General features: G+C 72.7%; 48 protein-coding genes, 3 tRNA genes and 1 pseudogene (2 of these 52 cut by a window edge). 20 read left to right on the forward strand and 32 right to left on the reverse strand.

Annotated features, from left to right (window positions below; genetic code table 11):
• Together ACF089_RS10230 and ACF089_RS10235 are read right to left on the reverse strand one after the other, a co-directional pair.
• On the reverse strand, window positions 1-2,177 hold the start of the coding sequence (locus ACF089_RS10230; RefSeq protein WP_392024395.1) for a hypothetical protein. It extends 2,944 nt beyond the left edge of the window; the window shows 2,177 of its 5,121 coding nt (coding positions 1-2,177); the start codon lies at window positions 2,175-2,177; its stop codon lies beyond the left edge, outside the window.
• Window positions 2,174-3,049 (reverse strand): DUF4132 domain-containing protein, encoded by an 876-nt coding sequence (locus ACF089_RS10235; protein ID WP_392024398.1) that lies wholly within the window; start codon window positions 3,047-3,049, stop codon window positions 2,174-2,176. Before ACF089_RS10235 ends, ACF089_RS10230 begins: the two co-directional genes overlap by 4 nt.
• 288 nt (window positions 3,050-3,337) lie before the next feature.
• Between ACF089_RS10235 and ACF089_RS10240 the strand changes: the two genes are divergently transcribed.
• The 4 genes and pseudogenes from ACF089_RS10240 to ACF089_RS10255 all read left to right on the forward strand — a co-directional run bounded on the left by ACF089_RS10240 (window position 3,338) and on the right by ACF089_RS10255 (window position 9,522).
• Window positions 3,338-4,630, forward strand: a complete 1,293-nt coding sequence (locus ACF089_RS10240) for a deoxyguanosinetriphosphate triphosphohydrolase (RefSeq protein ID WP_392024400.1) — start codon at window positions 3,338-3,340, stop codon at window positions 4,628-4,630.
• A gap of 131 nt (window positions 4,631-4,761) precedes the next feature.
• A complete protein-coding gene (locus ACF089_RS10245; protein ID WP_392024403.1) occupies window positions 4,762-6,024 on the forward strand; it encodes an NAD(P)/FAD-dependent oxidoreductase in 1,263 nt (420 codons plus the stop codon).
• A gap of 54 nt (window positions 6,025-6,078) precedes the next feature.
• Window positions 6,079-8,004 carry a DNA primase gene (gene dnaG, locus ACF089_RS10250; protein WP_392024406.1) on the forward strand — a complete coding sequence of 642 codons (1,926 nt, stop codon included), beginning with the start codon at window positions 6,079-6,081 and terminating at the stop codon, window positions 8,002-8,004.
• A 225-nt stretch (window positions 8,005-8,229) separates the two neighbouring features.
• Window positions 8,230-9,522: pseudogene (locus ACF089_RS10255) on the forward strand (sigma-70 family RNA polymerase sigma factor).
• A 173-nt stretch (window positions 9,523-9,695) separates the two neighbouring features.
• Here the strand turns inward: ACF089_RS10255 and ACF089_RS10260 are convergent.
• The 4 genes from ACF089_RS10260 to ACF089_RS10275 all read right to left on the reverse strand — a co-directional run bounded on the left by ACF089_RS10260 (window position 9,696) and on the right by ACF089_RS10275 (window position 15,307).
• Window positions 9,696-11,624: an ABC transporter ATP-binding protein gene (locus ACF089_RS10260; RefSeq protein ID WP_392024409.1), complete on the reverse strand. Its 1,929-nt coding sequence runs from the start codon at window positions 11,622-11,624 to the stop codon at window positions 9,696-9,698.
• Complete coding sequence (locus ACF089_RS10265) at window positions 11,621-13,354, reverse strand: ABC transporter ATP-binding protein (RefSeq protein ID WP_392024413.1); 1,734 nt, start codon at window positions 13,352-13,354, stop codon at window positions 11,621-11,623. Before ACF089_RS10265 ends, ACF089_RS10260 begins: the two co-directional genes overlap by 4 nt.
• Window positions 13,355-13,531: 177 nt before the next feature.
• A complete protein-coding gene (locus ACF089_RS10270; RefSeq protein WP_392024415.1) occupies window positions 13,532-14,971 on the reverse strand; it encodes an FGGY family carbohydrate kinase in 1,440 nt (479 codons plus the stop codon).
• A 36-nt stretch (window positions 14,972-15,007) separates the two neighbouring features.
• Window positions 15,008-15,307, reverse strand: a complete 300-nt coding sequence (locus ACF089_RS10275) for a YtxH domain-containing protein (protein ID WP_392024418.1) — start codon at window positions 15,305-15,307, stop codon at window positions 15,008-15,010.
• 180 nt (window positions 15,308-15,487) lie between these two features.
• On the opposite strand from ACF089_RS10275, the gene ACF089_RS10280 reads away from it, so the two are divergent.
• From ACF089_RS10280 to ACF089_RS10290, 3 genes are all read left to right on the forward strand, one after another.
• Window positions 15,488-15,560 (forward strand) — tRNA-Asn (locus ACF089_RS10280).
• Window positions 15,561-15,565: 5 nt separating this feature from the next.
• Window positions 15,566-15,638: transfer RNA gene (locus ACF089_RS10285), tRNA-Asn, on the forward strand.
• Window positions 15,639-15,816: 178 nt separating this feature from the next.
• Window positions 15,817-15,890 (forward strand) — tRNA-Ile (locus ACF089_RS10290).
• Window positions 15,891-16,166: 276 nt separating this feature from the next.
• On the opposite strand, the gene ACF089_RS10295 is transcribed toward ACF089_RS10290, so the two are convergent.
• Window positions 16,167-16,871 carry a hypothetical protein gene (locus tag ACF089_RS10295; RefSeq protein ID WP_392024421.1) on the reverse strand — a complete coding sequence of 235 codons (705 nt, stop codon included), beginning with the start codon at window positions 16,869-16,871 and terminating at the stop codon, window positions 16,167-16,169.
• A 330-nt stretch (window positions 16,872-17,201) separates the two neighbouring features.
• Entirely contained in the window at window positions 17,202-17,546 is a 345-nt protein-coding gene (locus ACF089_RS10300) for a hypothetical protein (RefSeq protein ID WP_392024423.1), read from the reverse strand.
• A 493-nt stretch (window positions 17,547-18,039) separates the two neighbouring features.
• Between ACF089_RS10300 and ACF089_RS10305 the strand changes: the two genes are divergently transcribed.
• From ACF089_RS10305 to ACF089_RS10320, 4 genes are all read left to right on the forward strand, one after another.
• Entirely contained in the window at window positions 18,040-18,432 is a 393-nt protein-coding gene (locus tag ACF089_RS10305; protein ID WP_392024425.1) for a molybdopterin-binding protein, read from the forward strand.
• Between the two features lie 128 nt (window positions 18,433-18,560).
• Window positions 18,561-19,328 carry a molybdate ABC transporter substrate-binding protein gene (gene modA / locus ACF089_RS10310; protein WP_392024428.1) on the forward strand — a complete coding sequence of 256 codons (768 nt, stop codon included), beginning with the start codon at window positions 18,561-18,563 and terminating at the stop codon, window positions 19,326-19,328.
• Between the two features lie 141 nt (window positions 19,329-19,469).
• Complete coding sequence (locus tag ACF089_RS10315) at window positions 19,470-21,560, forward strand: ABC transporter permease (protein WP_392024431.1); 2,091 nt, start codon at window positions 19,470-19,472, stop codon at window positions 21,558-21,560.
• 497 nt (window positions 21,561-22,057) lie between these two features.
• On the forward strand, window positions 22,058-24,121 hold the full coding sequence (locus ACF089_RS10320) for a ricin-type beta-trefoil lectin domain protein (RefSeq protein ID WP_392024433.1): 2,064 nt from the start codon (window positions 22,058-22,060) through the stop codon (window positions 24,119-24,121).
• A 65-nt stretch (window positions 24,122-24,186) separates the two neighbouring features.
• On the opposite strand, the gene ACF089_RS10325 is transcribed toward ACF089_RS10320, so the two are convergent.
• The 7 genes from ACF089_RS10325 to ACF089_RS10355 form a co-directional block, all read right to left on the reverse strand.
• Window positions 24,187-24,975 (reverse strand): VOC family protein, encoded by a 789-nt coding sequence (locus ACF089_RS10325; protein ID WP_392024436.1) that lies wholly within the window; start codon window positions 24,973-24,975, stop codon window positions 24,187-24,189.
• Between the two features lie 386 nt (window positions 24,976-25,361).
• Window positions 25,362-26,801, reverse strand: coding sequence for an acyl-CoA synthetase (locus tag ACF089_RS10330; protein ID WP_392024439.1), 1,440 nt, complete (start codon window positions 26,799-26,801; stop codon window positions 25,362-25,364).
• Window positions 26,798-27,199 carry a hypothetical protein gene (locus ACF089_RS10335; RefSeq protein ID WP_392024441.1) on the reverse strand — a complete coding sequence of 134 codons (402 nt, stop codon included), beginning with the start codon at window positions 27,197-27,199 and terminating at the stop codon, window positions 26,798-26,800. The genes ACF089_RS10330 and ACF089_RS10335 overlap by 4 nt, the downstream gene beginning before the upstream one ends.
• A 168-nt stretch (window positions 27,200-27,367) precedes the next feature.
• On the reverse strand, window positions 27,368-29,032 hold the full coding sequence (locus ACF089_RS10340) for a GAF domain-containing protein (protein WP_392024444.1): 1,665 nt from the start codon (window positions 29,030-29,032) through the stop codon (window positions 27,368-27,370).
• Between the two features lie 21 nt (window positions 29,033-29,053).
• A complete protein-coding gene (locus ACF089_RS10345; RefSeq protein WP_392024447.1) occupies window positions 29,054-30,097 on the reverse strand; it encodes a rod shape-determining protein in 1,044 nt (347 codons plus the stop codon).
• Between the two features lie 323 nt (window positions 30,098-30,420).
• A complete protein-coding gene (locus tag ACF089_RS10350) occupies window positions 30,421-30,981 on the reverse strand; it encodes a hypothetical protein (RefSeq protein ID WP_392024450.1) in 561 nt (186 codons plus the stop codon).
• A gap of 79 nt (window positions 30,982-31,060) precedes the next feature.
• Window positions 31,061-31,486, reverse strand: a complete 426-nt coding sequence (locus ACF089_RS10355; RefSeq protein ID WP_392024452.1) for a MarR family winged helix-turn-helix transcriptional regulator — start codon at window positions 31,484-31,486, stop codon at window positions 31,061-31,063.
• A gap of 91 nt (window positions 31,487-31,577) precedes the next feature.
• Here ACF089_RS10355 and ACF089_RS10360 point away from each other — a divergent pair, with 91 nt between their 5' ends.
• Window positions 31,578-32,591: an NADP-dependent oxidoreductase gene (locus tag ACF089_RS10360; protein ID WP_392024455.1), complete on the forward strand. Its 1,014-nt coding sequence runs from the start codon at window positions 31,578-31,580 to the stop codon at window positions 32,589-32,591.
• A gap of 260 nt (window positions 32,592-32,851) precedes the next feature.
• On the opposite strand, the gene ACF089_RS10365 is transcribed toward ACF089_RS10360, so the two are convergent.
• Window positions 32,852-35,416, reverse strand: a complete 2,565-nt coding sequence (locus ACF089_RS10365) for a M14 family zinc carboxypeptidase (protein WP_392024457.1) — start codon at window positions 35,414-35,416, stop codon at window positions 32,852-32,854.
• Between the two features lie 157 nt (window positions 35,417-35,573).
• Here ACF089_RS10365 and ACF089_RS10370 point away from each other — a divergent pair, with 157 nt between their 5' ends.
• Window positions 35,574-36,575 carry an EI24 domain-containing protein gene (locus ACF089_RS10370; protein WP_392024460.1) on the forward strand — a complete coding sequence of 334 codons (1,002 nt, stop codon included), beginning with the start codon at window positions 35,574-35,576 and terminating at the stop codon, window positions 36,573-36,575.
• On the opposite strand, the gene ACF089_RS10375 is transcribed toward ACF089_RS10370, so the two are convergent.
• The 3 genes from ACF089_RS10375 to ACF089_RS10385 form a co-directional block, all read right to left on the reverse strand.
• Window positions 36,565-37,287, reverse strand: coding sequence for a carbon-nitrogen hydrolase family protein (locus ACF089_RS10375; protein ID WP_392024463.1), 723 nt, complete (start codon window positions 37,285-37,287; stop codon window positions 36,565-36,567). The two genes, ACF089_RS10370 and ACF089_RS10375, sit on opposite strands and share 11 nt — an antisense overlap.
• Window positions 37,288-37,402: 115 nt before the next feature.
• Window positions 37,403-38,692 (reverse strand): pyroglutamyl peptidase, encoded by a 1,290-nt coding sequence (locus ACF089_RS10380; protein ID WP_392024465.1) that lies wholly within the window; start codon window positions 38,690-38,692, stop codon window positions 37,403-37,405.
• A gap of 99 nt (window positions 38,693-38,791) precedes the next feature.
• A complete protein-coding gene (locus tag ACF089_RS10385; RefSeq protein ID WP_392024468.1) occupies window positions 38,792-39,718 on the reverse strand; it encodes an SGNH/GDSL hydrolase family protein in 927 nt (308 codons plus the stop codon).
• A 268-nt stretch (window positions 39,719-39,986) separates the two neighbouring features.
• On the opposite strand from ACF089_RS10385, the gene ACF089_RS10390 reads away from it, so the two are divergent.
• Window positions 39,987-40,481 (forward strand): DUF3145 domain-containing protein, encoded by a 495-nt coding sequence (locus ACF089_RS10390; protein ID WP_392024471.1) that lies wholly within the window; start codon window positions 39,987-39,989, stop codon window positions 40,479-40,481.
• A gap of 172 nt (window positions 40,482-40,653) precedes the next feature.
• On the opposite strand, the gene fabF is transcribed toward ACF089_RS10390, so the two are convergent.
• The 5 genes from fabF to ACF089_RS10415 form a co-directional block, all read right to left on the reverse strand.
• Complete coding sequence (gene fabF, locus ACF089_RS10395; protein WP_392024473.1) at window positions 40,654-41,916, reverse strand: beta-ketoacyl-ACP synthase II; 1,263 nt, start codon at window positions 41,914-41,916, stop codon at window positions 40,654-40,656.
• Between the two features lie 101 nt (window positions 41,917-42,017).
• Complete coding sequence (locus ACF089_RS10400) at window positions 42,018-42,272, reverse strand: acyl carrier protein (protein ID WP_250918979.1); 255 nt, start codon at window positions 42,270-42,272, stop codon at window positions 42,018-42,020.
• A gap of 115 nt (window positions 42,273-42,387) precedes the next feature.
• Complete coding sequence (locus ACF089_RS10405) at window positions 42,388-43,389, reverse strand: ketoacyl-ACP synthase III (RefSeq protein WP_392024477.1); 1,002 nt, start codon at window positions 43,387-43,389, stop codon at window positions 42,388-42,390.
• A gap of 17 nt (window positions 43,390-43,406) precedes the next feature.
• Window positions 43,407-44,333, reverse strand: coding sequence for an ACP S-malonyltransferase (locus tag ACF089_RS10410; protein WP_392024780.1), 927 nt, complete (start codon window positions 44,331-44,333; stop codon window positions 43,407-43,409).
• Between the two features lie 89 nt (window positions 44,334-44,422).
• Window positions 44,423-45,607: a PucR family transcriptional regulator gene (locus tag ACF089_RS10415; RefSeq protein ID WP_392024480.1), complete on the reverse strand. Its 1,185-nt coding sequence runs from the start codon at window positions 45,605-45,607 to the stop codon at window positions 44,423-44,425.
• Between the two features lie 129 nt (window positions 45,608-45,736).
• On the opposite strand from ACF089_RS10415, the gene ACF089_RS10420 reads away from it, so the two are divergent.
• The gene (locus ACF089_RS10420) at window positions 45,737-46,399 is read left to right on the forward strand and encodes a pirin family protein (RefSeq protein WP_392024482.1); all 663 of its coding nucleotides are present in this window, start codon (window positions 45,737-45,739) and stop codon (window positions 46,397-46,399) included.
• A gap of 26 nt (window positions 46,400-46,425) precedes the next feature.
• Here ACF089_RS10420 and ACF089_RS10425 read toward each other — a convergent pair whose 3' ends face one another.
• Both ACF089_RS10425 and ACF089_RS10430 read right to left on the reverse strand, forming a co-directional pair.
• On the reverse strand, window positions 46,426-47,238 hold the full coding sequence (locus tag ACF089_RS10425; protein WP_392024485.1) for a serine hydrolase domain-containing protein: 813 nt from the start codon (window positions 47,236-47,238) through the stop codon (window positions 46,426-46,428).
• A 78-nt stretch (window positions 47,239-47,316) separates the two neighbouring features.
• A complete protein-coding gene (locus tag ACF089_RS10430; RefSeq protein ID WP_392024488.1) occupies window positions 47,317-47,811 on the reverse strand; it encodes a GNAT family N-acetyltransferase in 495 nt (164 codons plus the stop codon).
• Window positions 47,812-47,913: 102 nt separating this feature from the next.
• Between ACF089_RS10430 and ACF089_RS10435 the strand changes: the two genes are divergently transcribed.
• The 4 genes from ACF089_RS10435 (at window position 47,914) to ACF089_RS10450 (ending at window position 50,147) form a co-directional block, all read left to right on the forward strand.
• Window positions 47,914-48,339: a MerR family transcriptional regulator gene (locus ACF089_RS10435; RefSeq protein WP_392024490.1), complete on the forward strand. Its 426-nt coding sequence runs from the start codon at window positions 47,914-47,916 to the stop codon at window positions 48,337-48,339.
• A gap of 14 nt (window positions 48,340-48,353) precedes the next feature.
• A complete protein-coding gene (locus ACF089_RS10440) occupies window positions 48,354-49,364 on the forward strand; it encodes an aldo/keto reductase (RefSeq protein WP_392024493.1) in 1,011 nt (336 codons plus the stop codon).
• A 189-nt stretch (window positions 49,365-49,553) separates the two neighbouring features.
• Entirely contained in the window at window positions 49,554-49,778 is a 225-nt protein-coding gene (locus ACF089_RS10445) for a hypothetical protein (protein ID WP_392024496.1), read from the forward strand.
• Window positions 49,779-49,799: 21 nt separating this feature from the next.
• Window positions 49,800-50,147, forward strand: coding sequence for a DUF1036 domain-containing protein (locus ACF089_RS10450; RefSeq protein WP_392024499.1), 348 nt, complete (start codon window positions 49,800-49,802; stop codon window positions 50,145-50,147).
• Between the two features lie 40 nt (window positions 50,148-50,187).
• On the opposite strand, the gene ACF089_RS10455 is transcribed toward ACF089_RS10450, so the two are convergent.
• The 6 genes from ACF089_RS10455 to ACF089_RS10480 all read right to left on the reverse strand — a co-directional run bounded on the left by ACF089_RS10455 (window position 50,188) and on the right by ACF089_RS10480 (window position 56,562).
• Window positions 50,188-50,787 carry a DUF1772 domain-containing protein gene (locus tag ACF089_RS10455; protein WP_392024502.1) on the reverse strand — a complete coding sequence of 200 codons (600 nt, stop codon included), beginning with the start codon at window positions 50,785-50,787 and terminating at the stop codon, window positions 50,188-50,190.
• A gap of 327 nt (window positions 50,788-51,114) precedes the next feature.
• On the reverse strand, window positions 51,115-51,795 hold the full coding sequence (locus tag ACF089_RS10460) for a response regulator (RefSeq protein WP_392024504.1): 681 nt from the start codon (window positions 51,793-51,795) through the stop codon (window positions 51,115-51,117).
• Window positions 51,792-53,117: a sensor histidine kinase gene (locus ACF089_RS10465; protein ID WP_392024507.1), complete on the reverse strand. Its 1,326-nt coding sequence runs from the start codon at window positions 53,115-53,117 to the stop codon at window positions 51,792-51,794. The genes ACF089_RS10460 and ACF089_RS10465 overlap by 4 nt, the downstream gene beginning before the upstream one ends.
• A gap of 296 nt (window positions 53,118-53,413) precedes the next feature.
• Window positions 53,414-54,271 carry a DUF4429 domain-containing protein gene (locus ACF089_RS10470; RefSeq protein WP_392024509.1) on the reverse strand — a complete coding sequence of 286 codons (858 nt, stop codon included), beginning with the start codon at window positions 54,269-54,271 and terminating at the stop codon, window positions 53,414-53,416.
• 75 nt (window positions 54,272-54,346) lie between these two features.
• A complete protein-coding gene (locus ACF089_RS10475) occupies window positions 54,347-55,558 on the reverse strand; it encodes an alpha/beta hydrolase (RefSeq protein WP_392024512.1) in 1,212 nt (403 codons plus the stop codon).
• Window positions 55,559-55,812: 254 nt separating this feature from the next.
• A complete protein-coding gene (locus ACF089_RS10480) occupies window positions 55,813-56,562 on the reverse strand; it encodes a TetR family transcriptional regulator (protein WP_392024514.1) in 750 nt (249 codons plus the stop codon).
• 109 nt (window positions 56,563-56,671) lie between these two features.
• Here ACF089_RS10480 and ACF089_RS10485 point away from each other — a divergent pair, with 109 nt between their 5' ends.
• Window positions 56,672-56,987, forward strand: partial view of an MFS transporter gene (locus tag ACF089_RS10485; RefSeq protein ID WP_392024516.1) — the 5' end (the start) only. The gene runs 1,298 nt beyond the window's last position; only the first 316 of its 1,614 coding nucleotides appear in the window; it begins with the start codon at window positions 56,672-56,674; its stop codon lies beyond the right edge, outside the window.

The following is a 56,987-nucleotide window of genomic DNA, read 5'->3' on the forward strand; positions in this document are numbered from 1 at the left end:
TGCCAGGAGCCCTGGAGCGTCCCGTCCGGGGTGAAGGAGTCGGCGGAGCTGCCCGACCAGGCGCCCCGGCGGCTCTGGCCGTATCCGTTGACGACGAGCCACTGTCCGCCGATGTAGCGGACGGTCGGACCGTGCCAGGACTTGTCCGCGCCCGGGAACGACAGCGTCTGCCGGTCCAGCACCTCACCCGGCCCCACCGCGACGGCCCGCATGCCGAGCCGCAGCACCAGCGCGGGCCAGGCGTCCGACAGCTCGTACGGCTCATCGCTCGTGGGCCCGGCGCCGTCGCCCAGCTCCGCCGCCGCCTCCTCCAGCGCGGGCCAGCCCAGCTCGTCCAGGACGCCGGCGCGCAGGGTGCGCGCGAGCGCCCCGGCGGGGGAGAAGGCGGCGATCCGCTCCAGCGCCCCGGGAGCCGCGGCCAGCACCTCGGGGGAGGAGAACCGGGAGAGCCGGGTGAGCTGGCGGTCCACCTCGGGGAGGCCGAGCGGGCGGTCGAGATCGTCGGCCCGGTCGGTGAGCCAGGCCGCGAGCACCGTGCGCAGCGCCGGATGCTCGGCGATCCGCTTCAGCCGGCCCGGGGACTCGCCGCCGCCCGCCAGCTGCTCCACCCCGCCGCGCAGCAGGGCGGCGAACCGCTCGTCCGCGACCAGCGCCGCCAGATCCCGGCGTCCCTCGCCCTCGTCGGAGAGCCATCCGGACAGCTGCAGATTCTCCACCCCCTCCGCCGGGGCGTGCACCGGGACGCCCAGCGAGAGACAGAGGTCCAGCAGATCGAGGTCGACGCTGACCCGCCAGCCGCCGCCCACCAGCCTCAGCGGCTCGCCGTCCGCGATCAGACGGTCCGCCAGCCGCTCCACCAGGGTCAGTTCGGGCACGAGCCGCTTCAGGTCCCGCCAGCCGCGCTGGCGGTGACTGCTCCACGACGACAGCCACTCGGCTGCCGGAACCTTCCCCTCCAGCAGCAGATCGATCGCGCCGCACCGCTCCAGCAGGGCGAGCCAGGACGCGTCGAACTCCTCCGGCCGGTCGCCGCCCGTCTCCGGCAGCAGGCTCAGCAGCCGCTCCCGTACGGCCGGGTCCTCGGCGGCGAGGGCGGTGAGCGCGGGCAGCGCCGACTTCCAGAAGGTGCCCGAGGCGTGGCTCATCGCCCCCGTGTGGATGATCTCCCTGATCAGGGTGGACTCCTCGGCGGCCACGTCCAGCCCCGCGCTCTTCGCCAGCCGCCGCAGATCCTCCAGCATGCCCGCGTACGGGGTGAGCCCGGCGGTGCAGCGCTGCGCGGAGACGAGCCGGAACTCCGTGTACGCCCGCTCGGGCGGCAGCCGGTCGGCCAGCCCCTTCGCGTACTCCCGCAGGGCCTTGCCGCTCAGCGCGCCCGCCCCGGCGAACTCCAGGAACACCTCCCGCAGCCGCTCCTCGTCCACCGCCAGCGCGTGCCGCTGCTCGGCCGCGCGCGCCTTGCCGAAGAAGACCGACGCCTGCTGCCGTGCCTCGGCGGCCAGGAACAGCCGTCCGACCTGCTCGTAGTAGGTGGGCAGAAAATGCGGGACGGAGCGGTCCAGCCGCTCGCCGATCTCGTCGAAGCCCTCCTTCGCCAGACCCGGCTTGGTCGCCACCTGGCGTGCCAGCCGCTCCATCTCCTTGACCACGGCGAGCGCGTGATGGCCGCGCGCCGGGTCGTTCACCAGGGCCCAGGCGGGGAAGCCGAGCGACTGCGGCTTCACCCGGCCGACGGCCGCCGAACCGGCGGTCTCGAAGCCGAGGTACTCCAGCGCGAGATCCTCCGCGGGCGCGTTGGTCGAGGGCACCAGACGGACCACCGTGCGCCCGTCGAGCGCCGGATGGCGGTAGGCGCGCGCCGTCAGCTCGTCCGAGTCCGCGCGCCCGCCGGCCCCCTCGCCCCTGCCCGCGCCCCGCGCCGACCGCCGCCCCTGCCCCTTGCCGCCGACCGAGCCTTCCCCGCCGGCCGAGTCTTTCCCGCCGTCCGAGCCGCCGCCGAGGGGCAGCACCCCTCCGGCCTCCAGCACCGCGTCCATCGATCCCCCCGAGATGATCCCCGTGTCCGTGCCGTCCACGGCGCCCGCCGTGCCGGTGTCCTGATCCGTGCTCGTGTCCGTGCTCGTGTCCGTGTCCGTGCGCGCTCCGGCGTCCGTGCCGGTGCTCGACGCGCCGCTCATCGCAGCGCCTCCTCGTCGTCCACGACCACCCGGCCGGCGTGCACCAGCGCGGCCATCCGCTCGCCCTCCGACCAGGCGACCGGCCCCACTTCGGCCAGCGGCAGCCGCCGGCCGTCCTTGTCCCGCCACTCCAGATCCCCGGTGTGCGTATCCGCGTCCGGGTAGTCCGAGCCCAGCCAGAACGCCGCCTCCAGCGCCCGGCCGTCCTCCACCAGCGGACAGAGCACCTGACCGCCGCGCACCCGATACCCCAGCGACACCGCGCGGGCCGTCGCGTGCCGCAGCTGCTCGAACCGCGCCTTCGCGTATCCGGGCCAGCTGTCGCCGCTCACCTCGCCGGGCCGCCGCCACACCTCCCGGAACAGCTGCTCGACCCGCTGCGCGACGCCCAGCTCCACCGCGAACTCCCGCAGCTCGTCCAGGTCTTCGAGCAGCACCGGATGGGGTATCAGCACGCTCTCGCACTCCAGCCGCACCGAATCGCCGTCCAGATCGACGATCCCCACGCCCTTCGCCGCGTCCGCGTCCCGCAGCAGACCGGCGCGCTCCATCTCCGCCCTGCCGTCCGCCCCCACCGGCGCGATCACCAGATCCCGCAGCGCCGACCGCCAGGCCTCGTCCGGCCACACCCGCGCCAGCAGCGCCACCGGAACCGGCAGCGAGCGCACCAGCCAGGCGTCCACCTGCTCCCGGCACTCCCGCTCATGCCGCTCCACCCACTCCGACAGCTGGCGCAGCCGCACCACCGCCGCGTCGTCCCGCAGCTTCGGCGGAACCTGTTTCAGCTGCCGCCCCGCCGCGTTCCTGCACAGCACGCTCGTGCCGTCCAGGGCCACGCTGTACCCGCCGCTGTCTGTCTCGATCCAGCCCATGGCAAGACCGCCTCCCCGACGTACCGGTTTCGATGCCGATCACAGTAGGTGAGGGCTCTGACAACCCGCTCGGGCACCGGCGAACCTGTGGAAAACTCCTGTCACCTGCCCACGGCGGATCCGCCCCGCGGATCGCCGCCGCCCGCCGGAATCGCGCACGGTCACCACACCCGCCGATCGGGCCGGCCGCACCACGACGACCGGTCGCGCCCGCCCCCGACACCGGCGGCGAGAACTCGCCCCCGTCCGGCCGCCCCGTCTGTCACACCCTCCGGTTACCTTCGGAGCATGGCAGGCACCACTGGCACCACCCATGACCGGTACGACGACTCGGCCACCGCGCGCTGGGCCCCCGAGCCCGACAAGCGCCCCGGGCGGACCGCCTTCCAGCGCGACCGCGCCCGGGTGCTGCACTCCTCCGCCCTCCGCCGCCTCGCCGGAAAGACGCAGGTCGTCACGCCCGGCACCCGCAATCAGGCCTGGGACGCGAGCCCGCGCACCCGCCTCACCCACTCCCTGGAGTGCGCCCAGGTCGGCCGTGAGCTGGGCGCGGCCCTCGGCTGCGACCCCGACCTCGTGGAGGCCGCGTGCCTCTCCCACGACATGGGCCACCCGCCCTTCGGCCACAACGGCGAGGCCGCGCTCAACGACTTCGCCAAGGACTGCGGCGGCTTCGAGGGCAATGCCCAGTCCCTGCGGCTGCTGACCCGGATCGAGCCCAAGCGCTTCACCACCGCCGCGAGCGGCGAAGTGATCAGCGTCGGCCTCAATCTCACCCGGGCCGCCCTGGACGCGGCCACCAAATACCCCTGGCCCCGAGGCGGCCACCCCACCGACCCCCAATCGGTCAAATTCGGGGTGTACGAGGACGACCTGCCCGTCTTCGACTGGATCCGCGAGGGCGCGCCGGGCGACCGCCAGTGCTTCGAGGCCCAGGTCATGGACTGGTCCGACGACGTGGCCTACTCCGTGCACGACTTCGAGGACGGCCTCCACGCCGGACACCTCGACCACCGTCTGCTGCTCGCCGAGCCCGAGCGCGCCGAGATCTGGCGGGTGGCCATCGGCCGCTACGTCCCGGCGGACACCGCGCCCGAGGAGCTGGCCGAGGCCCTCGACCGGCTCATGGGCCAGGAGTGGTGGCCGAGCGGCTACGACGGCTCCGCCCTGGCCCAGGCCCGTCTCAAGGACGCCGCCAGCCAGCTCATCGGCCGCTTCTGCCTCGCCGCCGAGGGCGCCACCCGCCGGGCGTACGGCGCCGGCCCCCTCACCCGGTACGGCGCCGAGCTGGTCGTCCCCCGCGAGGCCCGGCTGGAGTGCGCGGTCCTCAAGGCCGTCGCCGACCGCTATGTGATGCAGCGCGCCGAGCAGGAGGCCCTCCGCCTCGAACAGCGCATCGTGCTGACCGAGCTGGCGGAGGCCGTCACCGCCCGCGCGCCCGAGAGCCTCGATCCCCAGTTCCGCGCCCTGTTCGAGGCGGCGCCGGACGACCGGGCGCGCGGTCGGGTGATTGTGGATCAGCTCGCCTCGCTCACCGACGCCTCTGCCCGGACCCTGCACGCCCAGCTCACGGCCGGGTGACGGGCCGTACGGACCGCCCGGCGGGGGCCGTACGGCGGGACACGCCAAGACCACTCCCTCTTCCGCCGCCACGCTCGGTGCGGGACGCTCGCTGAAGGTCCAGCGCGGAAGCCGGAAAGAGGAGGCATCAAGTGGTCGATGGACATCGGACATTCGTCATCGTCGGCGGTGGTCTCGCCGGGGCCAAGGCCGCCGAGACCCTCCGTGCCGAGGGATTCACCGGGCGAGTGATCCTCGTCGGGGACGAACGCGACCACCCCTACGAACGACCGCCGCTGTCCAAGGGCTATCTCCAGGGCAAGGAGGCCCGGGACAGCGTCTTCGTCCACGAGCCCGCCTGGTACGCGCAGGCCGACGTCGAGCTGCACCTCGGCCAGACCGTCGTCGCCGTCGACCGCGCCGCGAAGTCCGTCCGCCTCGGCGACGGCACCGTCCTCCACTACGACAAGCTGCTGCTGGCCACCGGCGCGGAACCGCGCCGGCTGGACATTCCGGGCACCGAGCTGGCCGGCGTCCACCATCTGCGCCGGCTGGCCCACGCCGACCGGCTGCGCCAGATCCTCGCCGCCCTCGGCCGGGACAACGGCCGGCTGGTCATCGCGGGCGCGGGCTGGATCGGCCTGGAGGTCGCCGCCGCCGCCCGGGGCTACGGCGCGGAGGTCACCGTCGTCGAGCCCGAGCCCACCCCGCTGCACCAGATCATCGGCCCCGAGCTGGGCCAGATCTTCACCGAACTCCACCAGGACCACGGCGTCCGATTCCACTTCGGCGCCCGTCTCACCGAGATCACCGGCCAGGACGGCATGGTGCTCGCGGTCCGCACCGACGACGGCGAGGAGCACCCCGCCCACCACGTCCTCGCCGCCATCGGGGCCGCCCCGCGCACCGCGCTCGCCGAGGCCGCGGGCCTCACCCTCGCCGACCGGGCCCACGGCGGCGGCATCGCCGTCGACGCCGCCCTGCGCACCTCCGACCCCGACATCCACGCCGCCGGCGACGTGGCCGCCGCCGACCATCCGCTGCTCGGCTCCCGGCTCCGCGTCGAGCACTGGGCGAACGCCCTCAACGGCGGCCCGGCCGCCGCGCGCTCCATGCTCGGCCGGGAGGTCTCCTACGACCGCGTGCCCTATTTCTTCTCCGACCAGTACGACCTGGGCCTCGAATACTCGGGCTGGGCCCCGGCCGGGTCGTACGACCAGGTGGTGCTGCGCGGCGACGCCGGAAAGCGCGAGTTCATCGCGTTCTGGCTGAAGGACCGCCGGGTGCTCGCGGGGATGAACGTCAATGTGTGGGACGTCACCACACCCGTGCAGGCACTGATCCGCTCGGGCTCCCGCGTGGATCCGGAGGCCCTCGGCGACCCCTCCGTACCCCTGGAGTCGCTGAGCGAGTGACGGGAGTTGTCCACAGCAGACGGAAGTGTCCGCGGTCCACCGTAGAATTCACGTGTGGCAGGCAGGATCAACGATGACGACGTCAAGGCGGTTCGGGACGCGGTCCCGATCGACGCCGTCGTTTCCGACTACCTCCAGCTGCGCAACGCGGGCGGCGGCAATCTGAAGGGGCTCTGCCCCTTCCACGACGAGAAGTCGCCCTCCTTCCAGGTCAGCCCGAGCAAGGGTCTCTTCCACTGCTTCGGCTGCCAGGAAGGCGGCGACACGATCGCCTTCGTGATGAAGATCGACCATCTGACCTTCTCCGAGACGGTCGAGCGGCTCGCCGCCACCGCGGGCATCACCCTGCGGTACGAGGAGGGCGGGTACAACCCGAGCCATCAGCGCGGCGAGCGCATCCGCCTGGTCGAGGCCCACAAGATCGCGGCGCAGTTCTACATCGAGCAGCTGGAGAAGAGCCCCGAGGCAGCGGCCGGCCGCGCCTTCCTCGCCGACCGCGGTTTCGAGTACGCGGCCGCCCAGCACTTCAGCGTCGGCTACAGCCCCCAGGGCTGGGACCATCTCACCCGCTTCCTCCGCGGCAAGGGCTTCAGCGACAAGGAGCTGATCCTCTCCGGCCTCTCCCAGGACGGCCGCCGAGGGCCCATCGACCGCTTCCGCGGCCGGCTGATGTGGCCGATCCGGGACATCTCCGGCGATGTCGTCGGCTTCGGCGCCCGCAAGCTCTACGACAGCGACAACGGCCCCAAGTATCTGAACACCCCCGAGACCGGCATCTACAAGAAGTCCCAGGTGCTCTACGGCATCGATCTGGCCAAGAAGGAGATCGCCAAGACCCGCCGGGCCGTCGTGGTCGAGGGATACACCGACGTCATGGCCTGCCATCTGGCGGGGGAGACCACCGCCATCGCCACCTGCGGCACGGCCTTCGGCGGCGACCACATCAAGATTCTCCGGCGGCTGCTGATGGACAATGCCACCGCCGAGGTGATCTTCACCTTCGACGGCGACGCCGCCGGGCAGAAGGCCGCGCTGAGGGCCTTCGAGGACGATCAGAAGTTCGCCGCCGAGACCTCGATCGCGATCACTCCCGGCGGGATGGACCCCTGCGACCTGCGGCTCGCCGAGGGCGACGACGCCGTGCGCAAGCTGGTCGAGACCCGCACCCCGCTCTTCGAGTTCGCCATCCGCCAGGTCGTGACCCGCCACAATCTGGAGACGCCCGCGGGCCGGGCCGCCGCCCTGGACGAGGCCGCGCCCATCGTCGCCGGCATCAAGAACATCGCGATCCAGCACGAGTCGGCCGTCCAGCTCGCCGGGATCGTCGGCATCCTCGACACCCAGTTCGTCGTGAAGCGCGTCGCCCAGCTCGCCCGCTGGGCCCGTGACCGCGGCGGCCGGGGCCCCGCCGCCCCCTCCCGCGAGCACCCGGGCCGGCAGCCGCAGGGGCAGGGACAGGCCCAGCCCTCGGCCGGCCCCGGCGGCTCCGGCCCGGCGATCAATCTCCGCAGCCCCGCCCACCGCACCGAGCGCGAGCTGCTCAAGCTCGCCCTCCAGAATCCGGAGCTGGTCTCCCCGGCCTTCGACGCCTACGGGGTGGACGAGTTCACCGCCCCGCCGTACGCGGCGGTCCGCGAGACCATCGCCGAGGCGGGCGGCGCCGAGCAGGGCACGGCCGACAGCTCCGGATATCTCATCCGCGTCCGCGAGGCCGCGCCGAACGACTCGATCCGCGCCATGGTCACCGAGATGGCGGTCGAGGCCATCCACGCCAAGATCGTCGACGAGACCTATGCCGGGGTGCAGCTCGTCCAGGTCCGGCTGCGCGCGGTCGACCGGCGGATCCGCGAGGTCCAGGGCACGCTGGCCAGGCTGGGACAGCAGGCGGACCCGGAGCGGCACACCGCCGTGCAGAACGAGCTGTGGGTGCTCCAGCAGTACGGCCAGTCCCTGCGCAACCACGGCGCGGCGGCCCTCTGACCCGGCCCCTCCGGCCCTCGCCCGAAGCCCGACCGCCCGCACCGCGGCGACCCGCACCGCCCGTCGCGCCCCTCACCGCGCCCCGCGCCCGCGCGCCCCGCCCGCACCGGGCGTCACTGAGCACCGCCGTATCCCCGTTCGGTAACCGGCCGGTCACGCATCGGACTCAGAAAGTCGTCGCACGCCCCTCGTGGCGGCTGTGTGTCGTACCCCACACTGGGGGCGGTGCCTGAGTCCTCGGAGCGCGACCGCCCACACCGACACAGTGGGCCACGCACCCCCGCGGATCCGTTCATCGTGTACGGGACGGACAGCGGCCCGGCCGCTCCGTCCCGCTGCCGCACGTCCGTGAACCGGCAGCGATCACCCTGGAGGTCGCCCCCCGTGCAGACCCAGACCCTGACCGAGACACCGGCCGAGAGCCCGCCCGGCACACCCCTGGCCCAGCACCCGGCCGGGACGGAGACCCTCGTGGCCGTCCCCGCGCAGAGCCTGCCCGCACACCTTCCCGACATCCGCTCCGCCGCGGCGACGACCTCCGTCGAGGACGCGGTGGAAGCCCCCGACCCGCCGGAGCCCGCGCGCACCCGTACCGAGAGCGGCGGCCCCTCGTCCGATCTCTTCCGCCAGTATCTGCGCGAGATCGGCAGAATCCCCCTGCTCACGGCCGCCGAGGAGGTGGAGCTGGCCCGCCGGGTCGAAGCCGGGCTCTTCGCCGAGGAGAAGCTGAGCACCACCCCCGACATCAACAACTCCCAGCTCGCCGTCGACCTCGACCGACTCGTCGTCATGGGCCGGGTGGCCAAGCGCCGGCTGATCGAGGCCAACCTCCGGCTGGTCGTCTCCGTCGCCAAGCGCTATGTCGGCCGCGGGCTGACCATGCTCGACCTCGTCCAGGAGGGGAACCTCGGTCTGATCAGGGCGGTCGAGAAGTTCGACTACGCCCGCGGCTACAAGTTCTCGACCTACGCGACCTGGTGGATCCGCCAGGCCATGTCCCGGGCGCTCGCCGACCAGGCCCGCACCATCCGGGTCCCCGTCCATGTGGTCGAGCTGATCAACCGGGTCGTCCGGGTGCAGCGCCGCATGCTCCAGGAGCGCGGCTACGAGCCCACTCCCCAGGAGGTCGCCGCCCAGCTGGATCTGCTGCCCGAGCGGGTCAGCGAGGTGCTGCGGCTCGCCCAGGAGCCGGTCTCCCTGCACGCGCCGGTGGGGGAGGAGGACGATGTCGCGCTCGGCGACCTCATCGAGGACGGCGACGCGGCCTCCCCGGTCGAGTCGGCCGCCTTCCTGCTGCTGCGCGAGCATCTGGAGGCCGTCCTCTCCACCCTCGGCGAGCGGGAGCGCAAGGTGGTGCAGCTGCGGTACGGGCTGGTCGACGGCAGGCCGCGCACGCTGGAGGAGATCGGCCGGATCTTCGGCGTGACCCGCGAACGCATCCGCCAGATCGAGTCCAAGACCCTCAACAAGCTCCGCGACCACGCCTTCGCGGACCAGCTCCGCGGCTATCTGGACTGACGGCCGCCGCGCGCCGCCCGCACCCGCCCCGATCCTCCGGACCCGGGCGGGATCACCGCGGGACCGGACCGGACCGGACCGGGCGCGCGAGGGCGCCCGGCCCCCGCCACCCGGCCTCCGGCACCCCGCTGCCCGGCCCTCCGGGCCCTCGCCCCCCGGTCCGCCCACCCTCCTCAGTCGACCTCGGCGACCGCCTGCGCGAACTGCGCCGAGTACAGCCGCGCGTACGCGCCCCGCGCCGACAGCAACTCGTCGTGCGTGCCCTGCTCGACGATCGAACCGCTCTCCATCACCAGGATCACATCGGCGTCCCGGATGGTGGAGAGCCGGTGCGCGATCACAAAGCTGGTGCGCCCGTGCGAGAGCCGCGCCATCGCCTTCTGGATCAGCACCTCCGTACGGGTGTCGACCGAGCTGGTCGCCTCGTCCAGCACCAGGATCACCGGATCCGAGAGGAACGCCCGCGCGATGGTGATCAGCTGCTTCTCACCCGTGCTGACCCCGGAGCCGTCGTCCTCGATGACCGTGTCGTAGCCGTCGGGAAGCGTCCGGATGAAACGGTCCGCGTGGGCGGCCCGCGCCGCCTCCTCGATCTCCGCACGGCTCACCTCGCGCGCGGATCCGTACGCGATGTTGTCCGCGATCGTGCCGCCGAAGAGCCAGGTGTCCTGGAGCACCATCCCGATCGCCGACCGCAGATCGTCCCGCGACATCTCGGCGACGTCCACCCCGTCGAGACGGATCCGGCCGCCCGTGACCTCGTAGAACCGCATCAGCAGATTCACCAGGGTGGTCTTGCCGGCCCCCGTCGGGCCGACGATCGCCACCGTGTGCCCCGGCTCCACGCTCAGTGACAGATCCTCGATCAGCGGCTTCTCCGGGTCGTACCGGAAGGAGACCGCCTCCAGCGAGACCTGCCCCGAGGGCCGCTCCGGCAGCCGCCGCCGCTGCTCGGACGGCACGTCCGGCTCCTGCTCCGGCGCGTCCAGCAGCTCGAAGACCCGCTCGGCGGAGGCGACGCCCGACTGCACCAGATTCGCCATCGACGCCACCTGGGTGAGCGGCATGGAGAACTGCCGGGAGTACTGGATGAACGCCTGCACCTCGCCGATCGACAGCGTCCCCGACGCGACCCGCAGCCCGCCGACGACGGCCACCAGCACATAGTTCAGGTTGGAGACGAAGAACATCAGCGGCTGCATCACCCCGCTGTTGAACTGCGCCTTGAAACCCGCCTCGTACAGCGCCTCGTTCTGCTCGGCGAAGTCCTCGGCCGACTCCTTCTGCCGCCCGAAGACCTTCACCAGCGCGTGGCCGGTGTACATCTCCTCGATATGGGCGTTCAGCTTCCCGGTCGACTTCCACTGCTGGACGAAATGGGGCTGCGAACGCTTGCCCACCCGGGCCGCGACGAAGACCGACAGCGGCACCGTCACCAGCGCGACCAGCGCCAGCAGCGGCGAGACCCAGAACATCATCGCCAGTACGCCGAAGATGGTCAGCAGCGAGTTCACCAGCTGGCCCATCGTCTGCTGAAGCGTCTGCGCGATGTTGTCGATGTCATTGGTGACCCGGCTCAGCACCTCACCGCGCTTGGCCCGGTCGAAGTACGACAGCGGCAGCCGCGACAGCTTCGCCTGGACGTCCTGCCGCATCCGGTACACCGACCGGTTGATCACCTTGATCGACAACCGGCTCGACACCAGGGCCAGCGCGCCGGAGATCAGGAAGAGCGCCAGCGCGACCAGCAGCACCTGGCCGACGGCGGTGAAGTCGATGCCGTGGCCGGGGATGAAATTCACCCCGGACAGCATGTCGGCCATCCCGTCGTCGCCCTTGTCCCGCAGGCCCTCGATCGTGGCCTCCTTGGTGGAGCCCTCGGGCAGCCCGCGGCCCACCACGCCGGCGAAGATCCGGTCGGTCGCCCACCCCAGCACCATCGGCCCCGCCACCGAGAAGCCGACGCTCAGCACGGCCGCCGCCAGCATCGTCCACAGCAGCGCCCGGTCCGGGCCGAGCTGCTTCAGCAGCCGCTTGCCCGAACCCTTGAAATCCATGGACCGCTCGGCCGAGCCGCCCATCATGATGCGTGGACCGCTCATGCCGCCTCAGCCTCCGTCAGCTGCGAGAGCACGATCTCGCGATAGGTCTCATTGCCCGCCATCAGCTCGTGGTGGCTTCCCGCGCCCACGACCCGGCCCTCGTCCAGGACCACGATCCGGTCCGCGTCCCGGATCGTGGAGACGCGCTGGGCGACGATCACCACGGTCGCCTCCGCGGTCTCCCGCGCCAGCGCCGCCCGCAGCGCCGCGTCCGTGGCGTAGTCGAGCGCCGAGAACGAGTCGTCGAAGAGATAGATCTCCGGCCGCTGCACCAGCGTCCGGGCGATGGCGAGCCGCTGCCGCTGCCCGCCGGAGACATTCGTACCGCCCTGGGCGACGGGCGCGTCGAGCCCGCCGGCCAGCTCCCGGACGAAGTCGGCGGCCTGCGCCACCTCCAGCGCCTGCCACAGCTCCTCGTCGCTCGCGTCGGGCTTCCCGTACCGCAGATTCGAGGCCACCGTGCCGGAGAAGAGATACGGCTTCTGCGGTACGAGCCCGACGGTCCGCGCCATCAGCTCCGCGTCCAGCCGCCGGACGTCCACCCCGTCCACCAGCACCTCGCCGTCGGTGGCGTCGAAGAGCCGGGGGACCAGCCCGAGCAGGGTGGACTTTCCGCTTCCGGTCGATCCGATGATCGCGGTGGTCTCCCCGGGGCGAGCGGTCAGCGCCACCTCGCGCAGCACCGGCTCCTCGGCCCCGGGGTAGCAGAACTCCACGTTCCGCAGCTCCAGCGAACCGTGCCGGAGCAGCTTCCGCACCGGGGCGTCCGGCGGGACCACGCTCGAATCGGTGCCGAGCACCTCCTCGATCCGCTCGGCGCACACCTCGGCGCGCGGCACCATCATGAACATGAAGGTGGCCATCATCACCGCCATCACGATCTGCATCAGATACGCGAGAAACGCGGTGAGCGCGCCGATCTGGATCGCGCCGCTGTCGACCCGCTGGGCGCCGAACCAGACCACCGCGACCGACGAGACGTTCACGACGGTGAGCACGGTCGGGAACATCAGCGCCGCCAGCCGCCCGGTGCCGAGCGAGACATCGGTGAGTTCGGTGTTGGCCGCCCGGAAACGGTCCTGCTCGTAGCCGTCGCGGACGAAGGCGCGGATCACGCGATTGCCGGTGATCTGCTCCCGCAGCACCCGGTTCACCGTGTCGAGCCGCACCTGCATGATCCGGAAGAGCGGCCGCATCTTCAGCACCAGCACGGTCACCGAGACGCCGAGCACCGGCACGACGGCCAGCAGCACGGCGGAGAGCGTCACATCCTGGCCGAGCGCCATGACGATGCCGCCGACGCACATGATCGGCGCGGAGACCATCAGGGTGAAGGCCAGCAGCACGAGCATCTGGATCTGCTGGACGTCATTGGTGGTCCGCGTGATCAGGGACGGGGCGCCGAAATGCCCCACCTCGCGCGCGGAGAAGCTCTGCACCCGGTCGAAGACCGCCGCGCGCACATCGCGGCCGAGGGACGAGGCGGTACGGGCCCCGAAGTAGACGGCGCCGATGTTGCAGACCACCTGCACCAGGCTGACGACGATCATCACCGAGCCGAGTTCGAGAATGTAGCCGGTGTTCCCCTTCACCACCCCGTCGTCGATGATGTCGGCGTTGAGGGTGGGAAGGTAGAGCGTGGCGCTGGTCTGCAACAACTGCAGCACCACGAGCAGGAAGATCGGTTTCTTGTACGGACGCAAGTGCGTTCGCAGCAGTTGTATCAGCACACGCTGTCTCTCGGGCTCGGCGAAGCGGGGCAGGGGATGGGCGGGGGCGTTCCCATCTTGCTCCACCGGGGCCCGTGAACCCCAACCGTTTGTTCCAAGGCCGGGTCAAGACGCGCCGTACGGCCGACCGGGCCCGCCGGCCCGGACGCGGAAGCGTCCGGGGGCGTCCCACGCGCGTCAGAAGGAGAAGGCCCCGGGGTGCAGCTGTTCCCGGGTCGCGCCGTACTGCTGGCGCACCGCCTGGCCCGAGGCCAGCTCCTCGCCCGGCTCCAGCACCCGCACCTGGGCGTCCTGCCAGACCGGCGGGGCGGCGGGCGACAGCGTCCCCCGAGAGACCCCGAGCGCCCAGGCCGCCTGACGCGCAGCGCCCAGCGCCGCGTAGTCGGCGGGCTGCGGCACGAGCACCTGCGCCCCGAAGATCCCCGGGGCCGCGGCCTGCACGGCGGGCAGCCCGGCGCTCGCGCCCAGCAGGAAGACCCTCCGCACCTCCACCCCGCGACCGCGCAGCACGTCCATCGCGTCGGCGAGCGAGCAGAGCATCCCCTCGATCGCGGCCCGCGCCAGATGCTCGGGCTTCATCGACTCACGGCGCAGCCCGCTGAGCGTTCCGGCGGTGTGCGGCAGCCGGGGGGTGCGCTCGCCCTCCAGATACGGCAGCAGCACCAGCCCGGAGGAGCCGGGAGTGGACTTCATCGCCAGCTCGGAGAGGGCGTCGAGATCGTCGAGCCCGAGCATCTCGGCGGTGCCGCGCAGCGCCCGCACGGCGTTGAGCGTGTGCACCACGGGCAGATGCATCCCGGTGGCGTCGGCGTACGAGGTGATCATCCCGTTCGGGTCGGCCAGCGCCTCATGGTGCACCGCCATCACGGAACCGGAGGCTCCGAGCGAGACCACCGCATCCCCGGCGGCCACGCCGAGCCCGAAGGCCGCGGCCATCATCTCGCCGGTGCCCGCGGAGATCAGCAGCCCCTCGGGAGTGGTCCCCGCCGCGTCGGCCGGACCGAGCACCTCCGGCAGCGCGCACTGGTGGCCGAGGGCCAGCTCGACCAGATCGGAGCGGTACGCGCCGGAGCCCGCCGACCAGTAGCCGGTGCCCGAGGCCCCGCCCCGGTCGGTGGTCCGCCGGGCGGGCCGGCCGAGCAGCTGCCACACCAGCCAGTCGTGGGGCTGGAGCACGCTCGCCACCCGCTGCGCCGCCTGCGGTTCCGCGCGGGCCAGCCAGCGCAGCTTCGCCACCGGATGCGCCGCCTGCGGCACCGATCCGACGGCCTCGGCCCACACCTGCCGCCCGCCGAGCCCGTCGATCAGATCGGCGGCGGCGATCTGCGCCCGCTTGTCATTGCCGACCAGCGCCGGACGCACCAGCGAACCCTGCTGATCCAGCGGGACCAGCCCGTGCTGCTGCGCCGAGACGCCTATGGCCTCCACGCCTTCGAGCAGCCCGCCGGCCGCCGCCTCGCCGAGCGAGAGCAGCCACGCCTGCGGGTCGATCTCGGTCGCCTTCGGATCCACGGGGTGCGGGGCATAGCCCTGCCGCAGTACGGCACCCGTGTCCGCGTCACAGACGACGATCTGGGTGAACGCAGATGAACTGTCCAAGCCGGCGACTATCCCCATGGGGGGAGATTCTGCCCCACCCGGAGAGCGCCGGTGTCATGTGTTGCTCGTTCCCCAGTCGTCCTCGCCGCCGGAGCCGCGCTCCCGCAGCGATCGCACCCGCTCGGCGACGGACTCCGGCAGCCGGTCGCCGACCTTCGCGCTGACCGTGTGGAACGCCTTGCCCGCGACCTCGCGGCCGTTGTGCACCGCGGACTCCGCCGCGTTGCGCACCGCGGGGTTCTGCGAGAACTGCCGTGCGCTCTTCCGCATCTCCTCGTAGCGCTCGCGGCCGGCCCGCGTCCCGATCACGTATCCGATGGCGAGCCCGACGACGAATGTGAGCTTGTACCGCATGGCGCTGTCACCCTTCGTTTGCCTACGTCGGTGCCTGCCCGCCTACCCGGCCCGGCCCGTGATCACCCAGGACCCTACCGATTGGCGGAGCACCCCCCTGCTTGCGCTAATGTATGTGTCGCAGCGAACGCACGCCCTCCGGGAAGCCCCGGGTAGGTACGTTCGGTGCACGCGATGCAATCCCCTGTAGCTCAATTGGCAGAGCAGCCGGCTGTTAACCGGCAGGTTACTGGTTCGAGTCCAGTCGGGGGAGCGCGATCCCCTGTAGCTCAATTGGCAGAGCATTCGGCTGTTAACCGGAGGGTTGCTGGTTCGAGTCCAGCCGGGGGAGCCGAACGGAACAGGACCCCATGTGGGTCCTTTTTCGTATGTTCTGGGTTACCGGTGGAACCGGGCAGCGCGCAGCGCGCTCTTCACTGCTGGACGTTGCCGACCATCCGAAGCAGGAGATCGTATGAGCGGCTATGCTGCGGCAGACGGCGCGCACATTTGTGCGCGACGCGCCGTTAGGGGCGGTAGCTCAGCCGGTTAGAGCAGCGGACTCATAATCCGTCGGCCGTGGGTTCGAGTCCCACCCGCCCCACCGTAGTCCGCAGGTGAAGAATCGTTCTCACCTGCGGCTTTGGCGTTTTCAGGGCTCTGTACGGCCTCGGGCGGGCCGATCGCGCACCCTCGGCCGGACGCCCTTCGCGAAGCCCCGCTGCACGCCCTGACCGCCGACGCGGGTACGGGGGACAGCGCCTCGCGGGCGCGGCTGCGGGCTGTGGTGATGATCACGGTGGGGCGTCGCCGGACCGGCGGGCGGCGGCGAGCGCGCGGCGCTGGGGCATGCGGCCCGGCAAGATCCGAAAGAGAGGCCCTAGCGGTCGGGGTCGGCCGCGAAGGCGCTGCTGACGGCTGCGGTCTGCGCCGGGGTCAGGGCGAAGGCGTTCGAAGGATCGCGGAAGCTGTGGGACCCGTCGCAGATCCATTCCCCGTCCCGCCGCGTCCAGTTCGCGGACTCCCACTGCCCTTGATTCCGCAGCAGCAGCCGGGCGAGCCGGGCGGGGTCCTCGGCGAGGGTGAGCGCGGCGAGGGCCGAGGCGAGACGGGCCGCCGCGGACTCGGGTACGCCGGCGTCGCCGAGCATGGGGAAGAGCAGCAGCAGCCGGGCGTCCGGGTCGGTGACACCGGTCGGGGCGGCTTGATCCGCCGCCGACGCCAGCTCCGGCCAGCAGAGGCCGGGCCCCCTGAAATGGCCGTCGTCCACGGCGAGGGTGACGGCTTCCTGCCAGGAGGGGCGCATGAGCAGATAGTCGACGCCCCGGTCGCCTTCCCGATTGCGATAGACGACGTGGACCGCGTGGCCGGAGCGCAGGCCCACCGTGAACACCGGCCACTCCTCGGCGTCGAACATCCGCGAGCAGAGGTCCTGGGCGTCGTCCCAGTCGGGGCCGAGGGCCGCTTCCTGCGCCTCCTCGCCCACCAGGCCGGAGCCGAGGTGGCACGGCCAGAAGAGCGGCAGATCGAGAAAACCCGAGCCGTCGACCAGCGGGCCGTCCTCGTAACCCGCGATCTCCAGCATGGACAGATGATCGCACGGAGGGGTGACAGGGCCCCGGGGCGTACGAGGGGCGCCCGGTCGCCGTCCGGTGAGCGCCCGGGGCGTCGGCCGAGGGGGTTCGGACGCGTCGGGGCGCGCGGCCCTGATCGGCCGGAACAGCGGGCCGGTCATCATGCTGACGGCCGACGGACTCATCATCCGTCGGCCGGGGGTGTGATCCTGCCGGGGGCGGGCGCTCGACGGGTCGCTTCCCCCGGCGGGAGAACGCCCCGTACCGGCCGCTGCCGGTACGGGGCGTTCGGCGGTCAGAGGGCTCCCGCGCGAGCGGTGCGGGAACGGGGTGTCAGTCGCTCAGCAGCCGGCGGTGATGTTGCCGCAGTAGATCCATCCCGTGTAGCCGACGCTGTCCCGCACGTAGTACCACCTGTTGCCCGATGGATTGACGGCGTAGTGGCTCCAGTGCATGGCCTCGCCGTTGTACGTGTCGACGATCACGCGACAGCTGGCCCGGTAGCACTCCCTGATCGGTCCGCCCTTGGACGTCGTGGGGTACCAGGCGGCGGGCTGTGCGGACTGTTCGGCGACGGCGGGCGCGGCGGGGGCCGCCGCCTGGGCGGGTACGGCCGTGGCGGTGGTCAGCGCGCCCACGGCGGCGATGCCGAGGGCGAGTGCCATGAACCTGGCTCTGATGGTCACGGAACCTCCTTGTGATGACGCCCGCGGCCGGGAGGCCGGGGGCTCAGCGGGTGCCGGGAGTGTCCTGCTGCCGGGGAACCTCGTCCAGAGAAGTCCGTGCCTAGTACATGGTCCTTGTCCGATACCCGGCGCCGGGGGTGCGCGGGCGTCGCGAGAGCCGTGCTGGCCGTCTCATTCGTGTAAATCGGCGGTACGGGGCGGCCGCCGGGGTTGTCCCGCCGCTCGAAGCCCTCGGCGGACCACGGCTCAAACAGCACCTGGCCCGTCGGGACCGGCGGGCGGCCGGGCCCCTTCGCGGCGATCTCCGCTCCGGCGGCGGCCAGGCTCGCCGACTGCCCGTGGGGCCATGGGGGCTGTGGGGCGGCTCGGCCGTCAGCTGCGGGGCCGCGTCTCGGGGTGCGGGCCCGCGCCGCCGGACCGGTGTACGCAGAAGCGGGGTGAATCGTCGTACGAGGGTTGTAGATGCCATGTCATGCGGCCTAATCTGTGGCATATGCAGTCGTACACCATTGGTCAGGCCGCCCGTCTCCTCGGCGTCAGCCCCGACACGGCGAGGCGCTGGGCCGACGCCGGGCGGGTCGCGACCCACCGGGACGAGAGCGGCCGGCGTCTGATCGAGGGGCGGGATCTGGCCGCCTTCTCCATCGAGGTCGGGCAGAGCGGCGGCGACGAGGAGGCCTCGTACACCTCGGCCCGTAACGCGTTTCCCGGGATCGTCACCGCCGTCAAGCTCGGTGATGTCGCCGCCCAGGTCGAGATCCAGGCCGGGCCGCACCGGCTGGTCTCCCTGCTGACCAGGGAGGCCGTCGAGGAACTGGGGCTGGAGGTCGGCATGCGCGCCACCGCCCGGGTGAAGTCGACCAATGTCCATATCGACTTGGTCTGACCGCCTGACCGCCTGACCGCCTGACCGCCTGACCGCCTGACCGCCCGCCGCCGCCATCGCCTCGCGGTCCGTCCGCCGCCCTCCGGTACGGGAGACGGCCGACCGCCCTCAGCAAGGAGTCCCCGCCCGTGACGCTCCGCCGCCCGGCCACCGCCGTGCTCTCGGCCGTTCTGCTCGTACCGCTCGCGGCCTGCGGCGGTGACGGCGGGAAGGAGGACGGCGCCGCGGCCGGGCCCGCGCTCACCGTGCTGGCCGCCTCCTCGCTCACCGATGTCTTCGAGACCGCGGGCGCCGCGTACGAGAAGGACCACCCGGGCGCGCGGATCACCTTCTCCTTCGCCGGCTCCCAGGAACTGGCCGCCCAGGTCCGGCAGGGCGCCCCCGCGGACGCGCTGATCACCGCCGACGCCAAGACCATGGACGGGCTCCGGGCGGAGACCGGGAAGCCGACGGTCATCGCCAAGAACCGGCTGGTCATCGCCGTCGCCGAGGGCAATCCCGAGAAGGTCGACGAGCTGGAGGACCTGGCGGACAGGAAGCTGAAGGTCGTCCTGGCCGCGCCCGAGGTGCCGGTCGGGCGGTACTCCGAACAGATCCTTGACCGGCAGGGGATCGAGGTGCGGCCGGTCTCCGAGGAGCCCAACGTCCGCGCCGTGCTCAGCAAGGTCGAGCTGGGCGAGGCCGACGCCGGGCTCGTCTACCGGACCGACGCGGCGAGCGCCGAGGACAAGGTCGACGCGGTCGCGATCCCGGACGCGCGGAACGCGGTGGCCGAGTACCCCGCCGCCACCCTCAAGACCTCGAAGAGGTCCGAGGCCGCCGCCGCGTTCGTCACCTGGCTGAGCGGCCCCGAGGCGCGGAAGATCCTCAAGGAGGCGGGCTTCCAGCAGCCGTGAGGGCCGAGCGACCGACGGGCCGACCGACCTACCGGCGGACCGACCTACCGGCGGCCTGACCGACCGGCCGGGCGCGGGAGCGGACCACCCGCCCACCGCGCACCATGAACCTCACATGCACCGCGTACAGCAGGGACTCCGATGAAGCGCCTCCGCCCCCAGGGACCCGCCGGCACTGGCACCGGCGTCCGCGCCCCGCTCGCGCTCACCGTGCCCGCCCTGCTCGCCGTCGCGTTCCTGCTGCTGCCGCTGCTCGGCATCCTGGTGCACACCCCATGGGCCGACCTCGGTACGCATCTGAGCAGCCCGGCCGTCGTCGAGGCGCTCCGGCTCTCCCTGCTCGTCTCCTTCTGGGCCCTCGGCCTCTCCCTGCTGCTCGGGGTGCCGCTGGCCTGGCTGCTCGCACGGGTGGACTTCCCCGGCAAGGCGCTGGTGCGCTCCCTCGTCCTGCTCCCGATGGTGCTGCCCCCCACCGTCGGCGGCGTCGCCCTCCTGCTGGGATTCGGCCGCCGGGGCATCGCGGGCCCCTGGCTGGAAGACACCTTCGGCATCACCCTCCCCTTCCACACCTCCGGCGCGGTCGTCGCCGCCACCTTCGTCGCGATGCCCTTCCTCGTCATCAGCCTCGAAGGCGCGCTCCGCGGTCTGCGCCCCGGGTACGAGGAGACCGCGGCCTCCCTCGGAGCCTCGCCGGTACGGGTGTTCCTCACCGTGACCCTGCCGATGGTGGCCCCCGGTCTGACCGCGGGCGCCGCGCTCACCTGGGCCCGCGCGCTCGGCGAGTTCGGGGCGACCATCACCTTCGCGGGGAATCTGCCCGGCGCGACGCAGACCCTGCCGCTCCAGGTCTATCTCCTGCTCCAGTCCCGGCCGGAGGCGGCCACCTCCCTCTCCCTGCTGCTCCTGGCCATCGCCATGGCGGTGCTCATCGCCCTGCGCGGACGGTGGATCCAGGGAGCGTCCGCCGCCGCCCGCACCGCGCCGGACCGCATCGCACATCACGGCGTGAAGCCGGCCCCGTACCACGATCACCAGGGCGCGGACCCGGAACCGGAGCCCAGCCCGGAGTCCACGGCGCGCCGTGAAGCGGAGCCCGAACCGGACCGTGCCCCGGAACCGGACCGTACCCGGGAATCCGGCCGGGCCCCCGAATCGGACCGTAACCGGGACTCCCGGGCGGCCCCGCCCCACGGCGGCTCCTGGTCCCTCCACGCCGACCTCACCGGCTTCACCCGGCTCAGCCTCGACGCCGCCCCCGGCATCACCATCGCCGTCGTCGGCCCCAACGGCGCGGGCAAGACCACCCTGCTGCGCGCCCTCCTCGGACTCACCCCGCGCGCCCACGCCGTCCTCCGGCTCGGCGGGCGCGACGTCACCGCGCTCCCGCCGCACCGCAGGGGCGTCGCCTGGGTCCCCCAGGACGGCGCGCTCTTCCCGCATCTGACCGCGCTCGGCAACACGGCGTACGGACCGCGCGCCCACGGCGTCCCGCGCGCCGAGGCCCGCCGCGACGCCCAGCGGTGGCTGGACCGGCTGGGCGTGGGGCAGCTCTCCGGGCGCAGGCCCGCGCAGCTCTCCGGCGGTCAGGCACAGCGCGTGGCGCTCGCGCGCGCCCTGGCCGCGCGCCCCCGGCTGCTGCTGCTCGACGAGCCGCTCGCCGCCCTCGACCAGACCACCCGCGCCCGGGTCCGCCACACCCTGCGCACCCATCTCGACGGCTTCGGCGGCGTCTGTCTGATCGTCACCCACGATCCGGTGGAGGCGGTCTCGCTCGCCGACCGGGTCCTCGTCCTGGACGAGGGCCGCGCGCTCCAGGACGCGCACCCCGCCGAGGTCGCCCGCCATCCGCGCTCGCCGTGGGTCGCCCGGATGCTCGGCCAAAACGCCTGGCCGGGGAGTGCGGACGAGAGCGGGCTCGGGCTCTTTGGCGGCGGCCGGCTCACGGTCGCGGAACCCCTGCCCGCCGGTACGCCCGCCCTCGCCGTCTTCGGCCCCGAGGCCGTCTCCGTGCACCGGGAAAGGCCGGGCGGCAGTCCGCGGAATGTCTGGCCGGGCACGGTCCGGGAGATCACCGCGAGCGGCAGCAGGCTGCGCGTTCTGATCGGTTCGCCGCGGGTGCCCGATCTGATCGCCGAGATCACTCCGCAGGCGGCCGCCGAACTCGGGCTCGCCGACGGGGTCGCGGTGTGGACGAGCGTCAAGGCCACGGAGATCGTTCTCAGCCGACGCTGACCGTCCCGCACATCCCCCGGGCCCCGATTTCCCCGTACACCTCGTACACCACGCGCGTCCCGCGGTTCCCCCGTGGGCTCCGGCGATTCGCCGAGGGGACGCGTAACGACGGCCGGGGAACACCAAGCGAACATCAACGATGCCCAACGAACAGCCACTGAACACCATCGATGAACAACGAACGCCAACAGTGATCGGCGATGGTCAAGTCTGAACGCGAACTGCCTACCGGCGGACATTGAACACCCCCTGGGCCGACGGTTCTTGAACTCTTGTTCCGCACCGGCGGTTGTGCGAAAGTGAGCTTCCCCACGTCCGAACACGGTCGGTTTTGTTCACCCGTTCGAATGGCTGTCGGTACGGAACGCCGCATCCCGCAACCCGCACCCCTTTAAACGACGTACGACTTCATTGACCGAAATCCTCTGCCCGCTCGCCCCGGGCCGGACGGCACTGCCCAACCCCCCACCGCAATGCCCTGGATGGAAAGACGTCTGATGACCAATCCCCGAAACCAGGATTCCTTCCCTCCCACCCGAACCGGCCTCGACTCCGGAGCCTCCGACGAAGGTCTCGCGGCCGCCCTGCGGGCCGCGGACGCCCCCAACGACGCCCAGCCCGTGGCCGCGCTGCTGGCCAGGCACTGGCAGCCGGTCCTCGACTACGCCGCCATCGGCACCCCGTCGGCGAAGGCCGCGGCCCTGCTGACCGCCGCCGCTTTCGCCCGAGTGCTGGAAAATCTGCGGCGCGCGCGGACGACTTCCGCGATCCGTCCGCTCCTTCTGTCGACAGCCCGGCACATCGCCAAGGCATGGGCGGCCGACGGGCGGGTCACCGCGCTCCCGGAACTCCAGAATCCGGAGACTGGCCGAACCGTACCCGTCGAGATGTTCACTCTCGCGGCGAATCGGACGCTGGTCGCCCGGGCCTTTCAGGATGTGCCGGGTTCCGCCCAATGCCTGCTCTGGCACGCCGAGGTGGAAGCCGAGGACATATCCGTACCCGCCGGTTTACTGGCGATGGATCCACGCGGCGCGGCGGCCCAGCTCGAACAGGCCCGGGAAATGCTCCGCTCGGGGATTCTGCGACTCCACCTGGAAATCGCACCTGAGTGCGAATGCCGTTACTACAATCGTCTCCTCGATGTCTCCACCCGCCGGGACGGCGAGCCGGTCCCCGATCTCCGCGCGCATCTCACCGACTGCCGCCACTGCCGATTCGCCGCCGAGCAGCTCGACCACCGCGACGGCCGGCTGGCCCTGCTCATCGCCGAGGGAATCCTCGGCTGGGCCGCGCAGCCGTATCTCGACTCCCGGCCCGCCCGCCGCAACGCCCGCTACCAGGCCAGGGCCGCCGCGTTACGGGTCGCGGTACGCCGTTCCGCCCCCCGCCCGCGCGCGGAGCGGCCGGACGACGAACGCCGTGTCGCGCCCCCGCCCGCGCCGAGGATCCCCGTACTCGCGGGGCGCGGCCGGACGGCCCTGCTCGCCGGGGTCGGGGCCGCCGCCGGACTGCTGATCGCCGCGACCGTCGTCAACGGGCTCCGCGGCGAGCCCACCGACGCCGCGGCCGCCCCCGCCGTGCCCGGCGCACGGCCCTCGGCGACCGCCGCGGCCGTCCATCCGCCCGGCCCGCTCACCACCCAGCTGCGCCACGCCGAGTCCGGTCTCTGTCTCGATCTGCACGGTGGCGCGGAGCGGGACGCCGACGCCACCACGGCCGCCTGCGCCCAGGTCGACACCCAGAAGTGGGTCTACGAGAAGGACGGCCGGCTGCGCTCCGCCGTCTCGCCCGGACTCTGTCTGAACTCCCGGGACCCGTCCGGCGCGCTCGCCCTCACCGACTGCCGGGGGAACGGCGGCCGGGAACGGTCCGGCGCCAAGGCCGTACGGTACGACCTCACCGTCCAGGGCCGGGTGATCCCCCGCTGGGACGGCGGGCTCGCCGTCGTCCCGGGCGCCCGGGGAGCGGGGGCCGATGTGGTCGTCAAGGTCCGCGACGGATCGGACGGCGAACGCTGGACGACCGGCCGGGCCCCCGCCGATCCCCCCGGCGCCGACCCCGTTCCGGAGATCGACATCGACCGAGGCCCGGACGAGGGCCAGGGGCAAGGGCAAGGGCAAGGGCAGGGACAGGGGCAGGGCTCGGGCGACCTCGGCGCCCGCGAGGTGAGGTCGTCGCCGACCGCCGAGCGGCCCGGCCGGCCGCCCGCCGGCGATCTTCCGCACCTTCCGCCCCTGCCGGGCGACCGGGAGACCTCCGGCGACGCGACCCGCACCGCCCGGTCCGAGCGGGTGTCGGGGATCAGCGACGGCCGCCGCGCCGCCCCGGCCGCCCCGGAACGCGCCGCCGACCGCGCGGAACGGCCTGCCGCGACCGGTCCGTACGCCTTCTCGGGGCCGCGCGACCGGGCGGGACTGGGCGACCGCCCGGCCCCCGCCCGCTCCGGCGAAACCTCGGGCGAAACCACGGGCGGGCCCCGGAGCGGAACCGGAAACGGAACCGAAACGGAGGGCCGGGGAGAAGGCAGAAGCGGAACCGAGGGGCGGGAGCGGGACTGACCCGAGGGCGGCCCGCGCGGCCCCGGCCGCCCGTACGCACACCGTACGGGCGGCCGGGGCGCGCCTCAGGAGAACGAGGGCGTCTCCCCGGCGCGGGACTCCAGGTCGATCACCGAGAAGGCCGCGCCCTGCGGGTCCATCACGGGGGCGAACCGTCCGAAGGGGCTGTCGTGCGGCCCGTACATCAGCCGTCCGCCGAGCCGGGTGACGGTGGCGACGGCCGCGTCCACGTCCGCCACCGCGAAGTACACATTGATGAACGGCGCGGCCTCGGCGGGGAAGTTCTCGGTCATCCGCAGCCGGCCGGCGACCGGTTCGCCGCCGATGCTCCACAGATGGAAGTCGACCCGCTCGCCCTCCATCTTCCGCACCTCGAACGGGAACACGAGCGGGAAGAAGGAGTCCGCCTTGCGCACATCACGGGTGCAGAGATCGGCCCAGGCGTACGCGCCCGGCTCACCGGTCTTCTCGAAGCCGCAGTGGGTGCCCGCCTGCCAGGCGCTGAAGTACACCCCGCTGGGGTCCCGGGCCATGACCATCCGGCCGAACTCGCCGACCGTCATCGGCTCCATCCCCAGCTCGCCGCCGTTCTCGCGGATCCTGGCGGCCGTCGAATCGGCGTCCGGGGTGGCGAAGTAGAGATTCCACGCGGCGGGTATCCCGGACTCCGGCCCGCGCGGCACCACCGCCGCCACCGCCTTGCCGTCCAGCGACGCCTGGGTGTAGTGCCCGAACTCCTCCGAACTCTCGCCGAACGTCCAGCCGAACAGCTCGCCGTAGAAGCCCTTCGCGGCCTCCAGGTCGGGGAACATCGCGTCCGCCCAGCAGGGCGTGCCTTCCGGTAGTACGGCCATGAGGCAACGCCTCCCGTCGCGAGGGAGCAGCCGGAATCGGCTGCTCCCTTCACGCTAGGCGTCGTCCGTATGTCCCGCTCGCCGAAGCCGTTCGGTATCGAACATCCTTCGAACGGAGGTGGTCGTGAGCGAGCGGGCAGGCGGTCGTGGACGGGCAGGGACGGTCACGAGCGGTCAGGGGCCGCCAGGACCGGCAGGGGCGATCGAGGCGGCCCAGAGCCGTCCCGGGCGGCCGAGACGGTCGTACGGGTGGTCAGGGCACGTCGTACGGGCGGGTCGGGGGAGCCGCCGTACGGGTGGGGCTGGGCGGGTCGGGGGAGCCGTACAGGCGGTCGGCTGTACGGGCGGGGGTGCCGTACGGGTGGCCGGGCGGGCGGCTCGGCGGGCTACGGGACCGCCAGGGCCCGCTTCATGATCTTGCCCATGTCATTGCGCGGCAGCGCGTCCAGGAACCGGACCGTCCTCGGCCGCTTGTGCGGGGCCAGCTGCGCCGCCACATGCGCCGCCAGCTCGTCCCCCGACGGCGGGGCCTGCGCGTCGGCCGCCACGATCCACGCCACCACCCGCTCGCCCAGATCCGGATCCGGCTCTCCCGTCACCGCCGCCTCCCGGACGCCCGGGTGCTCCAGCAGCGCGTTCTCGATCTCACCCGCGCCGATCTTGTAGCCACCGCTCTTGATCAGATCCGTGGCCCGGCGGCCGACGATGCGGACCGATCCCTCCGCGTCGCGCACCGCCATGTCGCCGGTGCGGAACCAGTCCCCGTCGAAGGCCGCGGCCGTCGCCTCGGGCCGGTTCAAATACTCGGTGAAGAGATTCTCGCCGCGCACCTGGACCTCGCCGATGGTCTCCCCGTCGTACGCCGTGACCGCCGCGCCGTCCTCGCCGACCAGCCGCAGCTCCACACCGCGCAGCGGCGTCCCGACCGAACCGGCCCCGGGCGGGCCGTCCACCCGGACGCTCGTGTTCATCAAGGTCTCGGTCATGCCGTACCGCTCGATCACCCGGCGGCCGGTCGCCGCCTCGATCCGCCGATGGTCGTGCAGGGGCAGCGCCGCCGACCCCGACACCAGCAGGCGGGCGCCCGTGAGCGCCTCGCGCAGCTCCGGATCGCCGTCGAGGGCCTCGGCCAGTCGGTGGTACATCGTCGGCACGCCGAAGAGCATCGTGCCGCCGTCCGCCAGCTCCCGCGCCACGCCCTCCACCGAGAACCGGCCCAGATGCCGCACCTCGCCGCCCCGGCGCAGCGGCCCGAGGACGCCCAGGATCAGCCCGTGCACATGGAACAGCGGCAGCCCGTGGACCAGGACGTCGTCGGCGGTCCACGCCCAGGCGTCCTCCAGGGCGTCCAGGGACGCGGCGACGGCCCGCCGGGGGAGCACCGCGCCCTTGGGCGGGCCGGTCGTCCCCGAGGTGTAGACGATCAGCGCGGGGGAGAGCGGCCCCAGGGCCGCGGGCAGCGGACCCGCCGTGCCGGTGACCGGGACGTCGACCCGCTGGAGCCCGTCCAGCGCGGCCGGCAGCTCGTCGCCCGGGGCGGCGAGGACCGCGACGGGGCGGCTGTCGGCGAGGATGTGGGCCAGCTCGCGCTCTCCCGTCCTCGGGTTCAGCGGCACGACGGGGACCCCGGCGAGCAGCGCGGCCACCGCGCCCACCGCCGTCTCCAGCGTCGGGGCGGCCCAGAGGGCGACCCGGGAGGCCCCGCCGATCCGTACGGCCAGGGCGCCCGCGGCGCCGGCCAACTGCCGGTAGGTCAGCGCGCGCTCGCCGAAGCGCAGGGCCGTCCGGTCCGACGCGGTGTGCAGGGCGGGGAAGAGGTCACTCACTCGTCGTACTCCGTATCCGTCCGCACGGCCCTGGCCACAGCCGTGTCCCCGCCCAGTACATCAGGGCGCGGGGAGCGGTGCTCGACGGAGCCCCGCCGCCGCTCGGAGTCCTCCTCCCGGCCCGTCCCCCGTTCCTCCTCCGGTCCCCGCTCCCGGTACCGGTCCCGCTGCTCCCGCCGGGGCTCCGAGTCCGGCCGGGGCTCCAGCTCCCGGCGCTGCTCCACACCCTGCCGGTGCTCGAAGACGGCGGGGGGCCGGTCCACCTCCAGCCACCACACCAGGGTCCCGCCGAGTGCGAGGGCCAGCAGAACGGCCAGCAGGACGGAGCCCGTCAACAGCCATCCGAGGACGGCGAGCGCCCGGGGCACGCGCCGGGGCGCGGGGGGCTCGTGGGTCATAACAGAGGCCGGTGCGTCCGGGTCTTGCCACGTGTCATCCGCATGCCCGAAGCGTAGCCAGCGCGGGCCTCCCGCAGGAGGTGTTGGCGCCCATCCGCCACAGCAGCTTCTTCCGTGCGTCGGACCCGGCACGGACCCGGATCGTCCGCCTCCCGGGCCCGGCCGTCCTCAGCGCGGTTCCTGCCAGACGACCGTGGTCCCGCGTCCGCCGCCGTCCTCGCGCACGCCGTCGTCGGTGACCCGCAGCCGCACCCCGGGCGTACCGTCGGGCAGCCGGGCCGTCGCGTCCACGTCCACCTCCACCGAGGTCACGTCCGGCCGCCGGTGGGCCGCCGCGAGCGCGCTCCGGAGCGCGGCCAGCAGCCGTTCGTCCAGGGGTTCCCGCAGCAGCGCGTCGACCGGACCGCGAAAGCGCACCGACGGGCGGAAGCCGAGCAGCGCGGCGGCCCCGGAGGCCTCCCGCAGCACCCGGCCCCGGAAGCTCGCGGGGGCGTCGGCGGGCGGCTGCTGGAGCGCGAAGATCGCCGTCCGCACCTCCTGGATGGTCGAGTCCAGCTCGTCGACCGCCCGCCCGAGCAGCTCGTCGCCCTCGCCGGCCCCCGCCGCCCTGCGCCGGGTCGACTCCAGCATCATCTCGGTGGCGAACAGCCGCTGGACGACGAGGTCGTGCAGATCGCGGGCGATCCGGTCGCGGTCCTCGAAGACCGCCAGCCGCTCGCGATTGTGCTGGGCGTCCGCGAGCACCAGCGCCAGCGCGGCCTGCGAGGCGAACTGCGTGGCCAGCAGCCGTTCCTCCGAGGTGTACGGCTCGCCGTGCCGCCGCCGGGGGAGGGCGAGGGTGCCGATCAGTCGGCCCCCGCTCTGGAGCGGCAGCATCATCGACGGGCCGAAGCGGGTGCGGACCCGTGTCGTCATCCTGGGGTCGGTCGCCGAGTCCTCGATGAAGACCGGCTCCCCGCCGAGCAGTTGCACCAGCACCGGGGAGCCCGGCGCGATGGTGGTGCCCACGATGTCGCCCGGGTCGTCCGCCGTGGACGCGGCGACGATCTCCATTCCGCCCTCGGCGGTGGGCTGGAGCACCACGCCCGCGCTCGCCCCGGCGAGCATCCGGGCCTGCTCGGCGACGGTGATGAGCGCGTCCTGCGGGTTCTTCCCGGTGAGCAGGGCGGTGGTGACGGCGGCCGCGCCCGCGATCCAGCGCTCGCGCTGGCGGGCCGTCTCGTACAGCCGGGCGTTGCCGATCGCGATCCCGGCCTGGGCGCCGAGCACCCGGAGCATCGCGAGATCCTCCTCGGTGAAGGGGCCCTCGCGTTTCTCGGAGAGGTAGAGATTGCCGAAGACCTCGTTCCGGACCCGGATCGGCACGCCGATCAGCGAGCGCATCGGGGGGTGGCCCTCGGGGACTCCCGACGAGCGGGGATCGGCCGCGAGATCGTGGACGATCAGCGCCTGGGGCTCCTGGACGAGCAGGCCCACCAGCCCGGACCCGCCGCTGGGCAGCGGGCCGATCCGGTCCCGTTCCTCCTGGCTCAGTCCGCGGGTGAAGAGTTCGGTGAGGACTCCGCGCTCCGGGTCGATGACGCCGAGCGCGCCGTAGCGGGCCCCGGCGAGTTCGGTGGCGGTGTCGACGAGGCGCTGGAGGGTGGTGGGCAGATCGAGGTCGGTGCCGACGCCGAGGACGGCTTCGAGCAGCAGCGGCAGCCGGGGTTCCGCGTCCGTCTCGGTGTCCGCATCGGTGTCCGGGCCGGTGTCCGGGCCCGCGTCCGGGACCGGGCCCGGGTCGGGTTCCGTGTCCCGCCCGTCGTCCGGCGCCGTTCCGCCCGGTCCGCTCACCGCGCCGTCTCGCCTCCGCCCTCAGTCGACCTCGGCCAGCGGGTTGAGGACCAGCGGCTGGATCTTGCCCTCCAGCATGGCACCGAGACCCAGCACCGCACAGATGTCCGGACGGTCGGCGATCTGTACGGGCATCCCGGTCGCGTCCCGCAGCATCTGGTCGAACCCGGGCAGCAGCGCGCTCCCGCCGACCATCATGATCCCGCGATCGGCGAGATCGGCGACGAGATCGGGCGGGCAGTCGCGGAGGACCTTGCCGATGCCGTCGATGACCGAGGTGAGCGGGGTGTGGATGGCGTTCCGTACGGCGGCGGTGTCCACCTGGACCGAACGGGCCAGGCCCGTGGCCACGTCCCGGCCGTGGATCTCCGTCGACTCCGGGCCGTGGGAGTGCAGGCCGTTGCTCTGCAGGGCGAGCTGGAGGGGGCGTACGGACTGGCTCGGCAGCATCAGCTCGTGCTGGGTGCGCAGATGCTGGATGACCGCGTGGTCGATGGCGTTGCCGCCCACCGGGATGCGTTCCGCGGTGACGATGGCGCCGAGGGAGAGCACCGCGATCTGGGTGGTCGCCGCCCCGCACACCATGATCATGGTCGCGGTGGGCTGCTCCACGGGGAGCCCGCAGCCGACGGCGGCGGCGATGAGGGTGTCGACCAGCTCGACCCGGCGCGCCCCCAGGCCCACCAGCGTCTCCACGGCGGCGCGCTGGGCCAGCGGATCGCTGAGGTGGGGGGTGCAGGCGGCGGCGCGCAGCCGTGGTTTGCGCCGCAGCTGGCGGCGGAGCTTCTCGCCGAGGAGATGGCGGAGCATGCGCTGCGCCATCTCGATGTCCACGACGGTGCCGCCGGAGACCGGGCGGACGACCCGGATGTATCCGGGGGTACGGCCGGTCATCTTCTCGGCGAGCGCGCCGACGGCGATGAGGGCGCCGGTACGGGTGTTCACGGCGGCGACGCTCGGCTCGTCCACGACGAGCCCCGCGCCCTTGACGAAGACCCGGGTGCGGGCGGCGCCCAGGTCGACGGCGACATGACAGCGGCGCAGCTGGTCAAGACTGACGGTCACGGCGAATCCTCCCGGGTGCGGTACCTGAGGGAATCGTCCGGCGGGGCGGGGGGCGGCGCGCGCTGGGTGGGCCGGGTGGGGGTACCTGGATCTTCTGGGCTTGTGAGGTGCGGGGTCCTGGGCGCGAGGTTTGTCCTCAAGCGCCGGACGGGCTGGGTTTGTGTGAGGTCTGTCTTCAAGCGTCGGATGGGTTGGGGGTGCGCCAGGGGCGTTCTCAAGCGCCGGCGGGCTGGGTTTGTGTGAGGTCTGTCTTCAAGCGCCGGATGGGTTGGGGGTGCGCCAAGGCCGTCCTCAAGCGTCGGGCGGGTTGAAAGGCGGTGGGGTCAGGTGAGGCGTTGGAAGAGGCCCCAGGTGAAATCGGCGATGGCTCGTTCGCCGTGGGGGAGGGTGAGGGCGAGTCGCCAGCGGGTGGGGGCGGAGCCTTCGAGCGGGGTGGCGGGGGCGAAGGCGCGGGCGGCCTCGTCGACGGTGCACGACCAGGGCGTCAGATCGTCGGCGGTGCGCAGCTCGGGCCCCGCGGCCCCGGGGGCGCGTACCAGCCACTCGTTCCACACCGCGCCGCCCTTCGCGGCCGCCAGGACCTCGAACCGCAGATCCGGCCAGAGCGGCACCGGCCACTGGAGGGCGTCGCACTCCAGATCGCCCACCGTGCGGCGGACGGAGCGCTCGGGCTCGCCGAGCACCGACCTGTAGCGGGTGAGCGCGCCCCGGCCGCGGGGCGAGCGGACCGTGGCCTGCCAGCGCCGGTTCGCCTCCCGCATCCCGGCGACGGACACCCCCAGCTCCCGGCGGGCGTCCTCGACCAGCTCGGGCCGGAAGTCGGCCATCCGGCGCAGCAGGACGAGCTGGAAGTCGAGGGGCCCCAGGGGCGCGGCGGCAGTCATACCCGTCATCCTGCCCACTCGCCGGCCCCCGATCTCCGGCCGGGTGGCTCCCGGGCCCGGCGGGCCCGGAGACGAGGTCCTAGCCCAGCATCCGGCGCAGCAGGTCCCGCAGGGTCGCCCGCTCGTCCTCGGTGAGCCCGGCCAGCGGCTCGCGGGCGAAGTCGAGCGACTCGCGCAGCCGGTTCACCGTGCTCGCGCCCTCGTCGGTCGCCGCCGCCAGCTTCACCCGGCGGTCGTGCGGATCCGCCCGGCGCTCGACGAGTCCGCGCTGCTCCAGCCGGTCCACGATGCCGGTGACGTTCGACGGCTCGCACTTCAGCCTCTGGGCTATTCGGCGCATCGGCATGGGCTCCAGGGTGAGCAGCCCCAGCAGCTTGGCCTGGGCGCCGGTCAGCGAGTGCTGGGCGGCCGCCTGCTCGTACTCGGCGTGGTAGCGCGCCACGACATCGCCGATGAGGTCGATGACTTCGAGCGTCACGGGATCGGGACGGGGACTGAGGGCCATGGTCCAGAGCCTACTTTAATACTTGACAGTATGAAATATCATCAGCATGGTTGTTTCAGATAGTGAAACATTCCTAGGAGGCAACGCGCCCATGCCCGCACTTCCCGCCACCAGCCGTGAATGGCAGCTCGTCGCCCGCCCGCTCGGCTGGCCCAAGGAGGAGGACTTCGCCCTGCGCGAGGTTCCCGTCTCCGAGCCCGGCCCGGGCCGGGTCCTCGTACGCAATCTGCACTTCTCGGTCGACCCGTACATGCGGGGACGGATGAACGACGTGAAGTCCTATCTGCCGCCGTTCGGACTCGACCGGCCCATGGAGGGCGGCGCGGTCGGCGAGGTCGTCGCCTCCGCGGCCGAGGGCTTCGCCGTCGGCGACCATGTGCTGCACAACCTCGGCTGGCGCGAGTACGCCGAGGTCCCCGCCGACCAGGCCACCAAGGTCGACGCCTCGCTCGCCCCGCTCTCCGCCTACCTCGGCGTGCTGGGCATGACCGGCCTCACCGCGTACGCCGGACTCCTGCGGTCGGCCGCCTTCCAGGAGGGCGACGCGGTCTTCGTCTCCGGCGCGGCGGGCGCGGTCGGCGGCCAGGTCGGACAGATCGCCCGGATCAAGGGCGCCTCCCGGGTCGTCGGCTCGGCCGGCTCCGACGAGAAGGTCAGGCTCCTCGTGGAGGAGTACGGCTTCGACGCGGCCTTCAACTACAAGAACGGCCCCGTCGCGGAGCAGCTCCAGCAGGCCGCGCCCGACGGCATCGACGTCTACTTCGACAACGTCGGCGGCGAGCACCTCCAGGCCGCGATCGGCGCGCTCCGGCTCCACGGCCGGGCCGCCCTCTGCGGAATGATCGCCCAGTACAACAACACCGCGCCCGAGCCGGGCCCGGACAACCTCCCCCTGGTGATCGGCAAGCGGCTGCGCCTCCAGGGCCTGCTGGTCTCCGACCACTTCGACCTCCAGGGGCAGTTCGTCCGCGATGTCGCGGGCTGGATCGCCTCCGGTGAGCTGAAGTACAAGGAGACCGTGGCCGAGGGCATCGAGCGCGGCTACGACGCGTTCGTCGGGCTGCTGCGCGGCGAGAACACCGGAAAGATGATCGTCTCGCTCTGACCGGCCGTCCCGCTCCCGCCGGGAGCCCCCGGGCCGGCCCCGGCCGAGCCCGCACAAGCCGCCGAGGGCCGCACCCCCGCACCGCGCGGGGATGCGGCCCTCGGCCGCGTACCTCGTCCGCCCACCGCCTCGGCGGACCGGCGGACTCACCGGTTCAGCCGCTCACCGGCACCAACACCGGTACCGGCTCACCAACCACCGGCCTCACCGGTACCGGCTCACCGGCACCGACACCGGTGTCGGCTCACCGGCTCACCGGCTCAGCGGGCCAGCAGCGCCCGCCCGATCTGCGAGAACACACCCTTCGGGTGGTTCCGGAACAGCGGCTCCGTACCGAAGAGCGCCACCGGCGCCCCCGCCGCCGACGTCCCGCTGACGACCGACGGCTTGCCCGCCGCGTCCGCCGGGCCGCCCGTGCCGTCGGCCTTCGCCCGCCAGTGGCCCGACACCAGCGGGTTGCCGCCGCTGCCGTAGGTCTGGTCCACCCGCACGTCCGCGCCGAGGCCGGTGAACCACACCGGCGAGTAGACGAACGAGTGGCCCGGAGCGCCGCCGGTCAGGGCGCCGCCCTGGTTGGAGACCCGCACCACGCCGTTGGCGTCGCCGTTGCCCTCCACGGCGGTGGCCTGAAGCAGCCCCGCCGCGCTCGTGAGCGCCGCGCCGTCGGCGCCCAGGCCGACCACGGTGACCCCGCTCGCCCGGAAGGCGTCGCGGGCGGCGGGCGTCAGCGACGCGTGGCTGAGACCGGCCGACACGAACAGCGCGTTCGTACCCCGCCAGTCGAAGCCCGCGTTGAGGATCGCGGTCGTCACCGGCACCACGTCGAAGCCCATCTCCCGCAGCGCGAACTGCTCGCCCGCGGTCGCCGCGGCGGCCACCCGGGTCCGCTTCAGCGGCGCGACCCCGCGCTCCTTCGTCGAGGTGAACGCCACCGAGAACCGGTCCGCGACCAGCTCAGCGTGCCGCCGCGCCGAGGAAGGCACGATCGCCGCCCCGTCAGCCGTACGCCGGACCTTCACGCCCTGCGCCAGCAGGGAGTTCACCGCCGCCAGCTCCCTGGGGTCGTCCAGCCGCAGCCGCAGGTCGCCGTGGCGGGCCACCGAGCCGGCCGGCCGCGCGGCCCGCACCGGCGTGCCCAGCACCCGCAGCTCACCGGCGACGGCCTTCTCCACCGTCGCGCCCCACAGCAGCCCGAGGCTCCACCCCGAGATGTCGTACATCGCCGACACGTCGGGACTGATGTCCCGGCCCTCGGCGAGGATCACATTGGCGATGCCCCGCTTCGGCTGGCGCATGTCCACGACATACGAACCGATCGGGTGCACCTTGCCGGCCAGCTTGAACGGCATGGCCGCCCGCTCCACCCGGACGTCGTTGGCGATCAGATGGTCCACCAGCCGGGCCGCGGCGGTGGCGCTGCGCTGACCCCGGCCGGCCGGGATGACATAGGCCCGCGGGAAGGTGGTCGTGTAGACGTCCTCCGGCCCGATCCCGGGCACGCCCGGCACCGTCTCCTCGGAGACCGGCCGCTGCGCCTCGCCCGCGTCGCCGCGCCGGAAGGTCTCGATCTGGTCGGCGATCACCGAGCCGCGGTTGGCGTCGGTGTAGTCGAGGGTGGCGCGCATCGCCGCGCCCGCGATGTCGGTGTTGATCGCGGACCGCCGGCGCAGCTCCTCCACCGGCAGCGTCTCGTACGACTGGTTGTTGACCCGCATCGGGAACTCGATGGTGTGCGAGGCCACCGCGCCCTGGAACGGCATGTACTGCGGGGTGAAGATCGGCGGCCAGTCGTCCCAGCCCTCCGTCTGGTCCCGGAAGGGGATCTCGGCGGGCTTCACACCGTCCTTGGCGTCGGTGTAGCCGAGCCCGTTGACGGCCTTCTCCATGCCGAGCGCGTTGGCGTACGAGTTCTTCAGGAAGAGGTCGTACTCGTAGTTCTCGCCGTGCGGCGGGGTGGTCGGCTCGATCAGGGTGCCGTTCACATAGCCGTGCAGATCGAGCATGACGGCGGGCTGCGTGTCGATCGCCAGCTGCCGGATGGCGCGGGACTCGGGCTGGGACGCGGTGATGAAGTCCCGGTTGAGGTCGAAGCCGTTGGCGTTCGCCCGGGTGCCGGCGACCCGGCCGTCGGGGTTGGCCGTCACATTGAGATAGACCCGGTTCTTCGCCAGCAGGCCCGCCGTCTTGGCGTCCTTGGCCTTCGCCAGCTCCTCGATGAGCTTCAGGGCCGCGTCCGTGCCCTCCCACTCGTTGCCGTGGATGTTGTTGTTGATGAAGACCGGCGTCTTGTACGCGGACTTGATCCGCTTGTCGCGGGCGGCGTCGGCGGGGGAGTTCTCGATCCGCTCCCGCATCCGCTCCTGCTCGCGGACGTCCCGCGCGCTCTCCGGCGCGGTGACGGTGACGAGGTACAGCTCGCGCCCGTTCGCCGACTTGCCGGCGACCTCGACGCTGACCCGGTCGCTCAGTCGCTGAAGCTCGTTGAGACGGGGCGCGATCGAGTGGTACGGAATGAGGCCGAGCTTTATCGACTTGTCGGCCTCATTGACGGCCGGGGACTTGAGCGTGGTGCGCCGGGGATAGCCGCGGTCCTTCGACAGGGACGGCGGGCTGTGGCGCAGGGCCTCGGCGGTGGCCGAAAGTGGAGCCTTCGCGAGGGCGGAGTCGTTGGCGCTCCGTTCCCGTGCGGGAGCGGAGCCGCCCGGCGGCACCGGCTCTCCGGGAAGGGTGGCGGCACCGGAAAGGGCGGTCGCGGGCACCGGTGCGAGCAGCACGGCGACGGCGAGCGCGGCGGTGGTGACCAGGGCGGGTCTGGATATGCCCATGCGTGAGTACCTCCGGGGGGAGCGTCGATCGTCATGACATGTATGCCGCAACGATCAGTACGCAGGGTTTACCTGGTGCGGCCGGAAACAATCAAGGGGCGTTTCCTACGAACTCGCTTCCGGAGGGCCCCGCGACCCGTCCGGATAAGGTGGTCCCATGCGTGATTTCGGGGTGGGTTTCGGCTACTTGATGAAGGGCCAGCGCTGGGTGGGCGTCCATGGCCGCTGGCTCGGTCTCGGGCTGCTGCCCGGTCTGTTGACCCTGGTGCTGTACGCGGGGGCGCTGATCGGCCTGGGCTACGGAGCGAACGATCTGGTGGGCTGGGCGACGCCGTTCGCCGACGACTGGACCTCGCCGTGGCTCGGTCTCTTCCGCGGCTTTCTGACCGCGCTGCTCTTCGTCCTGGGGCTCTTTCTGGCGGTGATCACCTTCACCGCGGTCACCCTGCTGGTGGGGCAGCCGTTCTACGAGTCGCTCTCCGAGGAGGTCGACCGCAGCGAGGGCGGCCACGTCCACGAGTCCGGGCTGCCGCTCTGGCGCGAACTGTGGATCTCCGGGCGGGACTCGCTGCGGATCGTGCTGCGGGTGGCGTGCTACGGCGTGCTGCTCTTCGCCGCCGGATTCATCCCGGTCGTCGGCCAGACCGTGGTGCCGGTGCTCGGCTTCTGCGTCACGGGCTACTTCCTCGCGGAGGAGCTGACCGCGGTCGCCCTCCAGCGGCGCGGGGTGGAGCTGAAGGAGCGGCTGGCGATGCTGAGGGGCCGCCGGATGATGACGCTGGGCTTCGGAGTGCCGCTGGCGCTGGCGTATCTGGTGCCGTTCGTGGCGGTGTTCCTGATGCCGGGCGCGGTGGCCGGGGCGACGCTGATGGTCCGCGAGCTGGCCCCGGACGCGCCCGCCGCCCCGGAGCCCGTGACCGGCGCCCCCGCCCCGGGCGCCTCCGCTCCCGCCCCCGCCGCTCAGCACTGGCCCGCCGCCCCCGGCTCGCAGGACCCGTCGTACGGCTCCCGGGGCCAGGGGTACGGCCCGCAGGGCGGCCCCGGCGGACAGCAGGGGTACGGACCCCAGCAGGGTCACGGTCCGCAGGGCGGGCCCGCCGGTCCCGGCGGCGGCCCCGGCGCTCCCGGCGGGGGCGGGAACCCCTACCTCACGAAATGATCGGCAGCTCGGCCACCGCGAGCCCGGGATCCGTCCCGCCCGCGGTGGCGAGCAGTCCGCCGTCCGGGCCCCAGACGCCGCTGTCGCCGGGGCAGTGGCCGATGTCGCTCGGTCCCACCTGGTTGGCCATGACGACGGTGAGCCCGTTCTCCCTGGCGCGGACGGGATAGACCGTCTCGAAGGAGTCGTTCCCCTCCTCCAGCACCGAGCCGGCCAGATACAGCGCGCAGCCGTCCTTCCGGGCCCGCTCGGCGAGTTCCGGGAAACGGTTGTCGTAGCAGACGGCCAGCGCGCAGCGGACGCCGTCGAGGGTGAACCGGCCGTCCTCCGTGCCCGCCGCGAACACCTCCAGCTCCACCCCGTGCAGATTCCGCTTGTCATAGCGGGCGAGCAGCGCGCCGTCGGGCCCGAGCACCAGCGAGGTGATGCCCGGCCGGCCGCCCGAGCGGTGCACGGCGGCGTTGACCACGGCGGTGGTCCCGGTCTCCCGGCACACCGCGCGGAGCGGCTCCAGCCGGGGATCGTCCTCGGTCAGCCAGAGCCCGGGGTCCCGGGCGACCAGCTCCATTCCGTATCCGGTCACGGCCAGTTCGGCGAAGACGACCAGCCGCACGCCCTGCCCGGCGGCGGAGGCGACGAGTTCCCGCATGGCGCGGACATTGGCCGCCACATCGCCGGGCACGGGGCTGAACTGGGCCGCTGCGATTCTCATACGCCCATCATCCCCGCCCCCGCCCCGCCGCCGGGCCCGGCGCACACTCCGGACCCGGCGGGCGGCCCGCACGGCGGCACGATCCCGTACGGCCGGCACGATCCCGTACGGGCGGCTACGACTCGGCCGCCGCCACCCGGATGATCTCCCGCACCTGCGCGATGATGTCCAGCCGGTTCCGCACGAAGGCCGGGTCGGTGATCTCCGTGGTGTTGCCCGCCCCGAACTCCAGCACCGGGGTGTGCACATGGCCGCCCGGCACGGTCAGCCCCAGCCGGTCCCGCAGCAGCGTCGCCCGGTAGGCGATCTCGTTCGACAGGTAGTTCCCCCCGCCGCCCTCGCGCGCGGTCGACCCCGGGGTGGGGCCGGCCGGGCTGGTCACGGGTGTCGTGCCGCCCGCCGGGATCTCCTTGACCGAGGTGTTGTCGTACACCGGGAAGCGGCCGGTGGCCGCCGCCACGATCGCGGTGTGCGGCAGCGTCGAGGAGGTCCACTGCGGCTGCGAGCCCGGGTCGGCCACCGGCACCGTCTCCGTGCGCGAGATGTTCTCGTTGTCCGGGAAGCCGCCCCGCCACGCGCCGTTCGTCCGCTCGATGTCGATCCGGCCCGGCCGGCCCTGGCTGACCGTGGTGAACAGATCGGCCCGGGACAGCTGTCCGCGCAGCGTCCGCTCCACCGAGCCGTCGGCGAAGTCCTGCCAGCGGACCGGGAAGACCGCCGTCTCGATCCGCGCCGGGCCGTCCGCCGTACGGATCACGGTCCCGTCCAGCGCCAGCGCGGCCGCGCCCGACGGATTGCTGATCCGGACGTCCCGGTCCAGGGTGAACGGGTCGAAGCCCGTCATCACGATCCGCTTGACGTCCCGGTCGCCCCGGCCCGCGCCCGCGCACCCGTCCCCGCTCTTCCGCGAGCCCGTCGGCCACATCGAGTCCTGGCCGCGCGAGGAGCGCTCCAGCCGGTCCAGCAGCCGGGCCCGCTGCCGGTCCGTCATCCCGAAGGCGGGCCGCCACTGCCGCAGCTCCTTCGTCATCCCGAGCCGCGCCCAGTACAGCGGACGGTCGTCGTCCCGGCTGAGGTCGCCCGCCGCCGGGCCGCGCCCCTGCGCCCGGTCCACCGCGCGCTTCCAGAGGCCCGCGCCATGGCGCTGCACCGCCCGCTCGGCCTGCCGGTAGGACTTCGCGTCCTTCAGCGCGCCCGCGAACCGGGGCGCGACGGTGTCGAACCCGCCGCGCCGCAGGATCTCCTGGGGAACGGCCCGGTCGAGCCGCCGCTCCTCCGCCGTCACGGTCACGGCCGCCGCCGGGTCGGGCCCGGCCGAGGCGGTGGCGGCCGGGAGGGGGCCGGTGAGGGCGAGTGGGGCCAGCAGAGCGCCGATCACCATCGAGCGGGCGCGTATCGGGGACATGGGGCGATCCTTCCGTCGGGGGGTGGCGGAAGTATCACCACATGATCACGTCCATGGCTAGGGCCGATCCCCGCCCCGCCGCCCCGCCGGTCAGCTCGGTCAGGCCGGCGGGAGGGCCGCCGTGACATTCCGGTAGGCGATCTCCGCCAGCGCGCCCTGTCCGTCCTTGCTCGGATGGAACCAGTCCCAGCGGCTGAGCAGATCCTCGCTGAAGCGGTACTCGAACACCGCGCCGCCGTCGTACCGGCAGCGCACGTCCTTGGCGCAGACCTCCCGCAGCACCCCGTTGTACGCCTTGACCCGCTCCTGGACCGAGGCCCGGCGCAGATCGGCCTTGGCGCTCAGATCCTCCGCCTCGCCCAGCATCGTGGAGCAGATGCCCAGATCCCAGATCGCCCGGCCGATCGCGTTGTCCCGGCCGGTGGACCAGAGCCGTTTGAGATCCGGCACGCTGGACACGTACACATGGGTCTTGGGCGAGGTCCGCCGCAGCTCCCGCAGCGCCTGCTGGAACGAGGCCCGGAAGTCCGCCACCGGGGTCATCAGATCCGTGGAGTCGGCGCAGGCGTCGTTCGCGCCGGCCATCACCGTCACCAGATCGGGTTTTCTGGCCGCGGCCCGGGTCATCTGCCCGCCGAGGTCGGCCATCTCGGCACCCGTCCGGGCGTAATTCCAGGAGCGCTCGGCGACGGCCGCCGGCTCGCCGAGAAGCCGGGCGGCCAGGCTGCGGACCGAGTCGTCGGTGCCGGTGGCCCAGGACGCCTCGGGGCAGTCGGAGAGCACCGCGCAGGCGTCGAAGGCGCGGGTGATGGAGTCGCCGACGGCCGCGATGGAGTCGGGGCTGCGGTCCCAGACGGGGGCCGGGGCGCGCTTCTTGGCGGGCGCGCCATTGGTCTGGGGATCGGACGACACGTCACATCCCGTGAGCGCGCCGACGGTGAGCAGTGCGGCGGCGGTCAGCGCGGCGGCACTCGCCCGCGCCCTCCCCGTCCGTGTGACGGCGTGGCCCTCGCGCTTCTCGCGCATCCCGGTTTCCCCTCCGAATCTGGCGCCCCCGAGGTCCTGCCGAGTGAAAGCTTGGTGCGTACGGCCCCCAGGACCGAGATTACGTCACCCTGTGGACGCGTACGCACGGTAGCTTTTCCCCGTCGACCCAGGGCATCGTTCCCAGAGGCTCCGACGGTTCCGGTAAATTACATCACGTCACATGCTGTCCCTTTTGTGGAGATTAACTCCTGATGCTGTTTACTGAGGCCGCTGGGAAGGCGATCCTCGTCCCACACTGGAGGTCCCGGTGACGACACGTGGCGTTCTGTACGTTCACTCCGCACCGCGCGCGCTGTGTCCGCACGTCGAATGGGCGGTCGCGGGCGTGCTCGGTGTCAGGGTCCAGCTCGACTGGATCCGTCAGCCCGCCTCGCCGGGCACCTGGAGAGCGGAGTTCTCCTGGCAGGGCCGGGTGGGCACCGCGTCCCAGCTCGCCTCCGCGCTGCGCGGCTGGCATCTGCTGCGCTTCGAGGTCACCTCGGAGCCGTGCGCCACGGCGGAGGGCGAGCGCTACAGCGCCACCCCCGACCTCGGCATCTTCCACGCGGTCACCGGGATGCACGGCGACATCCTGATCCCGGAGGACCGGCTGCGGGCCGCTCTGCTGAGGGCGGCCCAGGGCGAGACGGATCTCGCGGCCGAGATCGAGAAACTGCTCGGCAAGCCGTGGGACGACGAACTGGAGACCTTCCGCCACGCGGGCGAGGGCGCGCCGGTCCGCTGGCTCCACCAGGTGGTCTGACCCGCCGCGCGGGCCCCGCCCCGGCGTTCGTACGGAAAACGCCCCCGGCCGCGGCACGGCGAACCCCGGGCCGCGCTACGGAACATGTACCGGCCGCGCTACGGAGAACGGGTGAGGCCCGTGTCCCCCGCCAGAGGGACACGGGCCTCATCCGTTCAGACGTGCTCGGACCTCAGACCGTGCGGAACGCCAGCACCACGTTGTGGCCGCCGAACCCGAACGAGTTGTTGATCGCCGCGATCGTGCCCTGCGGCAGCGGCCTCGGCTCGCCGCGCACGATGTCCGCGTCGACCGCCTCGTCCAGATCGTCCACATTGATCGTCGGGGGCGCGACCCGGTGGTACAGCGCGAGCACCGTCGCCACGGTCTCGATGCCGCCCGCGCCGCCCAGCAGATGACCGGTCATCGACTTGGTCGCGGAGACCGCGACATGGTCCAGATCGTCGCCGAGCACCTGCCGCAGCGCCTTCACCTCGGCCACGTCGCCCAGCGGCGTGGAAGTGGCGTGCGCGTTGAGATGCGCGATCTGGTCCGGCTTGAGATCCGTCGTCTCCAGCAGGTGACGCATCGCCGCGGCGATGCCGCGGCCCTCGGGCTCCGGCTGCGCGATGTGGTGGCTGTCCGCGGACAGACCCTGGCCCAGCACCTCGCAGTAGACCCGCGCGCCGCGCCGGGCCGCGAACTCGGCCGACTCCAGGACGACCACGCCGGCACCCTCGCCCAGGACGAAACCGTCCCGGCCCTTGTCGTAGGGGCGCGAGGCCTTCTCGGGCTCGTCGTTGTTCTTCGACATCGCCATCATGTTGGCGAACGCCGCCACCGGCAGCGGGTGGATGGCCGCCTCCGTACCGCCGGCGATCACCACATCGGCGCGCCCGTTGCGGATCATCTCCACGGCGTAGCCGATGGCCTCCGCGCCCGAGGCGCACGCGGACACCATGGCGTGCACGCCCGCCTGGGCGTTCACCTCCAGGCCCACATTGGCCGAGGGGCCGTTCGGCATGAGCATGGGCACGGTGTGCGGGGAGACCCGCCGCGAGCCCTTCTCCTTCAGTACGTCGTACTGGTCCAGCAGAGTCGTCACGCCGCCGATGCCCGACGCGATCACCGCGCCGAGCCGGGTCGGCTCGATCTTCTCGTCCTCACCGGCGGGGGCGGTGTAGCCGGCGTCGGCCCACGCCTCCCGCGCGGCGATCAGCGCGAACTGCGCCGACCGGTCCAGCTTGCGGGCGAGCGGCCGGGGCAGAACCTCACTCGGGTCGACCGCCGCACGAGCGGCGATCTTCACCGGGAGTTCGGCGAAGCGCTCGTCGTCCAGGAGCCTGGCTCCCGAACGCCCGGCGAGCATGCCCTCCCAGGTCGATGCGCTGTCGCCACCCAACGGTGTGGTTGCGCCGATACCGGTGACGACCACAATGCGATTGGTCGAGTCCACAGGAATTCATTCTCCACGTGTAGGGGGTGCTGAATATGCACGGCGCCACCGGCAGGTGGCGACAAGCGCGCCTGAGCCCTCAGGCCCAAAGACCCGAGCGGCTACTTCGCGACCTGGTGCTTGGCGATGTAGTCCGCGGCGTCGCCGACGGTCTTCAGGTTCTTGACGTCGTCGTCCGGGATCTTCACGTCGAAGCGCTCTTCGGCGGCGACGACGACCTCGACCATGGACAGCGAGTCGACATCCAGGTCATCGGTGAAGGACTTGTCCAGCTGGACGTCCTCGACCGGGATGCCGGCGATCTCGTTGACGATCTCCGCGAGACCGGAAACGATCTCTTCCTGCGTGGCGGCCATAGTGGCGCTCCTTCGATTCTGTAACAGAGAGTGAGGCTTCCGGGGAATCCGGCTGCCGCTCCGGGGAAACCGGCCCGGAGTCCGGTCGGGGAACCGGCCCGGACGATCCGGTCGACTAGGGGAGGGTAACGACCGTTGCCGCGTAGACGAGACCCGCCCCGAAGCCGATGACGAGCGCCGTGTCGCCGCTCTTGGCCTGCCCGGTCGCCAGAAGCCGCTCCATCGCGAGCGGGATCGAGGCGGCCGAGGTGTTGCCGGTGGTCTCCACATCACGGGCGACCGTGACATGGTCCGGCAGCTTCAGAGTCTTCACCATCGAGTCGATGATCCGCATATTGGCCTGGTGCGGGATGAAGACGTCCAGGTCGTCCGCGCTGATCCCGGCCGCGTCCAGCGCCTGCTGGGCGACCTTCGCCATCTCGAACACGGCCCAGCGGAAGACCGCCTGGCCCTCCTGAGTGATCGCGGGGAACCGCTCCACCGGGCCGTCGCGGTAGTCGGTCCACGCCACGGTCTGGGTGATGGTGTCGGACTTGTCGCCCTCCGAGCCCCACACCGTCGGGCCGATCATCGGCTCCTTGGCGGGGCCCACCACGACGGCGCCCGCGCCGTCGCCGAAGAGGAAGGCCGTCGCCCGGTCCTCCAGATCGGTCAGGTCGCTCAGCCGCTCCACGCCGATGACGAGGACGTACTCCGCCGAGCCGTCGGTGACCATGCCCTTGGCGAGGGTCAGTCCGTAGCCGAAGCCGGCGCAGCCCGCCGAGACGTCGAACGCGGCCGGCTTGACCGCGCCGATCTTGTCCGCGATCTCGGTGGCCACCGCGGGCGTCTGCTTGAAGTGCGAGACCGTGGCGACGATCACACCGCCGATCTGCTGCGGGGTCACCCCGGCGTCCGCGATCGCCTTGCCCGCCGCCTCCACGGACATCGCGCTCACGGTCTCCTCGTCGGAGGCCCAGTGACGCGTGGCGATGCCGGAGCGGGAGCGGATCCACTCGTCGGAGGAGTCGATCGTCTCGAGGATCACCTCGTTCGGCACGACCCGGGTGGGACGGTAGCCGCCCACACCCATGATCCGTGCGTACGGAGCGCCCTTGCTGGGCTTGATCTTCGCCATCTCTACGGCTCTCCTTGTCAGGCTGCGTCAGCTGCTGAGTGCTCGGCGACGAGAGTGCGGGCCGCTTCGAGATCGTCCGGGGTCTTCAGCGCCAGCGTCTTCACACCGGGCAGCGCGCGCTTGGCGATGCCGGTGAGCGTGCCGCCGGGGCAGACTTCGAGCAGCGCGGTGACGCCACGCGCGGCGAAGGTCTCCATGCACAGGTCCCAGCGCACCGGATTGGCCACCTGGCCCACCAGCCGCGCGACGACCTCGTCGCCCGAGGCGACGACGGCGCCGTCCTTGTTGGAGACGTACGGGATCGACGGGTCGGCCACCGTCAGCTCGGCGGCGCGGGCCCTCAGCGCGGTGACGGCCGGGGCCATGTGCTCGGTGTGGAACGCCCCGGCCACCTTCAGCGCGACGACCCTGCGGACGCCCTCCGGCTTGTCCTCCGCCAGCGCGGCCAGCTGTCCGGCGGTGCCCGCGGCCACGATCTGGCCGGCGCCGTTGACATTGGCCGCGGTCAGGCCGAGTCCTTCGAGATGGGCCACGACCTGCTCGGGCTCGCCGCCCAGCAGGGCGGCCATGCCGGTCTCGGCGGCCGCGGCGGCCTCGGCCATCGCCAGCCCCCGGCCGCGCACGAAGCCGAGCGCGGACACCTCGTCCAGCACTCCGGCGAAGACGGCGGCGGTGATCTCGCCGACGCTGTGCCCCGCGACGGCGTCCGGAGCGGCCCCGCCCAGCTCGGCGGCGGCCAGCAGACCGGCCGCGACCAGCAGGGGCTGGGCCACGGCGGTGTCACGGATCTCGTCCGCGTCGGCCTTGGTGCCGTAGTGGGCGAGATCGAGATCGATGGCGTCCGACCAGGCGGCGACCCGGTCGGCGGCACCGGGGAGGTCGAGCCAGGGAGTCAGGAAGCCGGGCGTCTGAGCGCCTTGGCCGGGAGCGACGAGTACGAGCACTCTCACACTCTCTCTTGTGTACGGCCCCGGCCGCCCGTGGGGACAGGGACGAAGAACCGACAGGGGAATTGTTGGTGTCCCACAAAAGTCTAGGACTGCGGATCTCCGTCGGCCAAGCGTCCGAGGATGAGGGCGATTCGCAGAGTGAACGCGGAGCGTACATCGGAGGGTGACCATCCGGTGACGTCTGTCACACGTCGTAGCCGGTAGCGCACGGTGTTGGGGTGAACAAACAACATTCGTGCCGCGCCTTCGAGACTGCTGGCCTGTTCCAGATAGACACTGAGGGTTTCCAGCAGCGCCGATCCCGCCTCCTCCAGCGGTCTGTAGATCTCCTCCACCAGCTGATCGCGAGCCGCCGGGTCGGCGGCGATCGCCCGCTCCGGCAGAAGATCGTCCGCCAGGACCGGTCGCGGAGCATCCTGCCATGCCGAGCACGCCTTCAGCCCGGCCGCCGCCGCCTGCGCCGACTTGGTGGCGGCCAGCAGATCGGGCACCACGGGGCCCGCGACCACCGGTCCGGCCGCATACGGCCCGATCAGGGCCTTCGCGACCTGGAGCGGATTGTCGCTGCCGCCCGCGATGACGACCAGCCGGTCGCCGAGCACCCCCGTCAGCACCTGGAGCTTGGCGTGCCGGGCGGCGCGCCGGATCGCCTCCACCGTCAGCTCGCTGTCGCCGTCGGGCGCGGTGCCGAGGATGACGCTGACATTGTCGGGCGAACTCCAGCCCAGCGCGGCGGCCCGGGAGACCGCGCCCTCGTCCGCCTCGCCGGAGAGCACGGCGTTCACCACGAGTGACTCCAGCCGGGCGTCCCACGCCCCCCGGGCCTCGGCGGCCTGGGCGTACACCTGTGCGGTCGCGAAGGCGATCTCCCGGGCGTAGACCAGCAGCGCCTCCCGCAGCACCGACTCGTCGCCGGGGGCGGCGACCTCCTCGATGGCGGTCTCCATGACCTCGATGGTGGTGCGCACCATCTCCACGGTCTGGCGCAGGGTGATCGCCCGGGTCAGCTCGCGCGGAGCCGTGCCGAAGACGTCGGTCGAGATCGCCTGCGGGGTGTCCGGATGCCGGAACCACTCGGTGAACGCGGCGATGCCGGCCTGGGCGACCAGACCGATCCACGACCGGTTCTCCGGTGGCATCGCCCGGTACCAGGGCAGCGTCTCGTCCATGCGCGCGATGGCGTTGGCGGCGAGCCGGCCGGAAGACTGCTCCAGTCGGCGCAGGGTCGCGGAGTGCGGGTGGGCGTCGTTCGTTGCGGGTTCGGGCACGGGGACAAGAGTGCCTTATCAGGACGGCGGAGCTGAGTGCCGGGGTTCGTAGCCGGGGACGCCGGACGCCGGCGTCCCCCGCCGGGCCCGGGGCCCGGGGCGGCGTCCGGCGTGACCTACCGTGGGGGCGTGATTGACGTACGCCGCTCCGCCGACCGCTACCGGGGCGGTGAGCCCGGCTCGGGCATCGACACCCGGCACGCCTTCTCCTTCGGCCCCCACTACGACCCCGACAACCTCCGTTTCGGCGCGCTCGTCGCCTGCAACGAGGAACGGCTCGCACCGGGCGCGGGCTTCGGCGAACACCCGCACAGCCACACCGAGATCGTCACCTGGGTCGCCGAGGGCGAGCTGACCCACCGCGACTCGGCGGGCCACTCCACCGTCGTGCGCCCCGGGGATCTTCAGCGCCTCAGCGCCGCCGCCGGGATCCGCCACGAGGAGCGCAACGAGGGGCCCGGTCCGCTGGTCTTCGTCCAGATGTGGCTCGCCCCGCTGGAGCCCGGCGGAGTTCCCTCGTACGAGGTGGTGCGCGGCCTGGGCGAGGACGCGCCGTATCGGCTGCCCGGCGCGGGCGCGGTGCTCCGTCTGCGCCGGCCGGCCGAGGGGGAGGGGGCGGAGCTGCCGTCGGCCCCCGCCGTCTACGTCCATGTGGTCCGCGGCCGGGTGCGGCTGGCGGGCGAGGAGCTGGGGCCGGGGGACTCGGCCCGGATCACCGGCGGCGCGGGACCGGAGCTGACCGGCGCCGGGCCGGGGGCGGCGGAGGTCCTGGTCTGGGAGACCCCGGCCTGAGCGGCGGCGCGCCGGGGATCCCCGGCTCAGCGCAGCTCGGCCAGGACCGCGTCCGTGAACGGGGGCCACGCCTCGATCGCCCACGGCCCGAATGCCCGGTCGGTGAGCGCGACACAGGCCGCCCCCGCGTCCGGGTCGATCCACAGGAACGTGCCCGACTGGCCGAAGTGCCCGAAGGTGCGCGGCGAGGACGAACTCCCCGTCCAGTGCGGCGACTTGGCGTCCCGGATCTCGAAGCCGAGCCCCCAGTCGTTCGGCCGCTGGCGTCCGTAGCCGGGCAGCAGACCGTCCAGCCCGGGATGGACGACCGTCATCGCGGTCAGGACCGTCCGCGGGTCGAGCAGCCGGGGCGACTGCACCTCGGCCGCGAACAGCGCCAGATCCGCGGCCGTCGAGACGCCGTCCTTCGCCGCCGAGCCCTCCAGCGTCGTGGACGTCATGCCCAGCGGCTCCAGCACCGCCTGGTGCAGATACCGCTCGAAGGGGATGCCCGTCGCGCGGGCGATGTGGTCCGCCAGCGCCTCGAAGCCCGCGTTGGAGTAGGTGCGGCGCTCCCCCGGGGCCGAGACCGCCCGGTGCTCGTCATAGGCCAGCCCCGAGGTGTGCGCGAGCAGATGGCGCACCGTGGAGCCCTCCGGCCCGGCCGGCTCGTCCAGCTCGACGGCGCCCTCCTCGTAGGCGACGAGCGCCGCGTACGCCGCCAGCGGCTTGGTCACCGAGGCGAGCGGGAAGCGGTGCCCGAGGGGCCCGTGCGTCCCGGCGACGGCGCCGTCCGCGCGTACGACGGCCGCCGCCGCGGTGGTCACGGGCCACTTCTCGATCAACGCCAGGCTCTCCATGCGTACGAGCCTAAAGCCTGCCCCCTGACCGGCCCGAGCAGGGGGACGCCCCCGGACCTGCCCGGTACTGCCCCGCCCCTACGCCGGGGCGGGGTCGCGGAGGGCGAGCCGCATCGCCGGGTCGGGGGTGCGGACGAAGCCCAGGGAGACGTAGAGCGGCTCCGCCTGGGGCGAGGCCCGCAGATTGACCTTGTCCACACCGCGCTCGCGGAACCAGCCGAGGAGCCCGTCCATACAGGCCCGCGAGTGGCCCCGGCGGCGCCGGTCGGGGTCGGTGGCGACGCTGAAGACATAGCCGCTGACCCCGTCCGGGTCGCCGGGGCCGCCGAGCCGGTAGTCGACCGTGCCGACCGCGCAGGCGGCCAGCCCGCCGCCGGGGCGGTCCACGACGAACGCCGCCAGCTCCTCGCCGCGTTCGGCGAGCCGGGTCCGCAGCGTGGCCGCGGCGGCCGGCTGCCAGCCGGTGTCGGCCGCCTTCCCCCCGTACGAGTCGAGCATCACCTGACGCAGACGGATCAGCTCCTCGGCGTCCTCGGGCGTCGCACGGCGGGCGGTACCGCGGGTCTCAGTCATGATCGGCAGGCTAGAGCGAGTCCCGGGGCGCGGCCACGGGTTTCCGCCGTAACGGCGCTTCCGCTTGCTTGGAGCGCACTCCAGGGTTTTAGCGTTGACGGTATGACGCTGACCGAGAGCAGTAGCCGTGCGCTCCCTCGCCCCGAAGGGCAGGACCGCTACACGATCAGCGAGGTCGCCGCCCACACCGGGCTCAGCGCGCACACCCTGCGCTGGTACGAGCGGATCGGGCTGATGCCCCATGTCGACAGGTCGCACACCGGACAGCGGCGCTTCACCAACCGCGATCTGGAGTGGCTGGCCTTCGTCGGCAAACTGCGGCTCACCGGGATGCCGGTCGCGGACATGGTCCGCTTCGCGGAGCTGACCCGCGAGGGATGGCACACCGCCGGGGCGCGGCGCGAGCTGCTCGTCCGGACCCGGGGCGATGTGCTCGGCCGGATCGCCGAGCTTCAGGACACCCTCGCCGTGCTCGACCACAAGATCGAGATCTATTCGGACGCGATGCAGACATCGCCCGAGAACTAAGGGACGGACATCCGATGAGCGAGGACACCATCGCACAGGTGCGTCTGGGCGCCGACGGGCCCCTGGTCGGGGTCCAGGGCCTCGGCTGCATGGGCATGAGCGAGTTCTACGGGCCGACGGACGAGTCCGCCGCCCGCGCGACCCTGCGCGCGGCGCTGGACGCCGGGGTCACCCTCTTCGACACCGCCGACATGTACGGGCGCGGGGCCAACGAGGAGTTCCTCGCGCCGTTCCTGGGCGCGCACCGGGACGAGATCACCATCGCCACCAAGTTCGCCGTCGCCCGCGACGACGACGACGCGTCCCGGCGGGTGCGCAACGACCCGGCCTACATCCGCCGGGCGGTGGAGGGCAGTCTGAAGCGGCTGAACGTCGACGTGATCGACCTCTACTACATGCACCGCCGTGATCCGGCCGTCCCGCTCGCCGAATCGGTCGGCGCGATGGCCGAGCTGGTGGACCGGGGCGTGGTGCGGACCCTGGGCCTCAGCGAGGTCACCGGGGCGGAGCTGCGCGAGGCGTACGCCGTCCACCCCATCGCCGCCGTCCAGTCCGAGTGGTCGCTGTTCAGCCGGGACGTGGAACGGAGCGCGGTCGGCGCGGCGGCCGAGCTGGGCGTGGCGTTCGTGCCGTACTCGCCGCTCGGGCGCGGCTTTCTGACCGGCTCGTTCTCCGCCGCCGCGGTGCCGGACGGCGACTACCGCGCGGATCTGCCGCGTTTCCGGGGAGAGAACGGCCGGGCGAACGAGGCCCTGCTCGAACCGGTGCGCCGGATCGCCGGGGCGCACGGCGCGACCCTCGCCCAAGTGGCGCTGGCCTGGGTGCGGCAGCGCGCGCAGGCGCACGGTCTGACGGCGGTCGTCCCGATCCCCGGGACCCGGAAGCCGGAGCGGCTGCGCGAGAACGCGGCGGCCACCCGGCTGACGCTGACGCCCGAGGAACTGGCGCTGCTGGAGCCGATCGCGGGACAGGTGGCGGGGGAGCGGTACCAGGACATGTCGTCGACCGCGGCGGCCCGCGAATAACGCCCTGACCGCGCGCCGACCGCGCCCCCGCCGCGCGCCGACCGCGCCCCGGGCGGCTCACGGCGACCGGGCGCGCCCGCCCCCGGTTGCCGGGCCGGTCACGGAGCGCGACCATGAAGGGGTACGGGTGATTCTCTCCACGACCGGGCGCGGCGGCCAGGCCCGCGTCCGACAGCCAAGGAGGCACCCATGTCCGACGAAGACCGCTACAGCGGCGCGGTCGACCGGACCGACGACCCCGGAGCGCCGCCCGAGAACTCCCGCGGCCGACACGCCGTCAGCGTGACGCGCCGACCCGGCCATCGCGCCTCCAGCCCCGTCCTCGACCTGCTCGCGCCCGTCCGGGGCCGGGACGGCCGACCGGCCGTCCGCCCCTCGCGAGGCAAGCCCCCGGACGCCGGACAGCACGGCTGACGACGGGACGGAGGACCCGCGATGCTGAAGTACGTCAACCAGTACCCGCAGCCGATTTCCGTCTGCATCATGTGGTACACGCCCAACTGCCCCGACGGCGGCGACTGGACCAAGAAGGGCTGGTGGAACATCAGCCCCGGCGGTTCCGCGGTCGTGCACTCCGCCGACCTCTCCGACGTCAACCGCTACTGGTGCGACTACATCTTCGCCACCGACGGCACCGTCTGGGACGGGGACGTCACCCGCTGGGTGCCGCTCCGCCGCTTCCAGTGGTGCGAGTGGACCAGCAGCACCGACGCCGTCCAGGCCGGTTTCTTCGTCAACGACATCGACGGCAACGACGACGCCACCTTCCTGATCACCCCCTGAGCACCTGCTTCCGAAGCGGTTCACGCTCCGCGGGCCTGTCCTACCGGCGGCGGGCGTCCCAGCGCGGGCCGCCCGAGCCGGTCACCGGCCGCTCTGCAGGTCGGCCGACGGCCCGGCCGAGTCCGCGATGGATCACGAGGGCCCAGGCGAGGCAGCCGAACCCGATCGTCGCCGCGACAGCCCGCACGGTGTTCCAGGCCGTCCACATCGTTTCGTCGAGCTGGGCGCGTACCGCCGCGAGTTCGGCGTCGCCGCCGGGCTCCGCGGCCGTCCGGATCTTCTCGTTGAGGGGCTCATGGACAGCGAACGTGATCGTGAGCACCACCAGGACGCACACCAGTGCCGCCCCGGCCCACATCAGCACCGGCCGCAGCCCCGCGCGGAGATGGAGAACCGCGGACAGCCCCGTGAACAGCAGCGAGCCCAGCAGCTCCACACCGAGGAACAGCGGATTGGTGATCGCCGCGTCGAGCGCTTGGAAGGCCGCGACGAAGGTGCGGTCATCGACGTCGCCCAGGCCGGGCATGACCGTGTTCGACCAGTTCACGAAGACGCCCGCGAGCAGTCCGGTCGTCATCGTGGCCAGGATCAGCACCACGGTCCTGAAGACGTCGTTCCCGATGCGCTGCCGCCCGGTCATGACGACGTCTCCATCGGGGATTCCTCAAGGCTCCACGGGCCCGAGAGGGCGGACGGGCGGACGGAGGCCGCGAACCCGCCGGTGTTCGGTGCAGTGATCATGCGCTCAGAAAAGCAGAACACGGCGAGACCTCCCGTGATTGAAGGAGGCCACGGCGCCCGTGCCTGTGCTCGGCACGTGGTTCTGAGGGTCGGCGGTGTCGCTCTCCGATTCGGGTGACGCCGGGTGAGGGTCGTCAGGTGATTCGGAGGGCCCCGGGCGGCCGCCGCGCTTCAGCCACTCGCCGGCAAGGAATGAGAAACGAGAAACGGGTTCCGAACGGAGCGCTCAGTCCGTCCCGGGCCGCACCAGCCCCGACTCGTACGCGAAGATCACCGCCTGGGCCCGGTCGCGCAGGTCCATCTTGGACAGCACCCGGCCGATATGGGTTTTGACGGTCTGTTCGGCGACCACCAGACGGGCGGCTATCTCCTGGTTGGAGAGGCCGCGCGCGATCAGCTCCAGCACCTCGGTCTCGCGCGGGGTGAGGCCCTTGAGGCGCAGGGCGGGGTCCTTGCGGGAGGGGGCCGGGCGCTGGGCGGCGAAGCGGGCGATCAGCCGGCGGGTCACCGAGGGCGCGAGCAGAGCCTCCCCGGCGGCGACGACGCGGACGGCGGCGATGAGATCGGCGGGCGGCGCGTCCTTGAGGAGGAAGCCGGAGGCCCCGGCGCGCAGCGCCTCGTAGACGTAGTCGTCCACGTCGAACGTGGTCAGCATGAGCACCTTGGGGAGGTGCGTCCCGCCCGGCGGGGGCGTGAGGATCGCCCGCGCCGCCGCGAGACCGTCCATCTCCGGCATCCGGACGTCCATCAGCACCACATCGGGGTGGACCGACCGGGCCGTGGCCACGCCCGCCCGGCCGTCGGCGGCCTCGCCCACCACATCGATGTCCGACTGGGCCGACAACAGGGCGGCGAACCCGGCCCGCACCATGGCCTGGTCGTCGACGATGATCACGCGGATGGTCACTCGGCGTCCTCCGGAGTCTCGGGCGTCGCCAGCGGCAGACGCGCGGCCACCCGGAAACCGCCGTCCGGCAGCGGACCGGTGTCCAGCATGCCGCCGGTCAACCGTACGCGCTCGCGCATGCCCACCAGCCCGTGGCCGGTCCCGTCGCTCTCCAGCGGCGACCGGGGCGACCCGGCGGGGCCGTTGACCACCAGCACCACCAGATCCGCGCCGATCGAGGAGACCGACACCCGGGTCACCGCCCCCGGCGCGTGCCGCACCACATTGGCCAGCGCCTCCTGCACGATCCGGTACGCCGACAGATCCACCGCCCGCGGCACCGTCGCCGGGTCCACCGTGAGCGACAACTCGGCCCGCACCCCGGCCCGTACCGTCGCCTCCACCAGCTGCTGCGTCCGGGAGAGACCGGGCTGCGGGGCCAGTTCGCCGTCGGAGCCGTCGCTGCGCAGCACGCTCAGCAGCCGCCGCATCTCCCCGAGGGACTCCCGGGCCCCCGCCGCGATCGCCGCGAACTCCTCGCGCGCCGCGTCCGGCAGCCCCTCGATCCGGTACGGGGCCGAATCCGCCTGCACCGTGATCACCGACATGTGGTGGGCGACCATGTCGTGCAGCTCCCGCGCGATCCGGGCGCGCTCCTCCAGCAGGGTGCGCTGTCCGCGCTCGGTCTCGCTGATGGTCTCCTGCGCCGCCAGCCGCCGCCGCGCCTCCCGCTGTTCCCGCAGCGCGCCCGTCACCACCAGCACCACGCCGCTCGCGACGAACATCGCCACCTGGCTGCCGTCGCTCCGCTCCTGCGAGACCAGTTCGAAGACCAGCCCCGCCGCGCCCGTCGCCAGCCAGACGGCCAGCAGGGTGCGCTGCGGCTCCCGCACCCCCAGGCAGATCAGCAGCAGCAGATAGCCGGCGAACCCCGGCGGGGTCCACGGCCAGGTCTCGCCCTCCGTCCCCGGGGTCCGCATCAGGGCTGCCGCGCCCAGCACATCGACGGCGAACACGATCCGCCAGGCCTCCAGCGGTCTGCTCACCGCGAGCAGCAGCGGGGTGGTCTGCGCGGTGGCGATCACCCCCGCGAGCGCGCCGTTCATCCCGTAGTTCCCGGTGAGCACGGCGATGGTGACCGGCAGCAGGACGGCGACGGCGACGAGGGCCAGGGCGTGGGGGAGCCGCCGCAGCCACGGCCTGGGCGACGAGCCGAGGATCGGACCGGCGGACCGGGAGGGGGTGAGCAGCGCGCCCGCGAGCGTGCGCAGATGCTGCCGGGCGGCGCGCGGCAGGGGGACCCGCGGCGTTCGCGCGGGGGAGGGGAGCGGGTTCTTGGACATGGCCCGGCCAGCGTAGACAGCGGGATCCGGCCGGGGCGTCATACCCGGGAGCCGACCCGGGCCTCGTACCGGGGTATGACGGCCGTCGCCCCGCGCGAGCGCTCGTCACGGGCCCGTTGCGCGTAGGCGCCGTACGCGGCTCGGCGACGGGCCTCTTGTCGGTGTCGTACCCGGCCCCGGTCCGTGCCGTCCCCGGCCCGGCCGGCTTGTCCGCGTCGTACGCGGCCCTGTCGCGGGTGCCCTGTCCGTGCCGTACGCGGCCCCGGCGCGGGCACGGGCCCGCGCCGGGACCGGTCTCACAGCTCGGCCAGCAGCTCCGCCTTCTTCGAGCTGAACTCGTCGTCCGTCACCAGTCCGGCCTGATGCAGCTCCCCGAGGTGGCGTATCCGCTCGGCGATGTCCGCCGGGTCGCGCCGGGCCCCCGCGTGCAGGGCCAGCGCCGGGGCCCGGGCCGACTTCTGCACGGACTCCAGCACCGCGGCGGCGAACGGCAGCGACTCGTGCAGCGGCCCGCCGCGCGGTCCGAACACCACCGAGGCCGGATCCTTCTCCGGCTGCGCGGGCCGGCTCGGCTCCGAGCGCAGCAGCAGCCGGAGATGGCCGTCGGGGGCCTCCGGGGTGCGCCACTCGACCCCGGTCAGCTCGCTGACCGGGAAACTCTGGTCGCCCACCTTCCATTTCGCCGACGACGCGCCCGTCCACGACCAGCGGAAGCCGACCTGCTCGCCGTCGAAGGACGCCCGGCCGTCGTACGCCTTGAAGTGCAGCGGCGCGCTCGGCGCGGCCACCGCGTACCGGTCGGCGGGCCGGTCAGCGTCGGCGGGGAGCATCGCGCGCAGCTCCTCGGCCCACAGCTCCGCCAGGGGCTCCCGGTCGGCCGGGAGCACCAGACGGTACGGATCGCTCTCTTCTCTCAGCTGGCCGGCGGCCGCCTCCATCAGCGGATCCGCCCCAGGTCTCGGTGCCGCGCGCAGCACCGCCGTCCCCCGCTTGCCCGGGGAGAGTGTCACCGATGCCAACGCCTCGTGGGGGATGCGGCGTTCGCGGAGCGCCTGAAAGAGCTTCGGCGTGCGGTGTCCCCGTTCAAAGCGGATGAGCACGGAGTCGGACTCGAACTCCCATGTGGCTTGAATTCCCGCCAGTACATCACCCATACACATCATCGTAGGCGTCGAGCGCCCGCGCGTCGCCCCTCAGTCCCAACTGCTGTTCATGATGTTCTACGCGCGTCAGGCCGCTGCTTCTCCGTAAATATCGCTGCGGCAGGAGTCGTCCTCACTCGCACAGCTCACTCCGCTGTACGAGCCGACGCCTATTTCGGCGAAGTTGACCACGCTTTCAGTTCCGGGCTCGAAATAGCCGCTGTGGCCGATAGCGCCCGCCGCCGACATCACCCGGGCCCCGAACTCGGGGGCCACCGGGTCCTCGCCGTGCCCCAGCCCGCCGACCTCCAGATGCGGTACGACCTCGATCCAGTCGTCGCCGTCGCGCATCGCCCACACCCGGGCCCGGGCGCGCAGCCCGGCGACGTTCTCGGCGCGCATACCGGGGCTGCCGGCCACCGCGATATCGGTGACCCGGGCCGGCAGCCGCCGCGCGGCCACCCCGCACACCACCGATCCGTAACTGTGACAGAACAGGGCGACCTTGGCCTTTCCGGGCAGGGCCTCGGTGAGCGCCGCCAGCCGGAGCGCCCCCTTCTGCGCCAGCCGCCCGGTCGCGGAGTCCATCCCCACCCCGGCCGGCGAGGTGTAGTCGGCCCACGCGATGACGGCGATACGGGTACGGGGGGAGGCGGCCCGCTCGGCGGCGTACAGCGACTCCGCCATGCCGGCGGGGGCGGTGTACTTCCTGGTCGTCCGCTGGAAGGTGAGCAGACGGGTGTCGACGCCGGGGACGATCACCGAGACGCGCTCGGCGCGCCCGAGGTCGCCGAGCACCTCGGCCACCCGGCCGTGGCCGGAGGGGTCGAAGGCGAGGATCTGGCGGCGGGGACCCATCAGCGTCTCGAACCGGTGTATCAGCTGGGCGGCCTGCCGGCGGCCCTCGGCGCTGAGCCGCGCGGTGGCGGTCCGGGCGCGCTCCAGCCTCAGCGAGCGGGCGATCGCGACGCGGTTGGCGCGGTAACGCAGCTCGACCGGAGCGCCGTTGAGATTGCCGACCACCAGCGGGAACCGGTCCGCGAGCCGGCCCCGCTCGGCGCGGCCCAGCGAGGCGAAGAAGGCGGCGAGACGGCCCGGGGGCTCATCGGCGCCGGGCAGCGCCCGGCCGTCGACGCGCGCCTTGCGCCAGCCGTTCAGCTCGGCCTGGAACGGATGGGGCTGGGCGGCCTGCTGGCGTACGGCGGTCCAGCCGGTGGTCGCGAGCATCAGGAACACCACGGCCAGCGCGAGCAGCATCCGCCAGAGGGCGAGGGTGGGGGAGGAGTCGAAGGAAGTCACTGCGGCACACCCTAGGAGAAGCGCGTACGCGCTCGCCCGGACCGTGAGACAGATCACGTGTTCAAGGGTGACGGGCGGGGAAGGGCGTGACGCCCGGAGCGCCGTGCGCCCCCGCCGCGAGCCCGTTCCCGGGCCGCCGCGGGTCCGTCGCGCGAGTCCGCCGTCCGCCGCCGGGCCCGGCCCGCCCTCGCTCCCCCGCCCGCTCCCGTCAGCGGCGCCCGGCCCGCCCGCCCTCGCTCCTCCGCCCGCTCCCGTCAGCGGCGCCCGGCGCCCGTCCCGCCCGTGCGGTCCTGCGCGCCCCCGCCCCGCTCCGGCGTCCGCCAGTCCGTTGCCAGCGCCGGGACCAGGCTGTCCAGATACTCGGCCGTCAGATCCCGGAGCGCCTGGATGCTCCAGTCGTCGCCCTGGCTCCACAGCCGCCCGGCCACCCGCATCACCCCGCTGAAGGCCGCCACCGCGGCCCGGGGCCGGGGATCGACGGCGACGTCCAGCCCCTCCCGTTCGGCGATCATCTCGGCCAGCTCCTCCTCCAGCTCCATGGAGCGGCGGAGATGGACGGCGATCAGCGCGGGAGTGGACTCGATCATCAGATAGCTGCGCATGTGGAGCGCGACCGGGATGGACTCCCCGATCGCCTCGTCGAGGGTGTCCCACCCCGTCAGCACCGCGTTGCGCATCGCCTCGAACGGCCCCTCCTCCGGCGGGCGGACCCGCATCAGCCGGCTGAAGTGCGCCTCCACCTGCGCCTGGGCGGCGAAGGCCACCTCCTCCTTGCTGGCGAAGTACCGGAAGAACGTGCGCTGGGAGACCTCGACGGCCTCGGCGATCTCGTCCACGGTGGTCTGCTCGTACCCCTTGGCGATGAACAGCTCCAGCGCCGAGCGCACCAGCGCCTGGCGGGTCAGCTGTTTCTTGCGCTCGCGCAGCCCCTGCGCCTGTGCCTCCGCCGTCGGCCCGACCGTCACGCAGCCCTCGTCTCTCGTATCGGCATCGATCTCTCCCATGCGGCACTTCTACCACTCGGCCCAGCTCAGAGCCGCTATGAGCTAAATGACAGTTACCGACTACTGAAATTGTTTGTCAACTGTCAGCGACTGTCATTAATCTGGCCGAATGACTAGTCAGACCACCGTCGACACGCCGCCGAAGGACCCCGAGGGGCCGGACCCCGCCCCGGCCGGAGGGCTCCGCGGCCACCCCTGGCTCACGCTCTTCGCCGTGGCCATCGGCGTGATGATGGTCGCCCTGGACGGCACGATCGTCGCGATCGCGAACCCCGTCATCGCGGACGACCTCAACGCCACCTTCGCCGACGTCCAATGGATCACCAACGGCTACTTCCTCGCCCTCGCGGTCAGCCTGATCACCGCGGGCAAGCTCGGCGACCGCTTCGGCCACCGCCAGACCTTCCTCATCGGCGTGGTCGGCT

The sequence above is a fragment of the Streptomyces sp. NPDC014894 genome (assembly GCF_043080985.1).
Taxonomy (GTDB): domain Bacteria; phylum Actinomycetota; class Actinomycetes; order Streptomycetales; family Streptomycetaceae; genus Streptomyces.

Bases quoted from the DNA above. Each gene is read 5' to 3' on its own strand.
- ACF089_RS10305 (WP_392024425.1), top strand. From the start codon at position 18,040: ATGCAGTCGTACACCATTGGTCAGGCCGCCCGTCTCCTCGGCGTCAGC.
- ACF089_RS10355 (WP_392024452.1), bottom strand. From the start codon at position 31,486: ATGGCCCTCAGTCCCCGTCCCGATCCCGTGACGCTCGAAGTCATCGAC.
- ACF089_RS10295 (WP_392024421.1), bottom strand. From the start codon at position 16,871: ATGCTGGAGATCGCGGGTTACGAGGACGGCCCGCTGGTCGACGGCTCG.
- ACF089_RS10385 (WP_392024468.1), bottom strand. From the start codon at position 39,718: ATGCGCGAGAAGCGCGAGGGCCACGCCGTCACACGGACGGGGAGGGCG.
- ACF089_RS10450 (WP_392024499.1), top strand. From the start codon at position 49,800: ATGCTGAAGTACGTCAACCAGTACCCGCAGCCGATTTCCGTCTGCATC.
- ACF089_RS10435 (WP_392024490.1), top strand. From the start codon at position 47,914: ATGACGCTGACCGAGAGCAGTAGCCGTGCGCTCCCTCGCCCCGAAGGG.
- ACF089_RS10375 (WP_392024463.1), bottom strand. From the start codon at position 37,287: ATGAGAATCGCAGCGGCCCAGTTCAGCCCCGTGCCCGGCGATGTGGCG.
- ACF089_RS10235 (WP_392024398.1), bottom strand. From the start codon at position 3,049: ATGGGCTGGATCGAGACAGACAGCGGCGGGTACAGCGTGGCCCTGGAC.
- ACF089_RS10425 (WP_392024485.1), bottom strand. From the start codon at position 47,238: ATGGAGAGCCTGGCGTTGATCGAGAAGTGGCCCGTGACCACCGCGGCG.
- ACF089_RS10380 (WP_392024465.1), bottom strand. From the start codon at position 38,692: ATGTCCCCGATACGCGCCCGCTCGATGGTGATCGGCGCTCTGCTGGCC.
- ACF089_RS10470 (WP_392024509.1), bottom strand. From the start codon at position 54,271: ATGGGTGATGTACTGGCGGGAATTCAAGCCACATGGGAGTTCGAGTCC.
- ACF089_RS10455 (WP_392024502.1), bottom strand. From the start codon at position 50,787: ATGACCGGGCGGCAGCGCATCGGGAACGACGTCTTCAGGACCGTGGTG.
- ACF089_RS10320 (WP_392024433.1), top strand. From the start codon at position 22,058: ATGACCAATCCCCGAAACCAGGATTCCTTCCCTCCCACCCGAACCGGC.
- ACF089_RS10360 (WP_392024455.1), top strand. From the start codon at position 31,578: ATGCCCGCACTTCCCGCCACCAGCCGTGAATGGCAGCTCGTCGCCCGC.
- ACF089_RS10335 (WP_392024441.1), bottom strand. From the start codon at position 27,199: ATGACCCACGAGCCCCCCGCGCCCCGGCGCGTGCCCCGGGCGCTCGCC.
- ACF089_RS10240 (WP_392024400.1), top strand. From the start codon at position 3,338: ATGGCAGGCACCACTGGCACCACCCATGACCGGTACGACGACTCGGCC.
- ACF089_RS10400 (WP_250918979.1), bottom strand. From the start codon at position 42,272: ATGGCCGCCACGCAGGAAGAGATCGTTTCCGGTCTCGCGGAGATCGTC.
- ACF089_RS10270 (WP_392024415.1), bottom strand. From the start codon at position 14,971: ATGGGGATAGTCGCCGGCTTGGACAGTTCATCTGCGTTCACCCAGATC.
- ACF089_RS10275 (WP_392024418.1), bottom strand. From the start codon at position 15,307: ATGCGGTACAAGCTCACATTCGTCGTCGGGCTCGCCATCGGATACGTG.
- ACF089_RS10430 (WP_392024488.1), bottom strand. From the start codon at position 47,811: ATGACTGAGACCCGCGGTACCGCCCGCCGTGCGACGCCCGAGGACGCC.
- ACF089_RS10445 (WP_392024496.1), top strand. From the start codon at position 49,554: ATGTCCGACGAAGACCGCTACAGCGGCGCGGTCGACCGGACCGACGAC.
- ACF089_RS10315 (WP_392024431.1), top strand. From the start codon at position 19,470: ATGAAGCGCCTCCGCCCCCAGGGACCCGCCGGCACTGGCACCGGCGTC.
- ACF089_RS10405 (WP_392024477.1), bottom strand. From the start codon at position 43,389: ATGGCGAAGATCAAGCCCAGCAAGGGCGCTCCGTACGCACGGATCATG.
- ACF089_RS10465 (WP_392024507.1), bottom strand. From the start codon at position 53,117: ATGTCCAAGAACCCGCTCCCCTCCCCCGCGCGAACGCCGCGGGTCCCC.
- ACF089_RS10350 (WP_392024450.1), bottom strand. From the start codon at position 30,981: ATGACTGCCGCCGCGCCCCTGGGGCCCCTCGACTTCCAGCTCGTCCTG.
- ACF089_RS10365 (WP_392024457.1), bottom strand. From the start codon at position 35,416: ATGGGCATATCCAGACCCGCCCTGGTCACCACCGCCGCGCTCGCCGTC.
- ACF089_RS10325 (WP_392024436.1), bottom strand. From the start codon at position 24,975: ATGGCCGTACTACCGGAAGGCACGCCCTGCTGGGCGGACGCGATGTTC.
- ACF089_RS10260 (WP_392024409.1), bottom strand. From the start codon at position 11,624: ATGAGCGGTCCACGCATCATGATGGGCGGCTCGGCCGAGCGGTCCATG.
- ACF089_RS10480 (WP_392024514.1), bottom strand. From the start codon at position 56,562: ATGGGAGAGATCGATGCCGATACGAGAGACGAGGGCTGCGTGACGGTC.
- ACF089_RS10440 (WP_392024493.1), top strand. From the start codon at position 48,354: ATGAGCGAGGACACCATCGCACAGGTGCGTCTGGGCGCCGACGGGCCC.
- ACF089_RS10370 (WP_392024460.1), top strand. From the start codon at position 35,574: ATGCGTGATTTCGGGGTGGGTTTCGGCTACTTGATGAAGGGCCAGCGC.